Genomic DNA, 54,678 nt, shown 5'->3' with positions numbered 1-54,678 from the left:
CGAAGCGCACCAGCTCCTCGAGCGTATAGACCTGCGGCCCGCCCACCTCGTAGACCTGGCCCACCGTGGCCGGATTGACCATCGCGCGCAGGAAAGCCTCCACCACATCCATCACGAACACCGGCTGGAAGCGCGCCTGGGCGCAGGCCAGCGGCACCACCGGCGCCATCTGCTGCATCTGGGCGAACAGGTTCAGGAAGTGGTCGTCCGGCCCGAACACCACCGACGGCCGCATGACGGTCCAGTCGAGCCCGCTCTCGCGCACCACGCGCTCGCCCTCGCCCTTGCTGCGCAGGTACATCGACGGCCCCTGCGGGTCCGCGCCGAGCGCGCTCATGTGGATCAGCCGGCGAACGCCGGTGCGCTGGCAGGAAGCCACGATCTGGCGCGGCAGGTCCACATGCGCGGCGGCGAACTGGGGGCCATATGGGTCGCCCCGGTCGCCATGCAGCACGCCAACGAGATTGACCACAATGCCATCCATGCCGACCGAGCCGATGGCGTCGTCCAGCGCGGCGGCATCGGCCAGGCCCAGCTCGCACACCTCCACGCGCGGCAGCAGCAACAGGTGCTGGGCATGCTCGGCATGGCGCGTGCCCACCAGGATGCGCTCGGGCGCGATGGGGCTGTCGGGATTGGTGGCGGGGTTGCGCGGCACCCCGGAGGCGGAGGCCGCGCCGGCAAGGCGGGAGACGAGGTGGCTGCCGATGAATCCGGCGCCACCGATCACAAGGACATTGCTGGTCAGCATGGTGGGCTCCGTGACGGTCACGTAACGCTGGCATCTCACGATGCGCGCCCGGGGTCACGGCGCCCCCTGCTGGCCCCGCTTACATCAAGGCAGGCTGGTGGTCGTGATCGAGGACGGTGCGACTGTTCCCAGGCGGTCTTTGAGAGACTGGGGCCGGCCGCTCATCAATGCAGCATAGTACGTAGCGTTGGAAAGCACATTCTTGACATAAGTTCGCGTTTCCGTGAACGGAATCGTCTCTGCAAAGATCGCGCCTTCCACCGGCCGGGACAGGCTGCTGCGCCAGTTCTTGGGCCGCCCCGGGCCGGCGTTGTAGCCCGCCGAGGCCAGGGTCCACGAGCTGTCCAGGTCCGTCAGCACCATGCTCATGTAGCTGGTGCCGAGCAGGATGTTGATATTGGGGTCACTCATCATCGACGGCGAAAAGTCGGTCATGCCGATCTTGCGCGCCACGAACTTGGCCGTGGCCGGCATCACCTGCATCAGGCCATGCGCGCCGGCCGACGAGCGCGCATTCATGATGAAGCGCGATTCCTGGCGGATCAGGCCATAGGCCCAGGCCATGTCCAGGCCCACGTCATCGGTCGCGCGCTGCATGATGTCCCGGTACGGCATCACAAAGCGCAGCGAGAAATCGTGCTCCGCCTTGGTGCGGTCGGCCGTGTTGACGGTGCGGTCGAGCAGTTCGATCTTGCGCGCGTACTCGGCGGCGGCCAGCAGTTCGCGGTCGCTCATGCTGCGCAGCTCCCAGTTCCACTCGCGATTGCCTTCAAAGCGCAGGTTCAGTTCATAGAACTTCTGCGCGCGCACGAAGCCGGGCCGCGTACGCATGGCCATGGCCTCGGCATCCGAGACCGTGGTGCGCGCCGGCAGCGTGATGCGGTTGCCAAGTTCCTCGGTGGCCAGCTGGCCGTAGAAGTTGAACTGGCCGGCGATGGTCTGGAACTGCGTCTGCGCGTCCGCGGTACGGCCATCGGCCTTGAGCGCGCGGGCGTACCAGTAGATCCATGCCGGGTCCTTGGTGCGCAGCTCGGGGCGCATCAGTTCCACGGCCTGGCGCACCTGCTTCCAGTCGCCCTGGCGCAGCGCGGCGCGCACGCGCCATTCCTGCGATTCGTCGGACAGCCACTGGTTGCCGCCCAGCGTCATCTGGTTCTTGTAGTAGCCAGCCGCTTCCGGCATCAGCTTCTTGGCCGCGTACTGGCCGATCACGCCCCAGCCGGCGCCCTGCTCGTCGCGTGACAGCGCGCCGCCCGTGGCGGTCAGGTAGGCGGCAGCCTGGGCCGGATCGCTGCGGGCCATCTTGACCACGGTGGCCAGCGTGTCACTGTCCACGCGCGCCCCCGGCGCCGTGGGCGCCGATGGTGTATCCGGCACGGTTGCGGCGATCTTTGCCGCCAGCGTGGTGAAATTCAGCTCGAGCGCCTGGCGTGCCTGGAACGCCACGTCGCTGCGCTGGATCTGCTGGCTCTGGGCCAGGTAGCTGATCAGGTCGACGCAGCCCTCGCCGTAGTAGCGCGGGTCCGCCAGCACCGCGCGGGATTCGGCGGCCACGTTCTTGCCCTTGAGCGCACTCGACAACAGCGCGTAGCACTCCACCTGCGTGTCGTCCTTCAGCACGAACTGTGGGTATTCGACGTCGAAGTTGGCCCAGTCGCGCTTCTTGCCCAGCACCAGCAGCCAGTCATTGCGCATGCGGTCGGCAATCGCCTCGCCCTGGTAACGCTTCAGGAACACGCGCACCTGCTCGTCGGGCGCGTCGATGCGGGCCAGGCCGCTGGCATCGAACAGCTGCGGCTTGATGCGGAAATACTCCACATACGACGGAATCGGATAGTCGACCAGCGTGGCCGAGATGGCGGCCGTGCGGTCCACATCGTTCTTGCGGGCAGCCTCGCGCAGCGCGACAAAGGCATCGTCCGGATTGCTGGGGATGGTCAGCGCGGCCGGCTGCGGCGCCGGGCGCTTCTGGGCGTAGGCCGGCGTGGCCAGCAATGCACCTGTCAACGCCCCCAGTCCTGCCAGCCACGCGGCGCGTTGCGCACGGCGCAGATATACTCCCTTCGGCATTCTTGCTATCCCTTGTTGGTCCGCGCGCGGCGCCGGGGTACCCGGTCGCGCCCCGCGCGTGTTGGTATTCGGATGTCGATCCATCGATCGATCGCGGTGCCGGCCATTATTGCACGCCATGCAGCCTGAACAGGCCCCAGACAACGGGGCAGAAAACCTGCCATACCTCGAAGAGCGCCGCGCGCTGCGCCGGCGACTGCTCGCGCTGCGCGCCAGCCTGCCGGATCGCGCCGAGGCCGACGCGCGCATCGGTGCCGCCCTGGCGCCCCTGCTCGAACGCCTGGGCGCGCGACGCGTGGGCTTCTATTGGCCGATCCAGGGCGAATTCGACGCACGCGCCGTCATCGTGCAATGGCTGGCCGGCATGCCGGGCCGCCAGGCCGCGCTGCCGGTGGTCACCCGCCCCGGCACGCCGCTGGACTTCCACGCCTGGACGCCCGAGACGACAATGCGCGCCGGCCACTACGACATTCCCGTGCCCGATGGCACCGAGGCCGTGTTGCCCGACGCGCTGCTCATTCCCTGTGTCGGTTTCAGCCGCGATAAGTTCCGCCTCGGCTACGGCGGCGGCTTCTACGACCGCACGCTGGCGGCCCTCGCAGAAACGCCGGTGTCCATCGGCATCGGCTTCGCGGCCTGCGAGATTCCCTTGCAGGCCCAGCCACACGACCTGCCGATGGACTGGATCGTCACCGAAGGCGGCGCGTTCTAAGCGTTCTCCTCGGCTAGCAATTCGTCCACCAGCGCACGCATCTTGCGCCAGTGCGACCCCTCCCAGAACACCCGCCGGCAGTGCGGGCAGGTGACAAAGCGCGTGTGCCGCGCCAGCACGCCCTCGGGTACGCGGCCGTCCACTTCCGACTTGTCGATCCGATGCAGTGGCACATTGCAGTCCAGACACAGCGAGAACGGACGCGCACTGCGGGCCAGGTCGAGCCGCCGGAAGACCTCGCGCACCTGGAGCGCCGACTTGATCGCCCGTACATAGCAGCCGTGCGTCACGCCGCGCCGCTTGAGCAGTTCGCGGTCGCGCGTGAGCACGATGCGGCCCTCCTCGGCGGCAATCCGCGCGATCTCGCTGTCTTCGAAATGGTTGTCGTAGAGGGTATCGAAGCCGGTCATGCGCAGCAGGTGCGCCAGGCCGCCCAGATGGGCATCGGCAACGAAACGGGTCTCGCGCAGTGGCTGATCGCGCACGCGGAGCAGGGGCGAGATGTCGAAGGCTTCGAAGGTGGGATAGACGGCCACGCGGTCGCCGTCCTGCACGGGGCGGTCGAATGCCACCGATTCGCCATTGACCAGGATCAACTCCACCTCGGTGTGCGGCACGCCGAGCGCCTCGATCATGTGCTTGACCGTGGCCGCGCGGGCGCAGGGCACGACGATGTCCTGGTGGCGTCGGGTGCGCGCCAGGAAATCGTTCAGCTCCTCGTAGAAGCGGAAGGTGGCGGTGACGGTGGCGGGAACCATGGGGCGCAGTATGCCCCCATGACCCCGTCCGATGGAAGTTACAGCTTCAGCCGTTCCCAGACCGCCTTGGTGGCGCCGGCGGCGTTGAGCGTGTAGAAGTGCAGGCCCGGCACGCCGGCGGCCAGCAGGCGGTCGCAGAGCCCGGTCACCACGTCCAGGCCGAACGCGCGGATGGACTCCCGGTCGTCGCCGAACGACTCCAGCCGCTTGGCCACCCAGCGCGGCACTTCGGCACCGCACATTTCCGAAAAACGCATCAGCTGCGAGTAGTTCGTGATCGGCATGATGCCCGGCACGATCGGTACGTCCACGCCCAGCGCGCGCACTTCGTCGACGAAACGGAAGTAGGCGTCGGCGTTGTAAAAGTACTGCGTGATCGCCGAATCGGCGCCCGCGCGGACCTTGCGGACGAAATTGTCGAGGTCGTGGCGCGGCGACTTCGCCTGCGGGTGGTACTCGGGGTACGCCGCCACCTCGATGTGGAACCAGTCGCCGGTCTCGGCGCGGATGAATTCCACGAGTTCGTTGGCGTATCGGAATTCGCCGATTTCGCCCATGCCGGACGGCATGTCGCCCCGCAGCGCCACGACATGGCGGATGCCGCCGTCGCGGTACGTCTTCAGGATCTGGCGGATGCTGTCGCACGTGGAACCCACGCAGGAAAGGTGCGGCGCGGCCTCGATGCCATCACGCTGGATCTCCAGCACGGCGTCCAGCGTGCCCTGCTGCGTGGTGCCGCCGGCGCCGAACGTCACCGAGATGTACTTGGGTTGCAGCGGAGCCAGCTGCGCGCGCGTGTTGCGCAGTTTCTCCGTGCCTTCCGCCGTCTTCGGCGGGAAGAATTCGAAGCTGTAGTAGCGGTCTGTCATGCGAATAAAGTCTCAGTCGCGGTCGCCGAGCAACAGGCTCGACAGCACCCACGAGATCACGCTGTACAGGATGGAGCCCAGCAGCGCGGCGCCGAAGCCCTGCACCACGAAGCCCGACAGCAGGTTGCCGACGAACAGGAACAGCAGCGCGTTGATGACGAAGATGAACAGGCCCAGCGTCAGCAGCGTGACCGGCAGCGTCAGAATGACCAGGATGGGCCGGATCAGCGTGTTGACGAGGCCCAGCACCAGCGCGGCGATCATCGCCGAGCCGAACCCGCCCAGCGAGATGCCGGAGATGACGCTTCCGACCAGGAACAGCGAGGCGGCATTGATGATCCAAACGGCCAACAGTCTCATTGCGACTCCTTTTCCAGGTTGCCTGTCGATTTCCCCCCTCCCCCGCGAACGGGAGAGGGGGGGGACACCTCCCGCCGATCAATAGCGGTAGTGGTCAGCCTTGTACGGGCCTTGCTTCTGCACGCCGATGTACGCGGCCTGCTGCTCGGTCAGCTCGGTCAGCTGCGCGTTCAGCTTCTTCAGCTGCAGGCGCGCGACCTTCTCGTCCAGGTGCTTCGGCAGGGTGTACACGCCCACCGGGTACTTGCCGGTGTCACGCTCGGCCCACAGTTCGATCTGGGCGATGGTCTGGTTGGCGAACGAGCTGCTCATCACGTACGACGGGTGGCCCGTGGCGCAGCCCAGGTTCACCAGGCGGCCCTTGGCCAGCAGGATGATCTTCTTGCCGTCCGGGAACACCACGTGGTCCACCTGCGGCTTGATCTCGTCCCACTGGTACTTTTCCACCGAGGCGATGTCGATCTCGTTGTCGAAGTGACCGATGTTGCAGACGATGGCCTGGTCCTTCATCTTGGCCATGTGGTCGTGCGTGATGACGTGGTAGTTGCCGGTGCAGGTGACGAAGATGTCGCCGTGCTCGGCGGCGTAGTCCATGGTCACCACGCGGTAGCCTTCCATGGCAGCCTGGAGCGCGCAGATCGGGTCGATCTCGGTCACCCAGACCTGGGCCGACAGCGCGCGCAGGGCCTGGGCGCTGCCCTTGCCCACGTCACCGTAGCCAGCCACCACGGCCACCTTGCCGGCGATCATCACGTCCGTGGCACGCTTGATGCCGTCCACGAGCGATTCCCGGCAACCGTACAGGTTGTCGAACTTGCTCTTGGTCACCGAGTCGTTCACGTTGATGGCCGGGAACTTCAGTTCGCCGCGCTGTGCCATCTGGTACAGGCGGTGCACGCCGGTGGTGGTTTCCTCCGTCACGCCACGGATGGCGGCCAGGTTACGGCTGTACCAGCTCGGGTCCTTGGCCAGCTTTTCCTTGATGGCGGCGAACAGGTAGGTTTCTTCCTCGCTGGTCGGCTTGGCGATCAGCGACGCGTCCTTCTCGGCACGGGCGCCCAGGTGCAGCAGCAGCGTGGCGTCGCCGCCGTCGTCCAGGATCATGTTCGGCGTGCTGCCGTCGGTCCAGTCGAAGATGCGGTGCGTGAAGTCCCAGTATTCCTTGAGCGACTCGCCCTTGAACGCGAAAACCGGCACGCCGGACGCGGCGATGGCGGCGGCGGCGTGGTCCTGCGTCGAGAAGATGTTGCACGAGGCCCAGCGCACGTCGGCGCCCAGTGCCACCAGCGTCTCGATCAGCACGGCGGTCTGGATGGTCATGTGCAGCGAACCGGCGATGCGGGCGCCCTTGAGCGGCTGCGCGGCGGCGAATTCGTCACGGATGGCCATCAGACCCGGCATTTCGGTCTCGGCGATGGCGATTTCCTTGCGGCCCCAGCCGGCCAGGCCGATATCGGCCACGAGGTAGTCTTGCTTGAGTTCGGTCACAGCGTTCATGTTTCACTCCGGTGAAGAGTGGCACGCAGGTGACGAGGGGGGACAACGGCCGCATCCCGCGCGAATTGCGGAACGGGCGGATAGGTCGACTCGCCTCCGTGCGGACCACGGATCAGCGAGCGCCGTTGAAACATTCCGAGCCTGGCGGATGAGGGCCATCCGTTGCAACGCTCCTCGGAGTGGCGGTATTGTAGCGTGCCTGTCCGCGCCTGCGGCGCGAGAAACGGACTTTTTTCCCGTCTATTCCTCTTCCAGCCTCCCTGCCATCCTGCCCGCCCACATGCTTTCCACGCCACCCCGCACGCTGACCATCGCCGGTTCCGACTCCGGCGGCGGTGCCGGCATCCAGGCCGACCTGAAGACTTTCAGCGCACTCGGCTGCTTCGGCATGAGCGCGATTACCGCCATCACGGCGCAGAACACGCTCGGCGTGACCGGCGTGCACGCCATTCCGGCCGACATGGTGGCCGCCCAGATCGATGCCGTCGCCACGGACATCGGCGTGGACGCGGCCAAGACCGGCATGCTCGGCACGGCCGCCATCGTCGAGGCCGTGGCCGATGCGGTGGACCGCCACGGTATCCGCCAACTGGTGGTGGACCCGGTGATGATTTCCACGTCTGGCGCCACGCTCTCCGACGATGCCACCAGCCAGGCCATGGTGCGGCTGCTGTTCCCGCGCGCGCTGGTGGTCACGCCCAACCTGCCGGAAGCCTCCTACCTGCTCGGCCGCCGCATCGCGCGCCGCGCGGACATGGAGACCGCTGCCGCCGACCTGCTCGCGCTAGGCTGCCAGGCCGTGCTGCTCAAGGGCGGCCATCTGGAAGATGATCGGGACGATGGCCCGCACGGCCGGGGGCTCGACGACCTGCTGATGCTGGCCGATGGCACGGTGCGCGTGTTCACCCATCCGCGCATCGACACGCCGAACCTGCACGGCACCGGCTGCACGCTGGCGGCCGCCATCGCCGCGCAACTGGCCCGTGGCGACGCACTGGCCGACGCCATCAGCACCGCGCTGGACTACGTGGCGCAGGCCATCGCCGCCGGGGCCCGGCTGCGCATCGGGGCCGGGAACGGCCCGCTGAACCATGCCTTCGCGCCGCGCGCGCTGGGTTGAGGACCGACCATGCAGACTTTGAGCGATATCGACCTGCGCACCGATCCGGCCGCGGCCCGCTATATCAAGGAGGAAGTCGTCCAGGTGACGTTTGCCGCAGAGCCCGGCGAGCTGGTGAGCCGGGAAGGCCCCAACCGCTACCAGCCCGGCGACGCCATCGTGACCGGCGCCACGGGCGACCGCTGGGTGGTCTCGCGCGACCGCTTCGACGCGCGCTACCTGCCGGTGGACGGCGGTGGCTGGCGCAACCGGCCGGTGCCGGTGCTGGCGAAGGAGATGACGGTGCCGTTCGCCATCGCGCGCTCGGCCGGCGGCGATGTGCTGACCGGCAAGGCCGGCGACTGGCTGATGCAATACGCGCCCGGCGACTATGGCATCACCGAGCGCGCGCGCTTCCTGGCGGTGTACCGCCGGATGGAGGATTAGTTGCCGCCGGCCAGCTGCACGAGCTTGAACGCGGCGCGGGCCACGCACACCACGGTGCCGGCCGCGTCACGCGCCTCGCCTTCGCAGAAGGCGATCTTGGCGCCGCGCCGGATGCAGCGCGACTCGAAGGTCAGTTCACCGCGCGCGGCGGCCAGGAAGTGCGTGGACATGTCGATGGTGATCACGCCCACGTCGAGCGGCGAGTAGGACCGCGCCGCGCCGCTGAGCGTGAAATCGAGCACGGCCATCAGCGTGCCGCCGTGCACATCGCCCCGGCTGTTCACGAGCGCCGGGTTGGCCGGCAGGCGCGTGCGGCACTTCCCCTCTTCCATATGTTCCGGCTGCAGGCCCAGATGCCGCATCAGCGGAATGTCGATGCCGAAATACGGCTTTTCCGGTGTGCCAGGGGCGACGGGCTTGATCTCGTTCACGGCTGTTTCCTCTCGGCTCCGGGTTCCGTATGGCGGAACCTCGATCCATTGTGTTCGGTGGAGCGGAGAGGATATGCGGATTTCAGGGGCCGTGCCAGCCGGCTGGGCGGTCAGCGCCCAAACAATGCGGTGAGCGAGGCCACCGCCGCCGGCACGTCGCTGGCCTCGGTCACCGCGCGCACCACGGCGGCGCTGCCGACGCCCACGTCGAGCACTTCGCGCAGATTGCTCCCGTTCACTCCGCCGATGCCCACCAGCGCGGGCACCACCGGCTGCATCAGCGCCACATAGGCCCGGAAGCGGCCCATGCCCTGCGGCGCGGTCGGCATGACCTTGGTCGTGGTCGGGAAGATCGCCCCGAGCGCCAGATAGCTGGGGCCGATGGCGGCCACGCGCAGCATCTCGGCGTAGCCGTGGGTGGACACGCCCAGACGCAGCCCGGAGGCGCGAATCGCCGCGAGATCGGCCTCGTCGAGGTCTTCCTGACCCAGGTGGATGCCGTAGATGCCGCTGTCGCCACCCATCGCCGCATGGTGGTCGAGCGCCACGCGCCAGTGATCGTTGATGAACAGGCGCGATGCCTGCCCCTTGGCGGCCTTGGCGGCGCGGGCCACTTCGGCCTTGACCGCCGCCGCGTCATCCGACTTGAAACGCAACTGCACGGTCGGCACGGCCAGCGGCACCAGCCGCTCGATCCACTCCGCGCTCGGCACTACCGCGTACAGGCCGAGGTCCGGCGGGCACGGCGCGAAGGGCTTGGGCGATGCGTCGGGCGAGGCCAGCGCGGCGTGGCGCACGCGTGGGAAGCGGGCGAAATCGGTCGGCCAGTCCTGGCGGCCCGGCTGCCACGCGCGGGCGATGCACAGCGCGTCGTGGGCCGGGAAGTGCAGCGCCAGCGCCGCCAGCAGCACGGCCACGAAGGCCGGCGGGTGCGGCGTATCGCCGTCGTCGTCATCGGCCTGGGCGGGGGCATCCAGCACCCAGGTGCCCATCGGCGAACGCACCGTGTCGATCCAGCGGCCGCCCTCGCGGTCGGTCTCGATCAGCACCGCGCCGGCTGCGGTCAATTGGGCGATGGCGTCCGCCGTGGCCTCGCCATCGGCCAGCACCACGTCGTGGCGGCCCGGCGCGGCCGGAGCGTTGGCGATGGGCCATGCACGCCACGGGGCGTCGTCATGGCCGAAGGTGGCGCCAAAGCGGGCGACCAGGGTGTCGAACAGCGCGGAATCGATGGCCGCGGCCACGCCGGGGCGCGTCATGCGCGGTCCTCCGCGCCTTCGGCGTGCCAGAACGGCATGCCGACCACCGGCGTGCTGGCCTGCGCCACGTCGCGCTCGGGCATCGGCCCGGCCAGATAGGCGGTGCGGCCGGCCTCCACGGCCAGCGCGAATGCGCGGGCCATGTTCACCGGGTAGGCGGACTGTGCGACGGCGGTGTTCAGCAGCACGCCGTCATAGCCCCACTCCAGCACCTGCGCCGCATGCGACGGCAGGCCCAGCCCGGCATCGACGATCAGCGGCGTGTCCGGCAGGCGGTCGCGCAGCGTGCGCATGGCCAGCGGATTGGCGGCGCCCCGGCCCGTGCCGATCGGCGCAGCCCACGGCATCAGCGCCTGGCAGCCCACGTCCAGCAGGCGGCGGCACAGCACCAGATCCTCGGTGCAGTACGGCAGCACCTTGAAACCTTCCTTGATCAGCGTCTCGGCCACGGCGGGCATGTTCAGCGTGTCCGGCTGAAGCGTGTAGTCGTCGCCGATCAGTTCCAGCTTGATCCAGTCGGTCTCGAAGACCTCGCGCGCCATCATCGCTGTGGTGATGACTTCCTGTGCCGTGAAGCAGCCGGCGGTATTCGGCAGCACCGGCACGCCCAGATCGCGCAGCATCTGCCAGAACGCCTGGCCGCCGAGCGTCTGGCCATCACCGCCGCCCACCGCGCTCTGGCGGCGCAGCGCCACGGTGATCATGGCGGGACGGCTGGCTTCCACGGCCGCCTGCAGCGTGGCCGGCGACGGATAGCGCGCCGTGCCGAGCAGCAGGCGCGAGGCGAAGGATTCGCCATAGAGCACGAACGGGTCGCGCAGGGTTTCAGCGGGTTCGAAAGTCATGATGGATCAGCCTCCCGTCACGGGTTGCACGAGGTCGATGTGGTCGCCCGCCGCAAGCGGCGTGGCGGCATGGGCGGTGCGCGGCACGAACTGGCCGTTGACCGCCGCGGCGAACGGGGGCGCGATGGCAGCCGCTGTCACCGCGTCCGCCAGCGTGGCGGCCTCGGGCAGGTTCAGCAGCTTGCCGTTGAGCATAATTTCCATGATCTGGGCGGGTTCTGGGCGTGTTCCTAATGCAGCAGGCTGCCCAATCCGGGCACCGCCGTGCCGCGCACCTGGGCGGGCTCCTCGACGGACTGGATCAGGCCCGGCCAGCGCAGCGACGCCGGCACCGCGTGCGCGGCCGGGTCGCCGGCCAGCAACGCGCGCACCACGGCGCAGGCGGCCTCGGTCACGGCCGGCGCAATCAGCCAGCCATGCCGGTACAAGCCATTCACACGCACCACGCGCGCCTGCTGGTCCACGCGGATCGCCGGCAGGTGGTCCGGCCGCGTGGGCCGGCGCTGCACGTTCAGCTCCAGCACGCGGGCCTCGCCGAACGCGGGGTGCAGCGAGTGCGCCGCCGAGAGCAGTTCCAGCGCGGAACGCACGCTCATCGGCGAGTCGTCCTCGCTCTCGATTTCGGTCGCGCCGATCACGTACAGGTCGTTCGGCTTGGGCGCGATATAGATGGGGTAGCGCGGATGCAGCAGGCGGATGGGCCGATGCAGCTTCACGTCGGGCGCGTGCACGCGCACCACCTCGCCGCGCAGGCCGCGCAGGCCGGGCTTGACCACGCCGGGCTCGGCCGTTGGGTCGCACCACGCGTCGCGCGCGCCCAGGCCGCGGCAGTCCAGCACCACGTTGGCGCGGATGTCGAACTGGGGCAGCAGGTCGATATCGACATCGCCAGCCTCCCAGATGCAATGCACGCCTTCCTTGACCGCGCAGTCGAGCAGCGCGCGCAGCGCGCCACGGTTGTCCAGCTGGCCTTCGCCCTTGAGCAGCAGGCCCTGCGGGAAGCGCCCGGCCAGCTCCGGCTCCACGGCAGCCACGCCGGCGCCGTCGAGCACGGCCAGCCGCTCCCGCACCAGTTCCGGCGGCGCCACGGCGCGCATGCGGCCCGTGAACAGCGACACCTCGCTGCGGTCCCGCGCGTGCCAGACCACCAGCGTGCCGTCTTCCTGGAAGAACACGGGCTCGGGCAATTCCTGGATCCAGGCACGCCACAGGTCAACGCTGGCCATGCCGAGATCGACGATACGCCGCTCCGCGATGGCCGACTCGGCCAGCGGGGCAAGCATGGCGGCGGCCACATGGGCGGCCGCGCCGGTGCCGTCGGGGCCGCCACGCTCGACCAGCGCCACGCGGGCACCGGCACGCACCAGCAGCCAGGCGCACAAACGCCCGGCCAGGCCGGCGCCAAGAATGGCGACATCGAAGGACTTTACTGCTGTCATGGGTGTATTCGCCGCGGGCGCCCGGGTGGGGGTGGCGCCGCGCGGTCTCCAGTTGAATTACGAGTAAATCTTCGAGCCGGACTTCACGAACTCGATCGATTTCTCCTCCATGCCGCGCTCGGCTGCGGGCAGCGATGCCGCGTAGTCGCGCACTTCCTGGGTGATCTTCATCGAGCAGAACTTCGGGCCGCACATCGAGCAGAAATGCGCGATCTTGGCGCCCTCGGCCGGCAGCGTGGCATCGTGGAACGAGCGCGCGCGCTCCGGATCGAGGCCCAGGTTGAACTGGTCTTCCCAGCGGAACTCGAAGCGGGCCTTGGACAGCGCATTATCGCGCAGCTGCGCGCCCGGCCAGCCCTTGGCGAGGTCGGCGGCGTGGGCGGCAATCTTGTACGTGATGATGCCCTCGCGCACGTCTTCCTTGTCCGGCAACCCCAGGTGCTCCTTGGGCGTGACGTAGCACAGCATGGCCGTGCCCATCCAGCCGATATTGGCCGCACCGATGCCGCTGGTGATGTGGTCGTAGCCGGGGGCGATGTCCGTCACCAGCGGTCCGAGGGTGTAGAACGGGGCCTCGTAGCAGTGCTTGAGTTCCTCGTCCATATTGGCCTGGATGCGCTGGAGCGGCACGTGGCCCGGGCCTTCGATCATCACCTGCACGTCATGCTCCCACGCCTTGGCGGTCAGCTCGCCCAGGGTGCGCAGTTCGCCGAACTGGGCGTCGTCGTTGGAGTCCGCGATGCAACCCGGACGCAGGCCGTCGCCGAGGCTGAACGACACGTCGTAGGCCTTCATGATTTCGCAGATCTCATCGAAGTGCGTGTACAGGAAGTTTTCCTTGTGGTGCGCCAGGCACCACTTGGCCATGATCGAGCCGCCGCGCGAGACGATGCCCGTCACGCGGTCGGCCGTCATCGGCACGTAGCGCAGCAGCACGCCGGCGTGGATCGTGAAGTAGTCCACGCCCTGCTCGGCCTGCTCGATCAGCGTGTCGCGGAACATCTCCCAGGTCAGGTCCTCGGCGATGCCGCCGGTCTTGTCCAGCGCCTGGTAGATCGGCACCGTGCCGATGGGCACCGGCGAGTTGCGCAGGATCCACTCGCGCGTCTCGTGGATGTGCTTGCCGGTGGACAGATCCATGATGGTGTCAGCGCCCCAGCGGATCGACCAGACCATCTTTTCCACTTCCTCGGCCAGCGAGGAGGTCACGGCCGAATTGCCGAGGTTGCCGTTGATCTTGACGCGGAAGTTCCGGCCGATGGCCATCGGCTCCAGTTCCGTGTGGTTGATGTTGGCGGGGATGATGGCGCGGCCGGCGGCGATTTCCTTGCGCACGAACTCCGGGGTCATGTCCTCGGGGCGCAGCGGCAGGTTCGCGCCGAGCGCGTTGCCCGGATGCTGGCGCAGCAGGGCCTTGTACTCGGGCTTGTCGTAGAGCGCCTGGAGGTTCAGCGACTCGCGCAGCGCCACGTATTCCATTTCCGCCGTGATGATGCCCTGGCGCGCGTAGTGCATCTGCGACACATTGGCGCCCGCCTTGGCACGGCGCGGGTTGGTCAGCTGGGCAAAGCGCAGGTGCGCCGTGGCCGGGTCATTGGCGCGGTCGCGGCCATATTCGGACGACAGGCCCGACAGCACCTCGGTGTCGCCGCGCTCCTCGATCCAGCGGGTGCGCACGCCGGGCAGGCCGGACTTCAGGTCGATATGGATGTCCGGGTCGCTGTACGGGCCCGAAGTGTCGTAGACGGGGATCGGCGGATTCGCCATCTCGCCCTTGTCGGTGCGCGTGGACGTCTGCAGGATCGTGCGCAGCGGCACGCGCAGGTCCGGACGGCTGCCGGTCAGGTAGGTCTTGCTGGAAGCCGGGTAGGCGAATTTCTGGTCGAGATCGCTCTCGAGCGATTCAAACGATGCGGCGGGGGCAGTGCGGGCCATGGGTGTCGTCCTCTCTCTTGCGGGGGATGGACGAAACCAGGAGCCCTGTGAGCCCGCTGCGCGGCAGAGCCGGCGGCGAGGTCCCGTTGCGGGACAGGAGCTGTTCGGTATTCAGTGAAACTTCCCACGCCGGTACTAGCCGGATCGGGTTCGAAGGGACTCTCTCAGCCGCACGGCCCATCCGTACGGCACCCCTGTTTCATCCAACGGGGTGAATTTAAGCACAAGCCCCCGCCCGGCGCCACCCGGAATTTCGTTGCGACTGCCGTGCATGATGGTATCGACTGGGTATCGACTGACCAATGCTGCGCTGCACGATGGCGGACGATGTGGACGTCCCAGCGCATTTTGCCCGGGAATGCGCGCGTTTCCCGAACGCGGCAGTTGCCGTACCATCGGCCGTACCATCGACGCAGCCCGCCCCATCTCCAGGAGCCGCCATGTCCGATTCCAGCGCAGCGACCCACGCCGTGTTCAATCAGGTGCCGGACCTCTCCGGCTACAACCTGTTCGAGACCGACCCCGGCCTGCGGGCCGCGCTGGAACGGCTCGGTGGCGGATGGCACGCCGGCGCGCTCGGGGCCTTCGGCGCCCGGCTTGGCGAACCCGAGGTGCAGGCGTGGGCCGCCGATGCCAACCGCCTGACGCCGGAACTCCACACCCACAGCCGCACCGGCGAGCGCATCGACGCGGTGACCTTCCATCCGTCCTGGCACGCCCTGCTCGGGCTGCTGCGCGGCCAGCAGTTGCAGGCGCTGCCCTTCGCCCAGCCGCGCCCCGGCGCCTGGGCCGCGCGCACGGCCGGCTACTTCCTCCAGGCCCAGGTGGAGTCGGGCTCGCTCTGCCCCACCACCATGACGCTGGCCAGCATTCCGGTGCTGCGCAAGGAACCCGCGCTGTTCCGCGACCTCGAACCCCGGCTCTATGCCGCCGAGCACGACGCCCGCGACCTGCCCTGGCGCGACAAGACCGCCGTGATGATCGGCATGGGCATGACCGAGAAGCAGGGCGGCTCCGACGTACGCGCCAACACCACCGTCGCCCTGCCCATGCGCGGCGAGGGCCGGGGCGCCGAATACGCGCTGACGGGCCACAAGTGGTTTTTCTCCGCGCCGATGTGCGACGCCCATCTGGTCGTGGCGCGCATGGGTGGCCCCGAGGGGCCGCTCTCGTGCTTCTTCGTGCCACGCTTCCGTGACGATGGCAGCAAGAACCCGATCGAAATCCAGCGCCTCAAGGACAAGCTCGGCAACCGCTCCAACGCGAGCAGCGAGGTCGAGTTCCGGGGCGCCACGGGCATCCTGATCGGCGAGGAAGGCCGCGGCATCCCCACCATCATCGAGATGGCCACCAACACCCGGCTCGACTGCGTGATCGGCAGCGCGGCCCTGCTGCGCGCGGCGCTGGTGCAGTCGCTCCATCACGCGCGCCACCGCATGGCGTTCGGCAAGCTGCTGGCCGACCAGCCGCTGATGCGCAACGTGCTGGCCGACCTCGCCCTGGAGTCCGAGGCCGCCACGCAGATGATGATGGCCCTCGCCCACGCCTTCGAGCATGCCGACGACGACCCGCTCGCCGCCGCGTGGAAGCGCGTGGTCACGCCGGCCGCCAAGTTCTGGATCTGCAAACGCGCGCTGGAAGCCACTGGCGAGGCCATGGAGGTCTGGGGCGGCAACGGCTATGTCGAGGAAGGCCCGATGGCGCGGCTCTACCGCGAGGCGCCGGTCAATTCGATCTGGGAAGGCTCGGGCAACGTGATGTGCCTGGACGTGCTGCGCGCCCTGCAACGCAATCCCGACGATGGCGCGCGCGTGCTGCAGGACCTCGCCCGCCTCTCCCACGGCCATGCGGCGGTGCGTGCCGAGTTGGCCTCGCTGCAGGGCATGCTGCGCGAGCCTGCCGATCAACTCGAAGCGAGCGCGCGCCGCTTCGCACAGGGGCTGGTGCTGACCGCGCAGGCGGCGCTGATGATCGCCCATGCGGACCCGGAATCGGCCGAACTGTTCGTCGCCAGCCGGCTCGGGCGGCAGCACGGGCGCGTGTTCGGGACGTTAGATGCCGATCCCATCACATTGCAGCGCGTGGCGGTTCGGGCGTGGCCGGCTTGATGGCGGAACTGCCCGTTTTTGTCCGGAAATCGCACTAGGAAATGGCGCAGCGCATCAAAAGCCGCTTCAGGGGTAGCGAGGGGCGCCGTAAACGTTGAGGCGACGGGCTACGAGCCTGCCTGCATTCCAGTCGCCACTCCGAGCACTGCGACAAAGCATGTGCCGTCCACACCCCATGAATATCAGTCAACGCCTGCTTCTCACGCTGTCCCTCGCCGTGTTCGCCCTTATATCTGTCGGCTTCGGCGGCATCTGGCAACTCAACCGGTCCGAAGACCGCCTCGAATACTTCAACGACAACACGCTCGCCAGCGTACGGCACCTGAACGGCGTCTATGACGCCGTGGCGTCGATGCGCGTGTTGCTGCATCGCCACGCGATGACCGACGACAACGTCGCCAAGCAAGAGGCCGAGGTCTCGCTCGACAAGGCCAGCAAACGTTTCGACGAACTCATCGCCACCTATGAGCGCGAAGACATCTCCGACGACGCCGACCGCAAGCTGCTGGAGGCGGACCGCGAGGCCGCGAAACAGTATCGTGCCGAATTCGCCACTTTCCTCGACCGCTCCAATAACAACGACTACGCGGCCACGCAGAAGATGCTGACCGACGGCACGCTGAATGCGTCGTATCGGGCACTTCGCAAGGCCATCGACACGCACGTCGAATACAACACCAAGATGGGCGACGCCGCCGTGGCCGAGAACAAGGCCCAGCACACCCACGTGGTGCGGCTGTTCCTGGTCGTCATCGCGCTCGTGGTGGGCTTCATCGTCTTCATGGCCGTGTCGCTCTATCGGCGCATCAAGCACAGCCTGGCCGACATCCAGGGCACGCTCGAGCACGTGAGCCAGACGCTGGACCTCGACCATCGCGCGCCGGTGGCGCGGATGGACGAGATCGGCCAGACCGCGCACGCCTTCAACGCGCTGATCGAGCGCGTGGCGCAGACCCTGCGCGAGGTGCGCCAGTCCACCGATTCGGTCGGCGTGGCCGCCGGGCAGATCGCGGCCGGCAATGTGGACCTGTCGTCGCGCACCGAGCAGCAGGCGGCGTCGCTCGAGGAAACCGCGTCGAGCATGGAAGAACTGACCACCACCGTGCGCCAGAACGCCGAGAACGCGCGCCAGGCCAGCTCGCTGGCGGCCAACGCCGCCGAGGTGGCCGACGCCGGCAACCAGGCCGTGCAGCAGATGGTGGACACGATGGGCGCCATCAGCGGCAGCTCCGAGCGCATCGCCGAGATCACCAACCTGATCGAGGGCATCGCCTTCCAGACCAACATCCTCGCGCTGAACGCCGCCGTGGAAGCCGCCCGCGCCGGCGAGCAGGGCCGTGGCTTCGCGGTCGTGGCCGGCGAGGTGCGCAGCCTGGCGCAGCGCTCGTCCAGCGCCGCCAAGGAAATCAAGGAGTTGATCGAGGCCTCGGTGAACACCGTGCGCACCGGCTCGACCCAGGCCCACGGCGTGGGCGGCACGATGACCGAGATCCGCCAGGCCGTGAAGCGCGTGTCGGACATCATCTCGGAGATCGCCGCTGCCTCGCAGGAGCAGAGCGCCGGCATCGAACAGGTGGGCCACGCGGTGGGCCAGATGGATCAGGTCACGCAGCAGAACGCCGCGCTGGTCGAGGAAGCCGCCGCCGCCGCCCAGTCCCTGGACGAGCAGGCCGGCAAGCTGCGCGACTGCGTGGGGCAGTTCCGGATGGCCGGCTGACGTTCGACCGGCTTCAGTCCGCCGCCACGCCAGCGACCGACTCGCGGATACGCAGCGTCACGCGCGGCGCGTAGCGGATCAGGTCGTGCGCGCGCTCGCCGATCATGATGGCGGGCGCGTTGGTGTTGCCGCCGACCAGCGTCGGCATGATCGACGCATCGACCACGCGCAGCCCCTCCACGCCGCGCACCCGTAGCTGCGGGTCCACCACCGCCAGCGGGTCCATGCCCATGCGGCAGGTGCCCACGGGGTGGTAGATCGTGTCCGCCTGGCGGCGGATCAGCGCGCGCACGGCGTCATCGTCGCTGCCATCGAGCCGCAGGTCCGCCGAATACAGCTCCCGGCCGCCAAACGCGGCCAGCGGGGGCTGGTCGAAAATGGCGCGCACGATGCGCAGCCCGGTGACCATCCCTTCCATGTCTTGTGGATCGGACAAGTAGCGCGGATCGATGGCTGGCGCCTCGCGCATATCCGCCGACACCAGCCGCACCACGCCCCGGCTGCGCGGGCGCAGCAGGCAGACATGGCAGGAATAACCATGCCCGCGATTGACGCGGCGCATGTGGTTGTCCGCCATCCCCACCACGAAATGCAGTTGCAGGTCCGGCTCGTCGAGGTCCGGGCGGCTGCGCACGAAGGCGCCCGCCTCGGCGAAATTCGACGTCATCATGCCGGCGTTCTCGCGGCGGTAGCGCCGCATCTCGGCCAGCAGCCGCCAGGCCCCGGCCAGCGAGATCCCGAACAGCGCCGTGGCCGCCACGCGCTTGTGCAGGATGATGTCGAGATGGTCCTGGAGGTTCTCGCCCACGCCGGGCAGGTCGTGCACCACGGCCACGCCGTGCCCGCGCAGATGCGCCGCCGGGCCGATGCCGGACGCCATCAGCAACTGCGGCGAGCCGAACGTGCCGGCGCTGACGATGACCTCGCGGCGCGCGCGCAGCACCACTTCCACCCCATCGCGCCGGGCCAGCACGCCCACCGCGCGGCGCCCTTCGAACAGGATCCGCAGCACCTGCGTGCCGGTGAGCACATGCAGGTGCGAGCGCCCGCCGTTGCAGGCGCGGTCGCGCACGTTGCCGCCGTGCAGGTAGGCGCGCGCGGCGTTCCAGCGCTCGCCGTTGTGCTGGGTCACCTGGTACCAGCCGGCGCCCTCCTGCTCGTCGCCATTGAAATCGTCGTTGCGGGGCAGGCCGGCCAGTTCGGCGGCATCGAGGAAATGCTGGCCGAACGGGTTGGGCGAGCACAGGTCGCTGACGTGGAGGGGGCCGGTGCCGCCGTGCAGTGGATCGTCGTCGTGGCCGGCCACGCGGGCGTTGCATTCGGCGCGGCGGAAGACGGGCAGGACGTCGTCCCACGACCAGCCGTCGCAGCCGGCGGCGGCCCAGCCGTCGTAGTCAGCCGGGCGGCCCCGCATATAGATCATGGCGTTGATCGACGATGACCCGCCCAGGCCCCGGCCGCGTGGCTGGTAGCCGCGCCGGCCGTCCAGCGCGGCCTGCGGCACGGTCTCGTAGCCGTAGTTGCGGCGGCCGGCGCGCGGCAGCATCGCACCGCAGCCGGCGGGTGTGCGCACCAGCACATGGTGATCGTGGCCGCCGGTTTCGATCAGGCCGATGGAGTCGGTGCCGCTGTCGGCCAGCCGGCCGGCGAGCGCGCAGCCGGCCGAGCCGGCCCCCACGACGAGATAGTCAAAGATCGCTTCCATCTGTCTCCTCGCCTGCCTGTGTCCCCGGCCCACCGCGAAAATCCAGTGTAGGCGCTGGGGCCGGCGGAATGAAGCCGGGCGACTACCGGCAAAAGACCGCGGCCGGTGCACGCGGCGTTTGGGGGCCGTCCTCCATTGCGGGAACGGGGCGGCTGGCTTATGGTGCGCGATGGTGCGCGGGCCTTGCGCCCTTCCCATGCAGCCCCCTCGGACAGCCAGGAGACCGCCAGATGAGAGAAGTTCCCGCCATGTCATCGGTGTTCGACGCCATGCGCGCGGCGTCGCGGCATGACCAGACCCCGCCGTGGGATATCCGCGCGGACCGCCTGCGCCGGCTGCGGCAACTGGTGAAGACCCACCACGACGCCATCGCCGCCGCCATCAGCGCCGACTTCACCAACCGGCCGCCGCAGGAAACCGCGCTGCTGGAGGTGTTCCCGAGCCTGGCGGGTCTCGATGACGCACTGCGGCACGGCCGGCGCTGGATGCGCGAGCGCCGCGCCCGCACCGGCCTGTGGTTCCTGCCGGGGCGCTCGCGCCTGATGCCGCAGCCGCTGGGCGTGGTGGGCGTGGTGGTGCCGTGGAACTATCCGCTCTACCTGACCGTGGGGCCGCTCACTGGCGCGCTGGTGGCCGGCAACCGGGCCATGGTCAAGCTGTCCGAATACACGCCGCGGTTCTCGGCCCTGTTCGCCCAACTGGTGCAGGCCACCTTCGCGCCGGATGAGGTGTCGGTCATCAACGGCGATGCCGAGGTAGCCGCCACCTTCAGCGCCCTGCCGTTCGACCACCTGCTGTTCACCGGCTCGACCCACGTCGGCCATCACGTGATGCGCGCCGCCGCCGCCAACCTGACGCCGGTGACGCTGGAGCTGGGCGGGAAGTCGCCGGCCATCATCGGCCCCCATGCCGATTTCGACCACGCCGTGGAGCGCATCGTGGTGGGCAAGCTGCTCAACGCCGGCCAGACCTGCATCGCCCCGGACTACGTGCTGGTGCCGGAGGACCAGCGCGACCGCTTTGCCGAGGCCGCGCGCCGCTGCGTGAACCGCCTCTATCCGGACCTCGCCCGCAACCCCGACTACACCAGCATCATCAGCCCGCGCCACTTTGGCCGGCTGGTGTCGATGATCGACGCCGCGCGCGCGGCTGGCGCCGGCGTGGTGCCGCTGACCGATGCCACGCCGGACGCCGACGCGCGCCGCCTGCCGCCCGTGCTGCTGACGGACGTGCCCGGCGATGTGATGGCGATGCAGGAGGAGATTTTCGGGCCGGTGCTGCCCGTGGTGACCTATCGCACCGTGGACGAGGCCATCGGCTTCGTCAATGCGCGGCCCCGGCCGCTGGCGCTCTATCTGTTCGACCGTCGCCGCGACGTGGTGGACCACGTGATGCGCCAGACCGTGGCCGGCGGCGTCACCATTAACGACACCCTGTTCCACATCGCCCAGGACGACCTGCCCTTCGGCGGCGTGGGCCCGAGCGGCATGGGCGTGTACCACGGCCGGGCCGGCTTCGAGACGTTCTCCAAGCTCAAGCCGGTGTTCCATCAGGCCGGGCTGAACGGTGCCGGCCTGCTGCGGCCGCCTTACGGCAAGCGTTTCGCGTCGATGCTGAAGCTGTTGCTGCGCTGAATCGGGTCCGCTCGGGGACGATCGGCGGCGCTCAGGCCGCCAGCATCGGCTTGCCGAGCATGTGCGACAGCACCGCCTCGGGCGAGTGGGTGTGGTCGCTGATGGCTGCCGGGTCGAGGTAGATGGTCTGCTCCATCATCGCCCGGCCGCGCATGGCGGCGTGGAGCAGCTGGTCGCTGAACACGATCCAGGTCGCACCGGGCGGGAACTGGAACTCCTGCTGCGGCACGGTCTTCTGGTAATCCAGGTCGGCCTTGGCCAGGTCGTGCAGCTGGAGCATGCGGTGGTCGTACTCGGACCGCGTGCGCTTGGTGATGTGGAGCTGCTTCATCAGCCACGCCTGCCCCGGCCACATGCCATGCGTTTTCGGCACGAAGCGGGCGGCGAAATCCGCGAACGGCTCGCCCACGCGCCACACACGCGGCGCGGCGGGGTCGATGTTGTGGAACACGCGGAGCAGGCGCTTGCCCAGCATCGGATTGGACGGAAACGAGTCCACGTGCAGGCGGGTGTCGTCCTTGCGCCAGCTCACCGGGCGGCCGGCGATCTCGCTGGGCCGCAGCGACGTGCCTGCGCGCGTCATATGCGTCACATATTCGGGGAACAGCGTGTGGATCAGCGTCTCGCTGGAATCCGCATAGCGGCGGATCAGCGCGTAGAGATCGGCCAGATCCTGCTCACTGCCCGCGGCGCCGCGCACGGCGCGGTCATCGGCGCGCAGGTTGATGTTCTTCGACTTGCCATCGGACCAGCGGGCATCCAGGAAGCGCTCCTCGCCCGGCTGGAAGCGGAAATTCAGGTTCGGGAAGTACAGCACGGCGCCCTGCTCGAGCTGGCGGCGCAGGTCGGCGCGCACCTCGGGGGTGACGTCGGGCGCCCATTCGGTATAGGGCTGCGTGCGGATCAGGTTCAGCGGCGTCGTCATGGTCTTGGCGTGGAGGTCCGGTTGAGCGGGATTCTACTCCGCGCCGCAGCGGGTGCCACGTGGCGCCCAGATAACAAAAAACCCCGCAGGTCCCGAAGGACCGGCGGGGTTCCTGACTGCCGGACGGCCGATTACAGGCCGGCGGCGGCGCGCAGCACGGCGGCCTTGTCGGTGGCTTCCCACGAGAACTCCGGCTCCTCGCGGCCAAAGTGGCCGTAGGCGGCGCTCTTTTCGTAGATCGGGCGCAGCAGGTCCAGCATCTGGACGATGCCCTTCGGGCGCAGGTCGAAATGCTCCTGCACCAGTTCGGCGATCTTCTCGTCCGAGATCTTGCCGGTGCCTTCCGTGTACACGGTCACGTTGATCGGGCGGGCCACGCCGATGGCGTAGCTGACCTGCACCTGGCACTGGCGCGCCAGGCCGGCGGCGACCACGTTCTTGGCGACGTAGCGGGCGGCGTAGGCGGCCGAGCGGTCCACTTTCGACGGGTCCTTGCCCGAGAACGCGCCGCCACCGTGCGGCGAGGCGCCGCCGTAGGTGTCGACGATGATCTTGCGGCCGGTCAGGCCGCAGTCGCCCTGCGGGCCGCCAATCACGAAGCGGCCGGTCGGGTTGACCAGGTACTTGGTGTCCTTGAGCATCGCGGCCGGCAGCACCGGCTTGATGATTTCCTCGATCACGGCTTCGCGGATCTGGGCCTGGGTGATGTCCGGGGCGTGCTGGGTGGACAGCACGACGGTATCCACGCTGTGCGGGCGGCCGTCGAGGTAGCGCACGGTGACCTGCGACTTGGCGTCCGGGCGCAGCCAGGACAGGCGGCCGTCACGGCGCAGCTGCGACTGGCGCTCCACCAGACGGTGTGCGTAGTAGATCGGGAACGGCATCAGTTCGGGCGTCTCATCGCACGCGTAGCCGAACATCAGGCCCTGGTCGCCAGCACCCTGGTTCAGGTAGTCGTCCGAGGCGCGGTCCACGCCCTGGGCGATGTCCGGCGACTGCTTGTCGTACGCCACCAGCACGGCACAACCCTTGTAGTCGATGCCGTAGTCGGTGTTGTCGTAGCCGATGCGCTTGATGGTGTCGCGGGCGACCTGGATGTAGTCCACGTTGGCCGTGGTGGTAATTTCACCGGCCAGCACCACCAGACCGGTGTTGCAGAGCGTCTCGGCCGCCACGCGGGCGTACTTGTCCTGGGCCAGGATGGCGTCCAGGACGGCGTCCGAGATCTGGTCAGCAACTTTATCGGGATGGCCTTCGGAGACAGATTCCGAAGTGAACAGGAAGTCGTTTGCCACGAGCTTGTTTCTCCAAGGTTAGCCAAGATTGGCTGTGAGTCGGCTATTGCGTGCCACCCTCGGGAAACGATGCGGCGACGCTTTAGCGGTATTTTCAGACCGCTCTGGAGAGAGCGGCATCGCCCCGCAAGTTGTCAGTTAACTCGGCGATACAGGCTATTATACGCGCCTGCCGCGTGCGCTGCAGTACTCCGGCGCGGCGCGCCGCACAGTGCACCGCGCGCACGGAGGCAGCAGGACGTGTAGCCGGTACGATACCGTGCCTGCCTCGCGCGCGATTCCCCGTCGACAAGCCTTTTTTGCCCGTATTTCCACGTTTGGCCCCATGACCTTTATCTTCTGGCTCATCTCTCTCCTGCCCCTGCGCGTGCTGCACGCCATCGGCGGCGCGCTGGGCCTGCTCGCGGCGCGGCTACCGGGCCGCTATGGCCAGCGCCTGACCGAGAACTTCCGCCACGCCTACCCGGACGTCACCGACGCCATGCTGGCCGAGGCCGCGCGCGCCACGGGCCGCCTGATCCTGGAAATGCCGTACTTCTGGAGCCGCAAGACGCTGGACGCCGCGCTCTACAACTTCGACGACTCGCTCTGGCCCACGCTGAACCGGCTCCAGATGCAGGCCAACGGCATCATCATCCTGACCCCGCACCTGGGCTGTTTCGAAGTGCTGCCGCAGTCGCATGCGGTGCATCGGCCCGTAACCGTGCTGTTCAAGCCGCCGCACCAGCAGTGGCTGCGCGACTTCGTCGAACGGATGCGAAGCCGGCCGGGCATCTCGATGGCGCCTGCCACGCCGCGCGGTGTGCGGATGCTGGTCAAGGCGCTCAAGCGCGGCGAGGCCGTCGGCATCCTGCCCGATCAGGTGCCGAGTGCCGGAGACGGCGCCTGGGCGCCGTTCTTCGGCAAGCCGGCCTATTCGATGACGCTGGTGCACCGCCTGCACCGCCTGACCAACGCGCCGGTGGTGATGATGTTCGCCGAGCGCCTGCCCAAGGGCGCCGGCTATGTCGGCCATATGCGCCTGGTGGGCTGTGGCGGCGTGCTGGCCGCCGAGGTGGAGGCCGCCGCCGCCCAGATCAACCGCGCGGTCGAGGAGTCGATTGCGATGGTGCCCACCCAGTACCTCTGGGGCTACAACCGCTACAAGCAGCCCACCGGCGCCCCGCCGCCCCCCGACCTGACCAGCCAGCCGCAGGCGGCCCCCCAAGACATCATCCAATGAGCCGAATCTTTACCTGGCTCGGCATCGGCCTGCTGACCGTGCTGGGCAAGTTGCCGTATCCGTTCGTCGCGCGCTTCGGCGAAGGGCTGGGCGGCCTGCTTTACCGGATTCCGAACGGCCGCCGCGAGGTGGTGCGCGCCAACCTGCGGCTCTGTTTCCCGGAAAAATCCGAGGCCGAGATCGACGAGATGTCGCGCGAGACCTTCCGCCACATCTTCCGCAGCTTTGCCGAGCGCGGCATCTTCTGGACCGGCAGCGAGGCGCAGATGCGCCGCTGGGTGCAGATCGACGACCAGGCCAACCTTGTGGCGCTGGACGGCAAGCCCCATATCCTCGTGACCATGCACCTCTCGGGCGTGGAGGCGGGCGCGATCCGGCTGACCATCCACCTGCGCGACCACGTGGGCCGCTCCGGGGCTTCGCTGTATACAAAGCAGAAGAACGCGCTGTTCGACGATTTCCTGAAGCACGCGCGTGGCCGCTTCGGCGCCAACATGATCTCGCGCAACGACAGCGCGCGGAACATCCTGCGCTGCCTGAAGAAGGGCGAGGCGCTGCAACTGATCGCCGACATGGACTTCGGCGAGCGCGACTCGGAATTCGTGCCGTTTTTCGGCGTGGAGGCGCTCACGCTGACCTCCGTGTCGCGGCTGGCGCGGCTGACCGGCGCCAAGGTCGTGCCGATCTATACCGAGATGCTGCCCGACTACAAGGGCTATGTGCTGCACATCCTGCCCGCCTGGGACGACTACCCCGGCGACAGCGTGACCGACGACACGCGGCGCATGAACGCCTTCTTCGAGGACGCCATCCGCCCGCGCGTGACCGAGTACTACTGGGTGCACAAGCGCTTCAAGCATCGGCCACCCGGCGAGCCAGAGATTTACTAGCTACAATCCGAGCCATGAAACTCCAGTTCACCAAGATGCACGGCGCCGGCAACGACTTCGTCGTGCTGGACGGCATCCACCAGACGCTCGACCTGACCGAGGCCCAGTGGCGCGCGCTCGCCAGCCGGCACTTTGGCGTGGGCGCGGACCAGATCCTGATCGTCGAGAAATCGACGCGCCCGGACGTTGACTTCCGCTACCGGATCTTCAATGCCGATGGCGGCGAGGTGGAGCATTGCGGCAACGGCGCGCGCTGTTTCGTGCGCTTTGTCACGGACAAGGGCATGACCGACAAGCGCTCGGTGCGCGTGGAGGTGATGAACGGCGTGATCACGCTGACCCTGCAGGACGACGGCCAGGTCACGGTGGACATGGGCGCGCCCGAGCTGACGCCGGCGCGCGTGCCGTTCCTCGCCGAGGGCCTGCCGACACGCCGCGAGGGCGACGACACGCTCTATGGCCTCGAAGTGAACGGCCGCACGGCGTGGATCACGCCGGTGTCGATGGGCAATCCGCACGCGGTGCAGGTCGTGGACGATACCGAGCAGTTCCCGGTGCTCCAGGACGGCCCGGTGATCGAACACCATCAGACGTTTCCGAAGCGGGTGAACGCCGGCTTCATGCAGATCGTGGACCGCAGCACCGTGCGGCTGCGCGTGTTCGAGCGCGGCGCCGGCGAGACGCTGGCCTGCGGCACGGGCGCCTGCGCGGCCGTGGTGGCCGGCATCCGGCGCGGTCTGCTGGACTCGCCGGTCAAGGTCCACACCCATGGCGGCGACCTGACCATCGCCTGGAACGGCGCGGGCCAGCCCGTGCAGATGACCGGCCCGGCGACCACCGTGTTCGAAGGCACTATTGACCTCGCCGCACTGAACGCGTGACTATGGGGGCTCCGCAGGCCACGCCACCGGAGACCCCATGACGCTGGACGATTTCCGCATCACCAGTAGTAAAAAATTCAATCTGGCCGATTTCGACCCGCACAGCAAACCGCTGTCGCAGGGCGACAAGGCCGCCGACCTCGCGCGGCTGGAGGCCCTCTCGGGCGAACTCGACGCGCTCCAGGACATCTTCTACGCCGAGCACCGCCGCAAGGTGCTGGTCATCCTGCAGGGCATGGATACCAGCGGCAAGGACGGCACCGTGCGCTCGGTCTTCCGCAGCTTCGATCCGCTTGGCATCCGCGTGGTGAGCTTCAAGGCCCCTACCGCCGAGGAACTGGCGCGCGACTACCTGTGGCGCGTGCACGCGCAGGTGCCCCGCGCCGGCGAGATCGCGCTGTTCAATCGCAGCCACTACGAGGACGTGCTGATCACGCGCGTGCATGGCTGGATCGATGAGGCCGAGTGCGAGCGCCGCTACAAGCAGATCCGCGCGTTCGAATCCCTGCTGACCGATACCGGCACGACCATCGTGAAGTGCTTCCTCCATATTTCGAAGGACGAGCAGAAGGCGCGGCTCGAGGCGCGCATCGCCGATCCCCAGAAGCACTGGAAGTTCGACCCGCAGGACCTGGCCGAGCGCAAGTTCTGGAAGGAATATCAGGAAGCCTACGAAGCTGCCATCGCGGCCACGGCCACGCCGAGTTGCCCCTGGTATGTCGTGCCGGCCGACTCGAAGACCCACCGCAACCTGATGGTGGGCGAGATTGTGGCGGCCGTGTTCCGGCAGCTCAAGCCGGCATACCCGCCGCCGAAGCCGGAACTGGCGAAGCTAAAGGTGGAGTAGGCGCCGGGGGTCAGTCGCTGCCGTTGCCGCGATGCACATCGTGGGTGACGAACGGCCGCTCGGGGCCGGGCATCGCCAGCCATTTGGGGTGCTTGAGCGTGTCGCGGATATCGTCGAGCCCGCTCGCCCAGTGCTCGTGCATCGTCAGCAGGCCGAACTGGTAGTCCTTGGCGCTGCCCTCGAACGACTTGTCGCGGTAGATCAGCTGGATCACGTTACGGCGCGCGTCGCAGGCATGGTCGGCGGCGCGCTTGTACCAGGGGTCGTCGCGCTTGGAAGCCGGCACCAGTGCCATCAGTTCGCTCAGCATGCGGCGATAGTTCTGCTGCTCGCGCATCACGTCCGTGATGGCGCGCGTGCGGCTGGAATACTGGATGTCCTTCTGGCGCTCGGCCACGTCAAGCAGATTGTGCGGCAGCTTGCCGCGCGCGCTCCAGAGGTCCACCTGGAAGATCAGGGCGTCCCGGCGCGGCTGGGCGGTCAGCACCTCCTGGAGCGGCGTGTTCGAGACCAGGCCGCCGTCCCAGTAATACTCGCCATCGATCTCCACGGCCGGGAACCCGGGCGGCAGCGCGCCGGACGCCATGAAGTGCTCGGCGCGCAGCCGCTGGCGCGTGTTGTCGAAATACGCGAAATTACCCGTGCGCACGTTCACGGCACCCACCGAGACGCGCATCTCCTTCGGATGGTTGATGCGGTCGAAATCGGCAAAACGCTCCAGCGTGGCCTTCAGCGGCCCAGTGTCGTAATAGCTGGCGCGGCCCGGGTCTTCACCGCGGCCCCAGAGATCGGCGATAGCGCGTGGCGAGAAGAAGCCGCGCTGGCCTTCGATCATCGCGCGGGCGGCGTTGAGGCTGTCGAACCAGATCCGCATCGGCTCCGGCCACGTGGGCGCGGTCTCCGTCAGCAGCTCCAGCGGCAGGCCGGGCAGCCACGGCTGGGCGCAGATGTATTCCCAGAACGCGCGCAACTGCGTCACGCGGGTTTCAGGCGGATTGCCGGCGATGACCGCCGCGTTGAGCGCGCCGATCGAGATACCCGCGATCCAGTTCGGATGAATGCCGCCTTCGGCCAGGCCCTGGTAGACACCGGCCTGGTAGGCACCGAGCGCGCCGCCGCCTTGCAGCACCAGCGCGCGGATCGCATAGGCTTCGTGGGCGGGGCCGTCGCCCGGCAGCGCATCAGGGGCGCAGTGGTCGCTCACTGCGGCGCGCTTGGGCGCCCTGGTGCGCTTCGCCCGGGCCGGCGTGGCCGTCGATGCGGAATCCTGCGGTGGCGCGCCCTGTTCGCCCAGTTCGCGCCCGATTGCCTGCTTGGTCGCCTGTTTTACCTGCTGTTGCCGCTTGCCCGCCACGCCATGCTCCCTCGAAGTTGAGCCGGGGCGCCCCATGGCGCCCGCTCCGGCGCGTCAGACGCCGTACGTCTGACGATAGGCCGCCACGGCCGCCCGGGAGTTCCCGAGCGCGGGGTCGTTCGACGCGTCGAGGTAGGCCAGCAGGTCCTTGAGGCTGGCGATCGAGATCACGGGCACGCCGTATTCGCGCTGCACGTCCTGCACGGCCGAATGCGTGCCGATGTTGTCGGCGGTGCCGCTCTTTTCCATGCGGTCCAACGCGATCAGCACGGCGGCCGGCTCGGCGCCGGCGGCGCGAATCAGCTGCATCGACTCCCGCACGGAGGTGCCGGCCGAGATCACGTCATCGATGATCACCACCTTGCCCTGCAGCTTGGCGCCGACCAGCGTGCCGCCTTCGCCATGGTCCTTGGCTTCCTTGCGGTTGTAGGCAAACCCCACGTCCCGGCCCATGCCGGCCAGCGCCACCGCCGTGGCCGAGGCCAGCGTGATGCCCTTGTAGGCCGGCCCGAACAGCACGTCGAACTCGAGGCCCGAGTTGAGCAGGGTTTTCGCATAGAATTGCGCCACCTGACCCAGCATCGCGCCCTGATTGAACAGGCCGGCGTTGAAGAAGTAAGGCGACTTGCGGCCCGCCTTGGTCACGAACTCGCCAAAGGACAGCACGCCCGCATCGAGCGCGAAGCGGATAAAGGTCTGGCTGAGGTCGTCCGGCGTGGTCTGCTGCGTCATCTTTTCTCTCTGAATTTCAAAATTTCCCGAGATGTTACGGATTATCAGCGCCAACCTCAACGGCATCCGCTCCGCGGCCAAGAAGGGCTTTTTCGAGTGGATGGGCAAGCAGGACGCGGACATGATCTGCGTGCAGGAACTGAAAGCCCAGGAAGCCGACATGACCGAGGCGTTCCTGGCGCCACATGGCTACCACGGCTTTTTCCACTATGCCGAGAAGAAAGGTTACAGCGGCGTGGGCCTGTACACGCGCCACAAGCCCGAGCGGGTGGTCACCGGCTTCGGTGTACCCGAGTTCGACGCCGAGGGCCGCTACGTGGAAGTGCAGTATCCACACCTTGCGGTGATCTCCGTCTACGTGCCGTCCGGCTCCAGCGGCGAAGAACGCCAGCAGGCCAAGTTCCGCTTCATGGAGGCGTTCCTGCCCCACCTGCTGCAACTGAAGGCCAGCGGGCGCGAGATCGTCTTGTGCGGTGACGTCAACATCGCCCACAAGGAAATCGACATCAAGAACTGGAAGGGCAACCTCAAGAACTCCGGTTTCCTACCCGAGGAGCGCGCCTGGATTGGCCAACTGTTCGATAGCCACGGCTACGTGGACGTCTTCCGCCAGCTCGACCAACGCCCGGACCAGTACACCTGGTGGAGCAACCGCGGCCAAGCCTACGCGAAGAACGTCGGCTGGCGCATCGACTACCACCTGACCACCGACAAGATCGCCGCCACGGCCCGCGCCTGCGCCATCTACAAGGACGAGAAGTTCAGCGACCACGCCCCGCTGTCGATCGACTACGATTTTCCGCTGTAGGCGGGGCGCCCGGGCGGGATGCCGGGGCCGGCGCGCTCAGTTGGCGCGGATTTCTTCCAGCAGGTTCGGGTGGCGATCCAGCAACTTGAGCAGCTTTACCAGCGCCAGCGGCGGCTTGGTCCGGCCGGTCTCGTAGCGCGAGAACGCATTGACCCCGCCGCCGAAGATCTCGCCAGCCTCCCGCTGGTCGAGTTCCAGCTTGCGGCGCACCGACACGATGAACGCCGGATCGACGATAGCGGCGTTGACCTGCTTGTTGAAGGCAACCATCAACTGGCCGATCCGCTCATCTTCATCGAGATCAAGAACCCCTTCACCGCAGGCGGGACACCAGTCCGCCAGCACGCCTTCGATCACCATGGTTTCGCCGCGATAGTCGTAGGGCATGTCCTGCCGCTCCCTGACCAGTTCGGATCCTCCGCATTCCGGGCATCTCATATCCCGACTCCTTTTTCGAGGTGGTGCTCTTTACAGCACCTTGAATGACACAATCACCAGTTGCTCGATCACGCTGAGCTTCAGGTAGAGCGACCCATAGGGGGTGACGGGGTGGTAGACGTCCTGCCAGACTCGATGATCCGCGTGCGTTGTCATGCTCTTATACAAGTCGCTTCGCTCAAGCCGCGCCAGGATGTCAATCACCTCCCTCCGACTCAACCCCATTGCCCGATAGCTCCGGGAAGCTGAGGTGGTGAACCGCAACCTCCCCTCCGTCACCAACGCCCTCACCACAGAGAGCTTGTAATGCGCTGACGATTTCTCCATGCAAAATTAACCTACTTGGTTATTACCTGCAAGCCCCGGAATGTGTCGGACCGCAACCGCCTCTCCCGCGTAAACCCTGCGCCCAACCCCTAACCTCGCTACAATGCAGGTTCGCTGCCCCGTTGGGCAGGCGACTTTTCGCATTTTCAGAGTGAGTCAGCCATGGTTTTCAAAGTGTTCGTCGATGGTCAGGAAGGCACCACCGGTCTCCGGCTGCTGGACTACCTCTCGGGTCGCTCCGATGTGGAGCTGCTGCGCATTGCCGATGACAAGCGCAAGGACCCGCAAGAGCGAGCACGCTTCCTGAATGCCTCGGATGTCTCGTTCCTGTGCCTGCCGGACGTGGCCTCGCGTGAGGCCGTGTCGCTGGTGACCAATCCCAATACCTGCGTGATCGACGCCAGCACGGCGTTCCGCACCACGGACTCGTGGGCCTATGGCCTGCCCGAGCTGACCCGTGGCCAGCGCGAGAAGGTGCGCGCCAGCAAGCGCATCGCGGTGCCGGGCTGCCACGCCAGCGCCTTCGTGCTGGCCGTGCGTCCGCTCGTGGAAGCGGGCCTGATGCCGGCCGACTACCCGGTGTCGGCGTTCTCGCTGACCGGCTACAGCGGCGGCGGCAAGAAGATGATTGCCGAGTTCGAGGCGGGCGGGAATCCGCGTCTCGATAGCCCGCGCCCCTACGCGCTGAGCCTCGAGCACAAGCACCTGCCCGAGATGCGCGTGCAGGCCGGCCTGGCCCAGGCGCCGATCTTCAACCCGATCGTCGGCAACTTCCTGAAGGGTCTGGCCGTGACGGTGCCGGTGTTCCCGGCGCTGCTGTCGCGCAAGGCCGATGCCGAGGCCATCCTCGACATCTACCGCAAGCATTACGAGGGCGAGCAGTTCGTGCGCGTGCATCCGTTCAATAGCGATGCCAACCTCGACGGCGGCTTCTTCGACGTCCAGGCCAGCAACGACACCAATCGCGTGGACCTGTTCGTGTTCGGCAATGGCGAGCGCCTGAATCTGGTCGCACGCCTGGACAACCTCGGCAAGGGCGCCGCCGGCGCGGCCGTGCAATGCATGAACGTGCATGTGGGCGCCGACGAGGCGACCGGGCTGACCGCCTGACGCGTCACCAACCCGTCGCACAATAAGAAAAGCCGGCTTCGCGCCGGCTTTTCGCTTTCCTGGGATCCGGCTGGCCTAGCTGCCGGTCTTGACCAGCGTCGCCTTCAGCGCCACGCCGATATACGCCGCGCCCTTGGCGCAGACGTAGGTGGTATCGCTGGAGGTCTCGTCGTCCTTCCAGTTGCTGCGGATCTCCATCACCGCATTGCTGCCGCCCTGGGCCGCGCGCTGCTGGAGGTCCTGCACAGCCTGCACGAACACCGTTTCGCACAGCTGGGCATCCGTCAGCACCGGGCCCTCCTGCACCTTGTTCACCGGCCGGCGCACGCGCTTCACCGTCTTGTACAAGGTGGGATCCGTGGCGCCCTCAAGCCGGTTGAAGCCGAACAGCAGCTTCGTGTTCGGGTCGATGCGTTCCTTGGCGGCCTGGCTAGCCAGTGCCTGGTCGATCGGCATCGTCAGCAGCGTGTCGGCGGCGCTGGCCACGCCCGACGCGCCCGCAGCCACCAGCGCGGCCGCTACCAGGCCGCAGCGCAATCCAGTCCTCATGGTCTTTCTCCCTGATCAAGGTTGAGAATCTCAGCGCGCCAAAGCCTGTTGCAGGGGCGTTGACGCCACATTTCCATCCTACAGGAATCGCCGATAACCTGAGTCGACGGCCGTCTTTACTTTTTTAGTGGACGCTGGCTGTCGTCGTCGCCGGCATCGACCGGGGCACCGCCCAGGTTAGCCATATTGGGCGTGTGGGCGGGCAGCTTCTCCATCGGCATGTTCATGGCGCGGGCGTAGAGCGGCATCACCTCGGCCATGTGCGCCTCAAGCACCGCGATGCGGCTGCGGCCGGACGGGTGCGTGGACTTGAACTCGTCGCCCATCTCCAGCACCGTGCCCATCTTGCGCCACAGCGTGACGGCGGCGCGCGGGTCGTAGCCGGCGCGGGCGGCGATGTCCATGCCAATCAGGTCCGCCTCGGTTTCCTCGAGCCGCGAAAACCGCAGCGACACGAGCCGGGCATTGTTGCCGATATCGAAATTGCCGAGATTGCCGAAGCCGGTCAGCTGGGACACCACGTTGGCGCCAAGATTCGAGATCTCGGACTGCGCCGCGCGCTGCCGGGCGTGTTCCTCCAACGCGTGGGCGATCTCGTGGCCCATCACCATGGCCACTTCGTCGTCGGTGAGCTTGAGCTGGTCGAGCAGGCCGGAATAGACCGCCATCTTGCCGCCGGGCATGCAGAACGCGTTGACCAGCTTCGACTCGATCAGGTTGATCTCCCACGCCCAGCGGCCGGCGCGTGGGTTCCACAGCACGGTCTCGGGCAGCAGCCGGATGCCGATCTCGCGCAGGCGCTTCACCTGCGGGTTGTCGTCGCCGGCCAGCGTGTGCTTGGCGATGGCTTCCTGCTTGATCTGTTCGTACTCGCGGGCAGCCTGCTGGTCGATGACTTCCATCGGCACGATCGTGCGCACGCGCGAGTAGCGGCGCTCCACGCGCACGCCGTCGTCGGGCGCGGCTACCAGGGCCACTTCCTGCGCGATGGCCGGCACGGTTGCGCACGCGGCGCAGGACCAAGCCAGCCAGGTCAGCCATCCCGGGCGCCGGGGCGTGCGGCACGGTGGCAACGGCGATTCGTTCGACGCGATCAGGGTCACGGCAGGGCTCGGCGCGATAAGGGTCGACAAACGGCGTCGAATCGATGAGTGGGGACGCAAACGGTGATGCAATAATACATCCATGACGTTCCAAGACTACCTCGACATTTTCCGCAATCGCCGCATCGGCGCCATGCTGACGCTGGGCTTCGCGTCCGGGCTGCCGCTCGCGCTGACCTCGGGCACGCTCCAGGCCTGGATGACCGTGGAGGGGCTCGACATCAAGACCATCGGCTTCTTCTCGCTGGTCGGGCAGGCGTACATCTTCAAGTTCCTGTGGGCGCCGCTGATGGACCGCTACACGCCGCCCCTGCTGGGCCGGCGGCGCGGCTGGCTGCTGGTCACGCAGCTCGGGCTGGTGGCCAGCATCGCCGCCATGGCGTTCTGCCCGCCGCGCGAGGCGCTCTGGGCGCTGGCGGCGCTGGCCACGCTGGTGGCGTTCCTGTCGGCGTCGCAGGACATTGTGTTCGATGCCTACAGCACCGACGTGCTGCGCCCGGCCGAGCGCGGCGCCGGCGCGGCGGTCAAGGTGCTCGGCTACCGGCTGGCGATGCTGGTCTCGGGCGGGCTGGCGCTGTACCTGGCGGACCGCGTGCTGGGCTGGTCCAGCATGTACCTGCTGATGGCGGCGCTGATGTCGGTAGGGCTGCTGACGCTGCTCTGGGCGCCCGAACCGGACGTGCCGGCGCGCCAGCCGCGCACGCTGGAGGAGGCCGTGGTCGGCCCGCTGCGCGACTTTTTCGGGCGCCAGGGCGCGTGGTGGCTGCTGCTGCTGATCGTGCTCTACAAGCTGGGCGATGCCTTCGCCGGCAGCCTGTCCACCACGTTCCTGATCCGGGGCCTGGGCTTCGATCCGGGCGAGGTGGGCATCGTCAACAAGACGCTGGGCCTCGCGGCCACGATCATCGGCGCGCTGTTCGGTGGGTCGCTGATGGTGCGGCTCGGGCTGTACCGGTCGCTGATGCTGTTCGGCATCCTGCAGGCGGTGTCGAACCTCGGCTACTGGGTGCTCTCGGTCACGCCGCCCCATATCTGGAGCATGGGTGCGACCATCGCCATCGAGAACATCTGCGGCGGCATGGGCACGGCGGCCTTCGTGGCGCTGCTGATGACGCTCTGCAACCGCTCGTTCTCGGCCACGCAGTACGCGCTGCTGTCCGCGCTGGCGTCGATCGGCCGGGTCTACGTGGGGCCCACCTCGGGCTATATGGTCGAAGCCTGGGGCTGGGCGCCCTTCTACCTCGGCACCGTGGTGGCGGCCGTGCCCGGCGTGGCCCTGCTCTGGGCGATGCGCGGCACGGTCCACCGCTACGAAGCCCAGGCGCGCGAGCCGGCCAAGGAGCCGGGCGTCCCTCGTCCGGCCTGATCGGCCTTATTCCTTGTAGTAGACGATCTGGTGCGACGAGGCCAGCAGCACGCCGCTGGCGCTCCAGATCTGCGCGCTCTGGTCGAAGAAGCCCTGGCGGAACACCTGCGCCCGCGCGCTGCCGAGCACGTGGCTGTCGCCCAGCGCGGCCAGCGTGGCCGCATCGGCATGGAAATAGGTCGTGATCGACACCGTGCCGGCCGGCACAAAGCCGGCGCGCTTGAGGAAAATGCGCGGATAGAAGGCGTCGCACCAGGCTGCCACAGCGGCGTAGTCGGGCGTGCGGGCCGGTTCGTCACGCAGCCAGAACTGGGTCAGGCTGTCCGGATGCTCGGTGCCGACGGCGGTTGAGGGCTTGGCGCCGCGCACCGCGCGCATGTCGTAGCTGCCGATCCAGCGCACCGGCGCGAAGCCGCCCATGCCGGGCAGGGTGTCAGCGGGCGGCACATCGGGCATGACGGCTTCGCCGCTGCCCCAGGTCTCGCGCCGCACGGCGAAGACCGCGCTGCCGGTGGTCGTCACCTCGCCGTTCTGGCGCAATTCCAGATGCCAGTGCTGGGTGGACCGGTTGGTCCGCGACGGACGCGCCTCGATCTCGAACGGCCCCTCGGCAATCGGCCCGGCGAAGTTCACCGTCAGCGCAATCGGATCGCCCAGCCGCTCGGGATGGCTCAACGCCGCCTGGAGGAGCGTGGCCGCCGTCATCCCGCCGAACGGGCCAATCATGTTCCAGTAGGCCTGGCTGGTATGACCCAGGAAGCGGTGCTCGCCGGCTGGCTCCAGCGCCAGGGCGAGGTCGAACGGATGTTGCGAGTCGGTGTGGGGCGCTTGGGTCATGGCAGAAAATAGTACGATCGTTCGGTAATCGTCGTACGGTATGCCCACCCGGCCCCCGCGTCAAGCCGGGTTCACACCGCGCAAACCCGGTACACCGCCAGGCTGCCGCGCCAGTTCTCGCCCCAGTTCACGGTCACGCCCTCGTGCATCACCACGCGGTCCAGCACGCGCAGGCCCACCTTGGGCGCCAGCCCCTCGAAGTCGCTGATGGTCAGCACACGCACGTTCGGCGTGTTGTACCACTGGTACGGCAGCGCTTCCGACACCGGCATGCGGCCCCGGAACACCGACAGCCGGTGCGGCCAGTAGCCGAAGTTCGGGAACGAGACGATGCACTCGCGTCCCACCCGCAGAGTGTCGCGCAGCACCTGGGCCGTGTTGTGGATGGTCTGGAGCGTCTGGGACAGGATCACCGTGTCGAAGCTCCGGTCCTCGAACAGCGCCAGCCCGCCCTCCAGGTCCTGCTGAATCACGTGCACGCCCTTCTGGGCGCAGGCCAGCACGCCTTCGTCGCGGATTTCGATGCCATACGCCTGCACGTCCAGTTCGTCCTGGAGCACGCGCAGCAGGCTGCCATCGCCGCAGCCGGCGTCCAGCACCGTGGAGTTGGGCTCGATCCAGCGCGCAATCGCGCGGAAGTCGGGCCGCAGCGCGAGGATATTGGGGTTGGCGGAGGCGTTCATGCGCCGATCTCCTCGGCAATGCGTTCGTAGTAGGCGCGCATCAGGTTGTGGTAGCGCGGATCGTCGAGCAGGAAGGCGTCGTGGCCGTGCGGGGCGTCGATCTCGGCGTACGAAACCGGCCGCTTGTTGTCGAGCAGCGCCTTGACCAGCTCCCGGCTGCGGTTCGGCGCGAAGCGCCAGTCGGTCGTGAAGCTCGCTACCAGGAAGCTGGCCTGGGTGTGGGAGATCGCGCGCTTCAGGTCGCCGCCGTAGGCCAGCGCCGGGTCGAAGTAATCGAGCGCGCGGGTGATCAGCAGGTAGGTGTTGGCGTCGAAGTACTCCGCGAACTTGTCGCCCTGGTAACGCAGGTAGCTTTCCACCTGGAACTCGACGTCGAACGAGAAGCGGATGTCCTCGGACTTCAGCGAGCGGCCGAATTTCTCGGCCATGTCCTCGTCGGACAGGTAAGTGATATGGCCGATCATGCGCGCCACGCGCAGGCCGCGCTTCGGCTTGACGTTGTGCGCGTAGTAGTTGCCGCCGTGGAAGTCCGGGTCCGACAGGATGGCGCTGCGCGCCACCTCGTTGAAGGCGATGTTCTGCGCCGACAGCTTGGGCGTGGACGCCACCACGATGCAGTGGCGCAGCCGGTCCGGGTACATCAGGCTCCAGGCCAGCGCCTGCATGCCGCCGAGGCTGCCGCCCATCACCGCGGCGAACTGCGTGATGCCGAACGCGTCGGCCACGCGCGCCTGGGCGTTGACCCAGTCCTCCACGGTCACCACCGGGAACAGCGCGCCGTAGGGCTGGCCGGTGGCCGGGTTGGTGCTCATCGGCCCGGTCGAGCCGAAGCAGGAACCAAGGTTGTTCACGCCGATGACGAAGAAGCGGTCGGTATCGAGCGGCTTGCCGGGGCCGACCATGTTGTCCCACCAGCCGATGTCGCGCGGATTGTCCGCCGCGATGCCGGCCACGTGGTGCGAGGCGTTGAGCGCGTGGCACACCAGCACGGCATTCGATGCCGCCGCGTTGAGCGTGCCGTAGGTTTCCACCATCAGGTCATAGCCGGCCAGCTGGCTGCCGTTGCGCAGCGGGAGCGGCTCGGCGAAGTGCATGCGCCGGGGCGTGACAACGCCGACGGAGCCAGCGGCGAGGTCGGCCTCCGGTACGGCGGCAGGAATAGCAACATCTGTCATGGAGGGGGCCCGCGGCGAGCGGGCATAAAAAAACCCGACTGGCAGTTGCGTGTGTCGCAGCCAAGTCGGGCATGTCGCGGTGTCCCGCGCGTCGGCGCCATATCGTGGATTGCTCCCGCGAGGCACCGACCCAACCTCTTTAGCCGCATTTATAGTGGCAGCCGGCGGTCATCCTGAGATCCCCGTTGGCTGCCGCGCGCCCGCAAGCCAGTCATCAAATCGGCGCGACGCGGCCATTATAGTGCAGTTCCCGGGTGCGCTGCTGGCCGCGTGTGACGCGCCCCCGGTCCTCCCGCTGGTTCAGCCCAGCAGGATCCGCAACTGGGCGTCGATGTTCTCGCCCGGCGCCTTGCGGAAGCCGCTCTTCACGTAGCGGTGCCACTGGCCCTGCACAGCCGCCGTGATCAGCGCCACGCGCACCGGGATGTCGGCGTCGGCCGGGAAGGCGGCCTGCGTGACGGCCACCTTCAGGCACTGGCGCAGCGACGCCTCGATCCGGTCCACCATCTGGTTGATGCGTTCCTGCAGCCGTTCGTGCTCGCCCACCAGCGCCTCGCCGGTCAGCACGCGCGTCATGCCGGGGTTCTTCTCGGCAAACGACAGCAGCATCCGCACGATGGCCTGCACCTGGCGCAGGCCATGCTCCTCCTGCGTGGTGATCTGGTTGATCAGCCCGAACACGGTCTGCTCGATAAAGCCGATCAGGCCTTCGAACATCTGCGCCTTGCTGGCGAAATGGCGATAGAGCGCGGCTTCCGAGACTGACAGCCTGGCGGCCAGCGCCGCCGTGGTGATCTTTTCCCCGCGCGGATGCTCGAGCATGCCGGCCAGGGTCTGGAGGATCTGGATGCGCCGCTCGCCAGGGCGCGGGCGCTTGCGCGCGGGCCCTTCGGCGGTCTGGATGGCGGTGGCGGCCATCAGCGGCGGCGCCTCCGGCTGGCTTTCAATGGTTTGCGTCATGACCCGGTTCTCCGTATTCGTCGTAGGAGTTGATGCATCGATTGTACTTTTATGTCCACATAGCCGGGCCGATTCACCACGCGCGCCCGTACGCGCGGGGCATGGTCGGGCAACTGCTGCGGCGCCGTGCCGTATTGTGCGCCATCCACGCCAGGTGGCGGAAGCTGCGCTTCGGCGGCCATCATCGTGACCGATCTTTCCTGGGCGCCGTGGCCCACGTGCTGGCGGTCCTCGGCGGCCAGCGCGGTGCGCGTGGCAGCATCGGCCACCGCGCCCGGCACGGCGGCATCGACCGGGACTGGCGCGGCCGCCGGCACCGGCTGGGGCCGCGACGGCGCCAGCGTGCGCAGGTAGCCCGTCACCCAGGCGGTGCGGATCCCCGTGCCCGCATAGTGTTTCAGATGCGACAGCGTGTCTTCCACCAGCACCGCGCGATGGGGCGCCACGCCGGTGCGCGCCAGCAGCCGGCGCAGCATGCGGCGGTCAGGCTTGGGCCGCAGATGGCCGTGCACCCACATATCCTCGATGGCCACCACGCGCTCGAAGCAGCGTTCGATGCCGGCAATCGCCATGACCGCCCGGGCGTAGTCGCGCGGCGCGTTGGTGACCAGGATTTTGCGCCCGGGCAGCCGGCGCAGCGCGGCGGCCAGCCCGCGCCGCACGCGCACCATCTCGGCCAGGGCCGGGAAGTCGTGGGCTTCGTGCAGGAAATCGGCCGCATCCACGCCATGGTGGCGGATCATGCCGAGCAGGGTGGCGCCGTAGCGCTGCCAGTACTCCACCCGCACGCGGCTGGCGGTGGCCTCGTCGGACCCGAGCACGCGCGCCACATAGGCGGTCATGCGCCGGTTGATGGCCGGGAAGATCGCGTGGGAGGCGTCGTGCAAGGTGTTGTCGAGATCGAACAGCCAGACGATGTCGCCCGACTGATCGCCCGCTGGCCGGCGCACCCGAGGATGCCGGAGGCGTTGCCGCGCGGCGGGAGTCGATGCCTCCGACGGGCGCGCGTGCGCCACGCCGCGGCGCTGGTGAGGTTGTCTGAGGAACACGCCGGGCTGCAGGGGGATGACTGGTGGGAGGGGTGCGGGCGCGGCGGCGACAATCCGCCCCTGCGCCCGCAAATCCGGCTCAGTGCGAGCGGATCATCGTGCCGAACGCCTGCTCGGTCAGGATTTCCAGCAGCAGCGAGTGCTCGATACGGCCGTCGATGATGTGGACCGAGTGCACGCCGCTCTTGGCGGCATCCAGCGCGGACGAGATCTTGGGCAGCATGCCGCCCGAGATCGTGCCATCGGCGAACAGTTCCTCGATCTCGCGCGCGGACAGGTCGGTCAGCAGGTTGCCCTTCTTGTCCATCACGCCCGGGATGTTGGTCATCATCACCAGCTTCTCGGCCTTGAGGATCTCGGCCATCTTGCCGGCAACCACGTCGGCGTTGATGTTGTACGCCTGGCCGTCGTCGGAGAAGCCGATCGGGGAGATCACCGGGATGAACGCGTCATCCTGCAGCGCCTTGACCACGGCCGGGTTGATCGCCTCGATATCGCCCACGTAGCCGATGTCGATGAAGGTGCCGGGCTTTTCGCGGTCCGGCATCTGCAGGCGCTTGGCGCGGATCAGGCCGCCGTCCTTGCCGGTCAGGCCCACAGCCTGGCCGCCGTACTGGTTGATCAGCATGACGATGTCCTGCTGCACCTCGCCGCCGAGCACCCACTCCACCACTTCCATGGTTTCTTCGTCGGTGACGCGCATGCCCTGGATGAACGTGCCCACCTTGCCCACCTTCTTCAGGGCTTCGTCGATCTGCGGCCCGCCGCCGTGCACCACCACCGGGTTCATGCCCACCAGCTTCAGCAGGATCACGTCGCGCGCGAAGCCGTGCTTGAGCTTCTCCTCCGTCATCGCATTGCCGCCGTACTTGACCACGATGGTCTTGCCGTGGAACTTGCGGATATAGGGGAGCGCCTCGGCGAGGATCTCGGCCTTGAGGGAGGGGGCGATGGCGGCAACCGTGGTGGTGGCCGGCCCAGGATTGTCGGCGTTCATGGCAAGGGACATCCGTTGGAATCAGCAGGTATCATGGCGAATCCGTCCGCCGGACTGGCTTTGACGGGCAGGCGCCGATTTTACAAGAAACCGCGCGGCACGCGCGAAGACGACAAGAACCTGATCCCCGGCACGCCCGATGCCGCCCCCGCAATGAGCCTCGATCCCGCCGAATTGCAGGCCGTGCGGCCGTATCTGCTGCGCTTTGCCCGGTTGCAGCTGCGCGACGAAGCGCTCGCCGAAGACGCCGTTTCCGAGACCCTTTTGGCCGCGCTGGAGCATCCGGAGCGCTTTGCAGGCCAGTCAGCGCTGCGCACGTGGCTGGTCGGCATTCTCAAGCACAAGATCGTCGATATCCTGCGCAGCGGCAAGCGCGAGGTGCGCCTGGCGCTGGCCACCGGCGACGATGGCGAGCCGCAATCGGAGCAGGACGCCTTCGACGCGCTGTTCACGCGCAACGGCCACTACCAGCATCCGCCCTCCGACTGGGGCGACCCCGACCGCACTTTCGAGCGCCGCGAGTTCTTCGAAGTGCTGCAAACCTGCGTCGACCGACTGCCCGCCAAGTCCGCGCGGATTTTCATGATGCGGGAATGGCTCGAACTGGAGACCGAAGAAATCTGTCAGGCCTTGCAGATCAGCGCGACCAACGCATGGGTGATGCTGTACCGCGCCCGCATGCGGCTGCGCGAATGCCTGGAAGTGAAATGGTTCGGCAACCGTGGTGCGAATACAACAGCCGCCCCCGCCGCGCCGTCACGCTGACCCCACCCCTCTATATAGATAGGCCGAATTCGTCTCATGTCCGAACCCCGCCGCCGCCTGCTGCCGAACTGCGAGGAAATCCATCACCTGACCATGAAGGGCATGGACCGGCCCCTGACGTGGGGGGAGCGGCTGCGCCTGCGCGGCCATCTGGCCATCTGCGCCACGTGTACCCACTTCAGCGGGCAGATGCGGATGATGCGCGAGGCGATGTGGCGGCTTGGGCAGGATGGTGGCGACGGACCCGGCCCGAGGCCATGACCGATCCATCGACCATCCAGACCGGCCAGCTACGCCCCGTGGAGCGGTGCAGCCGCTGCGGCGCGGCCTTCGCCTGCGGCTACGTGGCCGGACTGCCCGAATGCTGGTGCGCCAGCCAGCCGCTGCTGCCTGCGCGGCAGATCGTGGCGGGCCAGCACTGCCTGTGCCCGGATTGCCTGAAGGCCCGGCGGGACGCCTCGCAAAACACTTGAAGCCCTAAAAATTCCGCTCGACGAATGGCATAACCGGACCCATCCGGTTTAATATTCGCCACATGAATAGCCTACGCGGAATCGACCTCAATCTGCTCGTGGTGCTCGAAGCACTGTTTGCCGAGCGCCATATCTCGCGCGCCGCACTGCGGCTGCAACTGAGCCAGCCGGCGGTCAGCCATTCGCTGGCGCGGCTGCGGCAACTGCTCGACGACCCCCTGCTCGTGCGCGGCCAGGGCGGGCTCGTGCTGACGCCCCGCGCGCATGAACTGACTGCCCCGCTGGCCGAGGCGCTGGCGCAGGTGCGTATCCTGCTCGGCCCGGGCGGCTTTCAGCCGTCCATGGCGCGCCGCACCTTCCGCGTGGCGATGTCCGATTACGGCGCACTGGTGGTGCTGCCCCGGCTGCTGCGCACGGTGCGCAAGGCCGCGCCGAACATCGACCTCGTGGTCACGCAAGCCAGCCGCGAGACCATGACGGCGCAGGTGGCCGACGGCGAACTCGACATTGCTTTGGGCGCCTTCACCTACCAGCCGGAAGGCGTGCGCACGGCGGTGCTGTTCGACGATGACTTTGCGTGTGCGGTGGATGCGGCCACGGTGCGCGACACCGGCCGGCTCGATCACGTGGCCTATCTGGCGCGCTCCCACGTGCTGGTGAGCGCGGCGAGCGAGCGCGGGGAGCTGATCGACGCTACCGTGGCGCGCCTGGGCGGTCGCCGCAAGATTGCGTGCACGGTACCGCACTGGAGCGTGGCGCCGGCACTGATCGCCGGGACCAATATGGTCCTGACGGCGGCGCGGCGTACGCTGGCGACGCTGGAAGATCCGCGCCTGACCATTTTCGAGGCGCCGTTCTCGATTCCCGGCTTCAGCTACAGCATGATCTGGCCCGAGCGGGCCGAGGCCGATCCGGGCCACACCTGGCTGCGTGAGCGGGTGCTGCAGGCGGCGGCAGCGCCGGAATCGGAAGCGGAGGCGGCGATCAGCCTGCGCGGCTGATCCGCGTCTTAGTGCTTGTGATCGCCGTGGCCGGCGGCGCCTGCCGTCGGCGCGCCGGCGGTCAGGTCGCGCACCTGCGCCTTGACCTGCTGCTCGACGATCTTGCCGTTCTGCTCGATCTTCAGCGTCAGCGGCACGGTATCCCCGGCCTTGAGCTGGGACTTCAGCCCCATCAGCATGATGTGATAGCCGCCCGGCTTGAGTTCCACGTCCTGCATCTGCGGCAGGTCCAGCGACGGCACCTGGCGCATGCGCATCACGTTGTTCTCCATCTTCATCTCATGCAGCTCGGCAGCAGCCACGGGCGACGACACGCCCACCAGTTTTGCGGACGCATGCGCGTGCAGCGTCATGAACGCGCCGGACGCCGACTGCGCCGGCACCGTGCCGCGCACCCAGGCATTGCTCACGTCGACCTGCGCCAACGCGTGTGCGCTGCCCAGCAGGCCGGCCAGGGCCAGGGTGACGATCGAGGCGGCGCGCGGCGCGCGAAAACGGGCTTGCATCGGTAACATCTCCACGAAGTCGACGGAATCGACGGGGTCAACGAAATTCAACGAAAGGCGGCTATTAGACCATGGCGCTCCCGAGTCTGCCGGGCATGGCAACCGCGTAGTCTGGCAGCGCCGGGGGCCGGCCTGAATGCGGCAAGGTGTCGCACGCCGGGTCGCCGCCGCCGCGCGGCATGGCGGCATTGCTACACTGCCGGCATGCCGCCCTCCCCGCCCCTTACCGCACCGCCGACTCCCGCTGCCTCCGTCGCGCCGGCTCCCGCCCCAGCCATGCCGGGCGGGGCGCCCCAGCGCCACGGCCTGGTGAGCCTGCGCCGCCTGTGCTGGCTGCGCTGGGCGCTGCTGGCGGGGCAGGCGCTGCTGCTGGTGTCGTGCGAGTCGGTGGCCGGCATCCACCTGCCCTACAAGCCGCTGCTTTACCTGTTCGCCGCGCAAGCCATCTTCAATGTGCTGACGGTGGTCCGCCTGCACTGGCACGGGCAGCAGAACACGGTGCCGTCGGACGCCGAGCTGATGGCCCAGATGATCGTGGACCTGACCGCGCTGTCGGCCATCCTGTTCTACACCGGCGGCGCCACCAATCCGTTCGTCTCGTTCTACCTGCCCGGGCTGGCCATCGCATCGGCCATCCTGCCGTGGCGCTTCGTCTCGGCGCTCGCGCTCTATGCGCTGGCGTGCTATTCGCTGCTGCTGCTCGAATACGTGCCGCTGCACCTGCACAACCCGGACAACGCGGTGAACTACCACCTGGCCGGCATGTGGCTGAACTTCGTGGCCAGCGCGGTGATGATCGCCTTCTTCGTGGCGCGGCTGTCGGGCGTGCTGCGCCAGCGCGATGCCCAGTTGAATCTCGCCCGCGAGCAACTGTTGCGGGAGTCGCGTGCCGAGGCGCTGAACGATCAGGCGGCGGCTGTCGCGCATGAGATCGGCACGCCGCTGGCCACGCTGGCGGTGATCGCCGGCGAGTTGCGTGGGGATGCCTCCGACGCAGCGCGTGCGAACACGCCACTCGCCGACTACCTCCCCGATTTCCGCACGATGGAGCAGCAGCTGGACCTGTGCCGCTCGATCCTGGCCCGCCTGCGCGCGGACCGCGAACCGCTGGCGCCGCAGCCGCTCGACACCTGGCTCGCGCCGTTCGTCGAACGCTGGCAATTGCGTCATCCGCAGGCCAGCCTGCAATCGACGCTGGCGCCGGACGCGGCTACCCACCCCGTGGACGCCGCGCGTGTGAGCCAGATCCTGACCATCCTGCTGGACAACGCCGCGCGCAGCCAGCAGGCCATGGGCCATGCGATGCGCCAGACGCCGCCGCTGCGGCTGGATATCACCGGCGATGGCCACGCGCTGCGCTTCGCCGTCACCGACCACGGCGGCGGCATCCCCCCGGCGCTGCGCGCGCAACTGGGCGAGGCGCCCGTCGCCAGCACGCACGGCGGCCAGGGCATCGGCCTCTACCTCGCGCAAAGCGCCGCGCGCCAGCTTGGCGGCAGCCTGTCCTGGCAGGACCACCGCGGCGGTGGCACCGTGGCCGTGCTGCGCCTGCCGCTGGCCGGCGCCACCCCGCTCAACCTCACTTCCTCCGACTTCCAACCGTGATGACAGACGCCTCCGCGCCCACCGACGCAACGCCCTTCCTGGTGATCGATGACGACGAGGTCTTCTCGGGCACGCTCGCGCGGGCGCTGACGCGGCGCGGCTATGCGGTGCAGGTGGCCCACCACGGCAGCGCGGCGCTGGCGCTGGCCGCGCGCACGCCGTTTGCCTACGTCACGCTGGATCTGCATCTGGGGCCGCCCGCCGAGGCCAGCGGCACGGCGCAGGCGGAATCGGGCCTGCATCTGGTGGCGCCGCTGCGCGCCGCGCTGCCGGACGCGCGCATCCTCGTGCTGACCGGCTACGCGAGCATTGCCACAGCCGTGGCGGCGGTCAAGCAGGGGGCGGACGAATACCTGGCCAAGCCGGCCAATGTCGATTCGATCCTGACGGCACTGATGGCGGGGATTTCGGAAGAGGCGGCCGAGGCGGCGCTGGAGGAGCCGACGCCGCTATCGGTGGCGCGACTCGAATGGGAGCATATCCAGCGCGTGCTCACCGAGCACGGCGGCAATATCTCGGCCACGGCACGGGCGCTGAACATGCATCGGCGCACCTTGCAGCGCAAGCTCGGCAAGCGGCCGGTGTCGCGATAGTCGCGCTAGGCGCGTCGGGCGACGCGAAATAACTTACAGACGAAGCTGGACGTAGTCCCAGCCAAGATCATCGGCGGACGATTCATGGTCCACGCCGGCCATGCGCACGGCGTCATTGGCGTGGCGGTCGGCCAGGGTGACCAGCTCGCCCGAGGCGATGGCCAGCGCCGTGGCGGCAGCCTGGCCACCGTGCGCGGCCTGCCGCTCGGGCTGGTCCGCGTGGACCGAGGCCGAAGCCGGGATCGGCAGCGCGGCGGCGGCGGCCGGGGTCACGGCGGGCCGGACGCACAGGAAGACGGTGGCGGCGGTGATGCTCGCCACCACGCTCGCGGTGGCGATGGCAACGCGGCGCTTGCGCACCTGGTTGCGTTTGAAAAAAAGCGTGCGCGAAGGTTGGCGCGACATAGGCAGACTCCCGGCAGGTGTTTGAAGTGAAATGCGGTGGCTCCCGCTCCGGTCCATCGACCAGCAAGGTGCGCAAGGGTCGCATTTCGACGAGGTCCGGCGCCAGCATGCTTACCAATGCTTACGGTCGTTACTGGCGGGAGGCATCCGCGCGGGCCGCTGACACATGCCGGTCAAGACCCCAAAACAAAACGAGCCAGACATCGGTCTGGCTCGTTGTTCCTTCAAATCCGCCGGGGCGGCTTACAGCACGTAGCGCGACAGGTCCTCGTTGCCGGCCAGGTCGGCCAGGCGCTCATCGACATACTTGCCGTCGATGGTCACCGTCTCGCCGGAGGAGCGGGTGGCGTGGAACGACAGGTCTTCCAGCAGCCGCTCCATCACCGTGTACAGCCGGCGCGCGCCGATGTTCTCGACCTTCTCGTTCACCGAGAACGCGATCTCGGCCAGCCGGCGGATGCCGTCCTGCGCGAACTGCAGGTCCACCTCTTCCGTCTTCAGCAGCGCCTGGTACTGCTTGGTCAGGCTGGCGTCGGTCTGGGTGAGGATGGCCTCGAAGTCCTGCACGGACAGCGACTCCAGTTCCACGCGGATCGGGAAACGGCCCTGCAGTTCGGGAATCAGGTCGCTCGGCTTGCTCAGGTGGAACGCGCCCGAGGCGATGAACAGGATGTGGTCGGTCTTGATCATCCCGTACTTGGTGTTCACCGTGGTGCCTTCCACCAGCGGCAGCAGGTCGCGCTGCACGCCCTGGCGCGACACCTCGCCGCCGCCCACATCGCTGCGGCTGGCGATCTTGTCGATCTCGTCCAGGAACACGATGCCGTTCTGCTCGACGTTGGCGATGGCCTTGTGCTTCAGCTCCTCCTCGTTGACGAGCTTGGCGGCCTCTTCGTCGATCAGCAGCTTGAACGCTTCCTTGACCTTCATCTTGCGGCGATGCTTCTTGCCCTGGCCCAGCCCGGCGAACATCGTGCGGATCTGCTCGGTCATGTCCTCCATGCCCGGCGGGCCCATGATGTCCATGCTCGGCTGGCCGGCGGCCACTTCCAGCTCGATATCCTTGTCATCGAGCTGGCCCTCGCGCAGCTTCTTGCGGAAGGCCTGGCGCGTGTTCGAGTCCTTGTCCTCGGTCTGGGCGAAGCCGATGTCGCGCGGCGGCGGCAGCAGCACGTCCAGCATGCGGTCCTCGGCGGCGTCCTCGGCCTTGGTGCGCACCTTCTTCATTTCCGATTCGCGCGTCTGCTTGATGGCCATCTCGGCCAGGTCGCGCACGATGGTGTCCACGTCGCGGCCCACGTAGCCCACTTCGGTGAACTTGGTGGCCTCGATCTTGATGAACGGCGCATCGGCCAGCTTGGCCAGCCGGCGCGCGATCTCGGTCTTGCCCACGCCGGTGGGCCCGATCATCAGGATGTTCTTCGGGGTGATTTCCTGGCGCAGCGGGTCTTCCACCTGCTGGCGGCGCCAGCGGTTGCGCAGCGCCACGGCCACGGCCTTCTTGGCCTTGTTCTGGCCGATGATGTGCTTGTCGAGTTCGGAAACAATTTCCGACGGGGTCATGGTTTGCGACATGGTATCCGGGGGTTCAGTGCGGTGCGGTGCAGCGCCAGCGGGCGACGCTTATTCCAGCGTCTCGATGACGAAGTTCGTGTTCGTGTAGATGCAGAGCTCGCCGGCGATGGTCAGCGCCTTCTCGACCACGTCCTGGGGAGCCAGTTCGGTGTTCTCGATCAGCGCCTTGGCCGCCGACTGCGCGTACGCACCGCCCGAGCCGATGGCCGCGATGCCGCCCTCGGGGTCCAGCACGTCGCCGTTGCCGGTAATGACCAGCGTGGTGTCGCGGTCGGCCGTGATCAGCATGGCCTCGAGCCGGCGCAGCGCGCGGTCCGAGCGCCAGTCCTTGGCCAGGTCCACCGCGGCGCGGGTCAGGTTGCCCTGGTACTTCTCGAGCTTGGCCTCGAAGCGGTCGAGCAGCGAGAAGGCGTCGGCCGTGCTGCCGGCAAACCCGACCAGCACCTTGCCGTTGTAGATGCGGCGCACCTTGCGCGCCGTACCCTTCATCACGATATTGCCGAGAGTGACCTGGCCGTCACCGCCGAGCGCAACCTGGTTGCCGCGTCGGACGCTGACGATGGTAGTGCCGTGATACTGTTCCATGGTGCCTTCGTGGTCCTTCTGTGATCTGTGGAGTGTGTCAGGGGGTAGGTGGCGACACGCAGCGCGCTTTCAAGAGCCGCACGCATCACAGGCGCCCGCCACGGGCAATCCCCACAATATAGAAGGCGCCGGGCGGGCGCCAAAACAAAAAGGCCACGCATCGCTGCGTGGCCTTCTGCCTTCCGGGCTGGCGCGGGGGTTAGTCCGTGCTTAGTCCGCGTACACCCCGGCCTTCTTGATTACCGGCGTCCACTTGTTGATTTCCGCCGTCAGGAACGTGCGCAGCGACTCCGGCGTGGCGCGCTGGGCCGGCACGGCCTCGGCGCCGAGTTCCGCCATCTTGGCGCGGAACGTCGGGTCAGCCACGGCCTTCTGCAGCGCGGCGGAGAGCTTGTCGATCACCGGCTTCGGCGTGCCCTTCGGCGCGTACATGGCGTGCCAGATCTTCACTTCCACGCCCGGCAGGCCCTGCTCGGCCGCGGTCGGGATGTCCTTGAACGCCTCCACGCGGCGCGACTGCATGGCCGCGTACGGCTTCAGCGCGCCAGCCTTCAGCTGGCCGGCGATGTTGGTGGTCTGGTCGCACATCAGGTTGACCTGGCCGCCCAGGATGTCCGTCAGCGCCGGCGCCGTGCCCTTGTACGGCACGGTGGTCAGCTCGGTCTGGATCGCGCTCTGGAACAGCAGGCCGCACAGGTGCGAGGCCGAGCCGATGCCGGCGTTGGCCATCGACAGCTTGCTGGCATTGGCCTTGATGTACGGCAGCAGGTCCTTGAAGGTAGCCGGCGGCAGTTGCTTGTTGCCGACCAGCACCATCGGCACGTCGGCCACTTCACCGACCATCTCGAAGTCCTTCAGCGGGTCGAAGCCCAGGTTCCGGTACAGCGCCGGTGCCGTGGACATGCCGATGTGGTGGATCAGGATGGTGTAGCCATCGCCCTTGGACTGGGCCACCTTCTTGGCACCGATGGTGCCGCCGGCACCGCCGAGGTTCTCGATCACGATGGTGGTGCCCAGGTGCTTGGACATGACCATGGTCAGCTCGCGCGCCACCTTGTCGGTCGGGCCGCCAGCCGCGAACGGCACCACGGCCTGGACCGGCTTGTTGCCCGGATATTCCTGAGCCTGCGCCCCCGTGAAAACGCCCACGCCGGCAACAGCCAGCGCGGCCGCGAAATGCATTGCAACTCGTTTCATTACTGTCTCTCCTGGATACCCTGCTTTTCCCGTTCTCACCATCCGCCTTGCCTCCTCCTCTTTACACCCCTTGCCGCCGGCCGGGCCGCCCGGGAGGCGGCGCCGCCGGTCGCGGTCCATATTGGAAACACGCGGTGACCATCGGCTCAATGTATGGGAAGCGAACAGCAACTGACCCCGCTGACAGGCGGAGCCGGAGGTGGATGTTAGCAACCTGAAAGATTAGCGAGGTATAGGGGCTAACCCGCGAGAAAGCGGCGTTTTCGGCGGATTCGCCACGCTTGCGCCGCGCTTGTGCCGCGCAGCCGCTTACGCAACTGAATTGCATCGACCCGGGCGCTATGGTTAAATGGCCCGCATGACACGCACCATCCCGCATCCGGCCGCCCAGGCAGCCGGGCCGCTCCCCGACGCCACGCTGGACGCTGCGCAGGCGCGCCTGCGCCAGCTTGGCGCGCGCGTGACGCAGCCGCGCGTGGCCATCCTCGCCTGCCTGATCGACGCCGAGGACCCGCTCACGCACCAGGCCGTGATCGACCGCCTGCCGGCCGATGGCGACGTGGACCGCGTCACGGTCTACCGCGTGCTCGACTGGCTGGTCGAGCAGGGGCTGGCGCAGAAGCGCGCGGGCCATGACCGCGTGTTCCGCTTCACGCTGGTGGAGCACGAGGCCGCGCGCGCCGAAGTCCATCGCCAGCACAGCCATTTCCACTGCACCCGCTGCGACCGCACGTTCTGCCTCGAGGCGGCCGGCGTGCCCGCGCCGTCGGTAGCGCCCAAGGTGCCGCGCGGCTTTGCCGTCGAGCACGTGGAGCTGACCGTCAACGGCGTGTGCGCCGAATGCGGCCGCACGCGCGGCGCCGGCGACGCCCACTAGGCGCCGCAAACCTTTCCCGGAGTTCCAAGACATGTCCAAACTGATCCCGGTCACGATCCTGACGGGCTTCCTCGGCAGCGGCAAGACCACGCTGCTCAAGCGCATCCTCACCGAGCAGCACGGCATGAAGATCGCCGTCATCGAGAACGAGTTCGGCGAGGAGAACATCGACAACGAGATCCTGGTGCAGGACGGCCGCGAGCAGATCGTCCAGATGAGCAACGGCTGCATCTGCTGCACGATCCGGGGCGACCTGGTGCAGGCGCTGTCCGACCTGATCACCCAGCGCGACGAAGGCAAGCTCGATTTCGACCGCGTGGTGATCGAGACCACCGGCGTGGCCAACCCGGGCCCGGTGGCGCAGACCTTCTTCATGGACGAGGAAATCGCCGCGCGCTACCTGCTGGACGCCGTGATCACGCTGGTGGACGCCAAGCACGGCAACCTCCAGCTGGACAAGCAGGAGGAAGCACAGCGCCAGGTGGGCTTTGCCGACGCCATCTTCATCACCAAGTCCGACCTGGTGCCCGAGGCCGAGGTGGCCGACCTGCGCCATCGCCTGCTGCACATGAACCCGCGCGCGCCGATCCGCACCGCCAACTTCGGCGAGACCCCGATCGACACGATTTTCGACCTGCGCGGCTTCAACCTGAACGAGAAGCTCGAGATCGACCCCGATTTCCTGCGCGCCGAGGCCCATGAGCACGATGAGCACGACCATGACCACGATCATGGCCACGTGCACGACGAGCACTGCGGCCACGACCACGATGACCACGACCACGGTCACGGGCATGGCGTGCACGATCACCACCACCATCACCACCACACGGACCACATCGCCTCGTTCGTCTTCCGCAGCGACAAGCCGTTCCACTACGGCAAGCTCGAGGAATTCCTGTCGGGCATCCTGTCGGTCTATGGCGAGAAGCTGCTGCGCTACAAGGGCGTGCTCTATATGGAAGGCGTGGACCGCAAGGTGGTGTTCCAGGGCGTGCACCAGCTGATGGGCAGCGACATCGGCGCCAAGTGGGAAGACGAGACCCCGGGCACCAAGATGGTCTTCATCGGCGTGGACCTGCCGCGCGATGCCATCCTCAAGGGACTGGCTGCCTGCCTGGCCTGAGCCCCTCCCACCCGATGTGAAGCAACCGCCGCATCCTGTGGCGGTTGCCGCCGGACCGGTTTTCCGCCCACCCTTCCCCTCCTTTGGGCGGGGTACCGGGAAAACTCCTGTCTCTTGTCCGGCTTTCTCCCATATCTACGAAAAACTTGTTCAAGTACAATAGGCCGGATTTGATACGGGCGACGCACGTTTGAGCGGCGCCGGTATTGGCAGGGCGGCGGTCGTCGTCAGCATGAGGCGGGCCGCCGGCAGGCGCGGTCGCAGTGCTTCATGCGGAGACCGCCCTCCGCTTGGGGTACCTTGGCAACAGCGCCGTCACTCGTCGACGCGTAGAGAGAGGTGTCCCCATGACAGCCGCAACGAAGACCAAAGAAAGCCGCAGCAAGACAGGCACCGCTGCGGCGGAGACGCCAGACGCGCAGCCAGCAGTGAAGGCAGCGCCAGCTCCCCGCGGCAGTACGGCGCACGCCGATGCGGGCGAGGCCAAGGGAGGCACGCGAAGCAGCAAGACTGCAGCCAGCCAGAGTGAACCGACCGCACCGCGCAAGCGGGCGGCCACTGCACCCGAGCGGACCAAGACGCCGCCGGTCGCATCAACAAGAGAATCAGCAGCAACCATGAGCAGCAACAAACTTCTGACTGAAGCTGAAATCCTGAAGATGAGCGACAAGGATTACATGAACGAGGCGCAACTGGCCTTCTTCAAGAATCGCCTTGAGCAGCTTCGCGACGAAATCCTCAAGAATGCGGACCAGACCACGGAACACCTGCGCGAGACGGTGATCGTGCCGGACCCGGCCGACCGCGCCACCATCGAGGAAGAACACGCCCTCGAACTGCGCACCCGCGACCGCGAGCGCAAGCTGCTGAAGAAGGTGGAGCAGTCGCTGCAGCGCATCGAGTCCGGCGACTACGGCTGGTGCGAGGAAACCGGCGAGCCGATCGGCGTGCCGCGCCTGCTGGCCCGCCCCACGGCCACGCTGTCGCTGGAAGCCCAGCAGCGCCGCGAACTGCGCCAGAAGCTGTTCGGGGACTGATCTCCCGCCCCGCTCCGACAGACACGGCCCGGTCATCCGGGCCGTTTTGTTTGGTGACACATTGATGACGCGCCGGTGCCGGGCGGTTTGTCTCACGGCGGCCACGGCACTACCATTGGCAGGACACCTACCCACGTGGCCGGGCTGTCGTCCGGCGCGGCTTTCTGCTACAGTCGCAACCTTGTTGCAATAACACCTTGCGCGCCGCTTTGGCGCGCCCATCGCCGAAATCGCCCGTTCCATGGCTCCTCGTCTGCCCGTCACCGTACTGTCCGGCTTCTCCGGCGCCGGCAAGACCACCGTGCTGCAACACCTGCTCGCGCAGGGCGGCACGCGCGTGGCCGTGGCCGCGAGCCAGGGCGACCTGCTGGCCGAGGTAGACCGGCTGGCGCAGGCCGGCCAGCACGACTACGTGGTGGTGGAAGCCCAGGCCACCGAAGAGCCGCTCGGCATTGCCGAGGGCTTCGCCTTCGAGGACGCCCACGGCGACGCCCCGGCAGGCGTGGCGCACCTGGACACCCTGGTGACGGTGGTCGATGCCGAGCGCTTCCTGCGCGACTATCACGACGCCCATTTCCTGTCCGAGCGCGGACTGGCCGCCCATGACGACGACGACCGTACCGTCGTGGACGTGCTGATCGACCAGATCGAAGTCGCCGACGTCATCGTCATCAACAAGATCGACCTGGTCGATGCCGGCCAGCTCGGCCGCCTGCACGCGGTGCTGCACGCGCTGAACCCGCGCGCGGACCTCGTCGATGCAAGCCACGGCAAGGTGCCGGCCGGGCGCGTGCTCGGGACGGGCCGTTTCGACCCGGACGCCACCCCGAATGCCGCCGGCTGGCAGGTGGCGCTGCAGGGCGAGCCGGTGCCGGCCGCCGCTGGCATGGGGGCCCTGCTGTACCGCCGGCGCCGCCCGTTCCATCCGCAGCGTTTCGCGGACCTGATTCATACCGAATGGATGCGCGAGCATGGCGACGTGCTGCGCTCCCGGGGCATCTTCTGGCTGGCCAGCCGCATGGACATTGCCGGCGACTGGCATCAGGCAGGCGGCGTGTGCCGCCCCGGTGCCGCCGGCGCCTGGTGGGCCGCGATCGACGCCGAGGAATGGCCGGCTGACGCCGCCTCGCGCGCCGGCATCGAGGCCGATATGGTCGATGACGGCCTGCCCGCCGAGTACGGCGACCGCCGCCAGGAACTCGTGCTGATCGGCGAGAACCTCGACGCTCCGGGGCTAGAAGCCCGGCTGGACACCTGCCTGCTGACCGACGCCGAACTCGCGGCGGGCCCCGAAGCATGGGCGGCCTACCCCGACCCGTTCCCCGACTGGGGCGACGCCTTCGGTGACGATCACGATCATGACCACGCGCATGACCATGACCACGATCATGGCGATGACGCGTGCGATTGCGGCCATGCGCACTGAAGCCACCTTTCTCGCCGACCGCATCGGCGGCCGGATGGCCCGCTGGCGCGCCCACGGCCCCGGCCTCTGGACCGCGCTGTGCCTCGTGCTGTGCCTGCTGCTGGCCCAGCACGCGGGCCTGATCCACCGCGTGATGCACGGCGGCCTGCCGGGCATGACGGCCCCGGTGACGGCTGAAGCCGCCACTGACAGCACCGACACCCATACCGACACCTTCGCGCTCAAGCTCGGCCTGCACTCGTGCGTGCTGTTCGATGGCGCGACGCTGGCTGACAGCCACCACGGCAGCGTCGACCTGCCGGTGCTGGTCTTCGGCAAGCCAG

56 protein-coding genes and 2 riboswitches (2 of these 58 running past the window's edge) are annotated in these 54,678 nt (G+C 67.8%); of the genes, 24 read left to right on the top strand and 32 right to left on the bottom strand.

The genetic code is table 11. From position 1 onward, the window contains the following. On the bottom strand, nt 1-751 hold the 5' portion of the coding sequence (locus tag BM115_RS05540; protein ID WP_092291468.1) for a complex I NDUFA9 subunit family protein. 272 nt of this gene lie to the left of the window's left edge; the window shows 751 of its 1,023 coding nt (coding positions 1-751); its start codon is at nt 749-751; its stop codon lies beyond the left edge, outside the window. 84 nt (nt 752-835) lie between these two features. Then, on the bottom strand, nt 836-2,821 hold the full coding sequence (locus BM115_RS05535) for a lytic transglycosylase domain-containing protein (RefSeq protein WP_092291466.1): 1,986 nt from the start codon (nt 2,819-2,821) through the stop codon (nt 836-838). Nucleotides 2,822-2,939: 118 nt separating this feature from the next. On the opposite strand from BM115_RS05535, the gene BM115_RS05530 reads away from it, so the two are divergent. After that, nucleotides 2,940-3,533, top strand: coding sequence for a 5-formyltetrahydrofolate cyclo-ligase (locus BM115_RS05530; RefSeq protein WP_092291464.1), 594 nt, complete (start codon nt 2,940-2,942; stop codon nt 3,531-3,533). On the opposite strand, the gene BM115_RS05525 is transcribed toward BM115_RS05530, so the two are convergent. From BM115_RS05525 to ahcY, 4 genes are all read right to left on the bottom strand, one after another. Beyond that, complete coding sequence (locus BM115_RS05525) at nt 3,530-4,291, bottom strand: Mut7-C RNAse domain-containing protein (protein ID WP_092291462.1); 762 nt, start codon at nt 4,289-4,291, stop codon at nt 3,530-3,532. The two genes, BM115_RS05530 and BM115_RS05525, sit on opposite strands and share 4 nt — an antisense overlap. 38 nt (nt 4,292-4,329) lie before the next feature. Next, on the bottom strand, nt 4,330-5,160 hold the full coding sequence (gene metF / locus BM115_RS05520) for a methylenetetrahydrofolate reductase [NAD(P)H] (RefSeq protein ID WP_092291460.1): 831 nt from the start codon (nt 5,158-5,160) through the stop codon (nt 4,330-4,332). 12 nt (nt 5,161-5,172) lie between these two features. After that, a complete protein-coding gene (locus BM115_RS05515; protein WP_092291458.1) occupies nt 5,173-5,520 on the bottom strand; it encodes a phage holin family protein in 348 nt (115 codons plus the stop codon). Between the two features lie 78 nt (nt 5,521-5,598). Further along, on the bottom strand, nt 5,599-7,017 hold the full coding sequence (gene ahcY, locus BM115_RS05510) for an adenosylhomocysteinase (protein ID WP_092291456.1): 1,419 nt from the start codon (nt 7,015-7,017) through the stop codon (nt 5,599-5,601). A gap of 110 nt (nt 7,018-7,127) precedes the next feature. Further along, a riboswitch (S-adenosyl-L-homocysteine riboswitch) is annotated at nt 7,128-7,199 on the bottom strand. A gap of 98 nt (nt 7,200-7,297) precedes the next feature. On the opposite strand from ahcY, the gene thiD reads away from it, so the two are divergent. Both thiD and BM115_RS05500 read left to right on the top strand, forming a co-directional pair. Then, nucleotides 7,298-8,137 (top strand): bifunctional hydroxymethylpyrimidine kinase/phosphomethylpyrimidine kinase, encoded by an 840-nt coding sequence (gene thiD, locus BM115_RS05505; protein ID WP_092291454.1) that lies wholly within the window; start codon nt 7,298-7,300, stop codon nt 8,135-8,137. A gap of 9 nt (nt 8,138-8,146) precedes the next feature. Then, a complete protein-coding gene (locus BM115_RS05500) occupies nt 8,147-8,563 on the top strand; it encodes a PGDYG domain-containing protein (protein ID WP_092291452.1) in 417 nt (138 codons plus the stop codon). Here the strand turns inward: BM115_RS05500 and BM115_RS05495 are convergent. From BM115_RS05495 to thiC, 6 genes are all read right to left on the bottom strand, one after another. Continuing rightward, entirely contained in the window at nt 8,560-8,994 is a 435-nt protein-coding gene (locus BM115_RS05495; RefSeq protein ID WP_092291450.1) for a PaaI family thioesterase, read from the bottom strand. The two genes, BM115_RS05500 and BM115_RS05495, sit on opposite strands and share 4 nt — an antisense overlap. 110 nt (nt 8,995-9,104) lie before the next feature. Next, nucleotides 9,105-10,253 (bottom strand): thiamine phosphate synthase, encoded by a 1,149-nt coding sequence (locus BM115_RS05490; protein WP_092291448.1) that lies wholly within the window; start codon nt 10,251-10,253, stop codon nt 9,105-9,107. Then, the gene (locus tag BM115_RS05485; protein ID WP_092291446.1) at nt 10,250-11,098 is read right to left on the bottom strand and encodes a thiazole synthase; all 849 of its coding nucleotides are present in this window, start codon (nt 11,096-11,098) and stop codon (nt 10,250-10,252) included. The genes BM115_RS05490 and BM115_RS05485 overlap by 4 nt, the downstream gene beginning before the upstream one ends. Before the next feature lie 6 nt (nt 11,099-11,104). Further along, a complete protein-coding gene (gene thiS, locus BM115_RS05480; protein ID WP_092291444.1) occupies nt 11,105-11,302 on the bottom strand; it encodes a sulfur carrier protein ThiS in 198 nt (65 codons plus the stop codon). 26 nt (nt 11,303-11,328) lie between these two features. Beyond that, entirely contained in the window at nt 11,329-12,537 is a 1,209-nt protein-coding gene (locus tag BM115_RS05475) for an FAD-dependent oxidoreductase (RefSeq protein WP_092291442.1), read from the bottom strand. A gap of 57 nt (nt 12,538-12,594) precedes the next feature. Next, nucleotides 12,595-14,472, bottom strand: coding sequence for a phosphomethylpyrimidine synthase ThiC (gene thiC / locus BM115_RS05470; RefSeq protein ID WP_092291440.1), 1,878 nt, complete (start codon nt 14,470-14,472; stop codon nt 12,595-12,597). A 104-nt stretch (nt 14,473-14,576) separates the two neighbouring features. Then, nucleotides 14,577-14,678: riboswitch (TPP riboswitch) on the bottom strand. A gap of 234 nt (nt 14,679-14,912) precedes the next feature. On the opposite strand from thiC, the gene BM115_RS05465 reads away from it, so the two are divergent. Beyond that, nucleotides 14,913-16,580 (top strand): acyl-CoA dehydrogenase family protein, encoded by a 1,668-nt coding sequence (locus BM115_RS05465; RefSeq protein WP_092291438.1) that lies wholly within the window; start codon nt 14,913-14,915, stop codon nt 16,578-16,580. Nucleotides 16,581-16,755: 175 nt separating this feature from the next. Continuing rightward, nucleotides 16,756-18,297, top strand: a complete 1,542-nt coding sequence (locus BM115_RS05460) for a methyl-accepting chemotaxis protein (protein WP_092291436.1) — start codon at nt 16,756-16,758, stop codon at nt 18,295-18,297. A gap of 13 nt (nt 18,298-18,310) precedes the next feature. Here the strand turns inward: BM115_RS05460 and BM115_RS05455 are convergent, their stop codons facing one another. After that, nucleotides 18,311-20,002, bottom strand: coding sequence for a GMC family oxidoreductase (locus BM115_RS05455; RefSeq protein ID WP_092291434.1), 1,692 nt, complete (start codon nt 20,000-20,002; stop codon nt 18,311-18,313). Nucleotides 20,003-20,232: 230 nt separating this feature from the next. Between BM115_RS05455 and BM115_RS05450 the strand changes: the two genes are divergently transcribed. Next, a complete protein-coding gene (locus tag BM115_RS05450; protein WP_092291432.1) occupies nt 20,233-21,636 on the top strand; it encodes a coniferyl aldehyde dehydrogenase in 1,404 nt (467 codons plus the stop codon). A 31-nt stretch (nt 21,637-21,667) separates the two neighbouring features. On the opposite strand, the gene BM115_RS05445 is transcribed toward BM115_RS05450, so the two are convergent. Together BM115_RS05445 and metK are read right to left on the bottom strand one after the other, a co-directional pair. Continuing rightward, the gene (locus BM115_RS05445; protein WP_092291430.1) at nt 21,668-22,561 is read right to left on the bottom strand and encodes a Kdo hydroxylase family protein; all 894 of its coding nucleotides are present in this window, start codon (nt 22,559-22,561) and stop codon (nt 21,668-21,670) included. Nucleotides 22,562-22,692: 131 nt separating this feature from the next. Further along, entirely contained in the window at nt 22,693-23,856 is a 1,164-nt protein-coding gene (gene metK, locus BM115_RS05440; RefSeq protein WP_092291429.1) for a methionine adenosyltransferase, read from the bottom strand. A gap of 325 nt (nt 23,857-24,181) precedes the next feature. Here metK and BM115_RS05435 point away from each other — a divergent pair, with 325 nt between their 5' ends. Genes BM115_RS05435 through BM115_RS05420 form a run of 4 tightly spaced genes read left to right on the top strand, consistent with a single transcriptional unit; the run spans nt 24,182 to nt 27,696 of the window. Further along, complete coding sequence (locus BM115_RS05435; RefSeq protein WP_092291427.1) at nt 24,182-25,078, top strand: lysophospholipid acyltransferase family protein; 897 nt, start codon at nt 24,182-24,184, stop codon at nt 25,076-25,078. Further along, nucleotides 25,075-25,968, top strand: coding sequence for a lipid A biosynthesis lauroyl acyltransferase (locus tag BM115_RS05430; RefSeq protein WP_092291425.1), 894 nt, complete (start codon nt 25,075-25,077; stop codon nt 25,966-25,968). The genes BM115_RS05435 and BM115_RS05430 overlap by 4 nt, the downstream gene beginning before the upstream one ends. 14 nt (nt 25,969-25,982) lie before the next feature. Continuing rightward, complete coding sequence (gene dapF, locus BM115_RS05425) at nt 25,983-26,849, top strand: diaminopimelate epimerase (RefSeq protein ID WP_092291423.1); 867 nt, start codon at nt 25,983-25,985, stop codon at nt 26,847-26,849. 37 nt (nt 26,850-26,886) lie between these two features. Then, on the top strand, nt 26,887-27,696 hold the full coding sequence (locus tag BM115_RS05420; RefSeq protein WP_092291421.1) for a polyphosphate kinase 2 family protein: 810 nt from the start codon (nt 26,887-26,889) through the stop codon (nt 27,694-27,696). A 10-nt stretch (nt 27,697-27,706) separates the two neighbouring features. On the opposite strand, the gene BM115_RS05415 is transcribed toward BM115_RS05420, so the two are convergent. Beyond that, entirely contained in the window at nt 27,707-29,086 is a 1,380-nt protein-coding gene (locus tag BM115_RS05415; protein WP_092291419.1) for a DUF3734 domain-containing protein, read from the bottom strand. Nucleotides 29,087-29,104: 18 nt separating this feature from the next. Continuing rightward, on the bottom strand, nt 29,105-29,782 hold the full coding sequence (gene pyrE / locus BM115_RS05410; protein ID WP_092291417.1) for an orotate phosphoribosyltransferase: 678 nt from the start codon (nt 29,780-29,782) through the stop codon (nt 29,105-29,107). Between the two features lie 31 nt (nt 29,783-29,813). Here pyrE and BM115_RS05405 point away from each other — a divergent pair, with 31 nt between their 5' ends. Further along, a complete protein-coding gene (locus BM115_RS05405) occupies nt 29,814-30,590 on the top strand; it encodes an exodeoxyribonuclease III (RefSeq protein ID WP_092291415.1) in 777 nt (258 codons plus the stop codon). 36 nt (nt 30,591-30,626) lie between these two features. Here BM115_RS05405 and BM115_RS05400 read toward each other — a convergent pair whose 3' ends face one another. Both BM115_RS05400 and BM115_RS05395 read right to left on the bottom strand, forming a co-directional pair. After that, nucleotides 30,627-31,028, bottom strand: coding sequence for a type II TA system antitoxin MqsA family protein (locus BM115_RS05400; RefSeq protein ID WP_092291413.1), 402 nt, complete (start codon nt 31,026-31,028; stop codon nt 30,627-30,629). 30 nt (nt 31,029-31,058) lie between these two features. Further along, complete coding sequence (locus BM115_RS05395) at nt 31,059-31,355, bottom strand: type II toxin-antitoxin system MqsR family toxin (protein WP_092291411.1); 297 nt, start codon at nt 31,353-31,355, stop codon at nt 31,059-31,061. Between the two features lie 162 nt (nt 31,356-31,517). Here BM115_RS05395 and argC point away from each other — a divergent pair, with 162 nt between their 5' ends. After that, entirely contained in the window at nt 31,518-32,465 is a 948-nt protein-coding gene (gene argC, locus BM115_RS05390; protein WP_092291409.1) for an N-acetyl-gamma-glutamyl-phosphate reductase, read from the top strand. A gap of 75 nt (nt 32,466-32,540) precedes the next feature. Here argC and BM115_RS05385 read toward each other — a convergent pair whose 3' ends face one another. Next, nucleotides 32,541-33,014, bottom strand: a complete 474-nt coding sequence (locus BM115_RS05385; protein ID WP_092291407.1) for an excinuclease ATPase — start codon at nt 33,012-33,014, stop codon at nt 32,541-32,543. A 116-nt stretch (nt 33,015-33,130) separates the two neighbouring features. Next, nucleotides 33,131-34,051, bottom strand: a complete 921-nt coding sequence (locus BM115_RS05380; RefSeq protein ID WP_177219863.1) for a M48 family metallopeptidase — start codon at nt 34,049-34,051, stop codon at nt 33,131-33,133. Between the two features lie 148 nt (nt 34,052-34,199). Here BM115_RS05380 and BM115_RS05375 point away from each other — a divergent pair, with 148 nt between their 5' ends. Beyond that, entirely contained in the window at nt 34,200-35,483 is a 1,284-nt protein-coding gene (locus tag BM115_RS05375) for a muropeptide transporter (protein ID WP_092291405.1), read from the top strand. A gap of 6 nt (nt 35,484-35,489) precedes the next feature. On the opposite strand, the gene BM115_RS05370 is transcribed toward BM115_RS05375, so the two are convergent. The 6 genes from BM115_RS05370 to argB all read right to left on the bottom strand — a co-directional run bounded on the left by BM115_RS05370 (nt 35,490) and on the right by argB (nt 41,184). Continuing rightward, nucleotides 35,490-36,320, bottom strand: a complete 831-nt coding sequence (locus BM115_RS05370; RefSeq protein WP_092291403.1) for an acyl-CoA thioesterase — start codon at nt 36,318-36,320, stop codon at nt 35,490-35,492. 71 nt (nt 36,321-36,391) lie between these two features. After that, nucleotides 36,392-37,003: a methionine biosynthesis protein MetW gene (metW, locus tag BM115_RS05365; protein WP_092291401.1), complete on the bottom strand. Its 612-nt coding sequence runs from the start codon at nt 37,001-37,003 to the stop codon at nt 36,392-36,394. Further along, nucleotides 37,000-38,178 carry a homoserine O-succinyltransferase MetX gene (locus BM115_RS05360; protein WP_092291399.1) on the bottom strand — a complete coding sequence of 393 codons (1,179 nt, stop codon included), beginning with the start codon at nt 38,176-38,178 and terminating at the stop codon, nt 37,000-37,002. The genes metW and BM115_RS05360 overlap by 4 nt, the downstream gene beginning before the upstream one ends. A gap of 300 nt (nt 38,179-38,478) precedes the next feature. Beyond that, entirely contained in the window at nt 38,479-39,138 is a 660-nt protein-coding gene (slmA, locus tag BM115_RS05355; RefSeq protein ID WP_092291397.1) for a nucleoid occlusion factor SlmA, read from the bottom strand. Further along, nucleotides 39,135-40,187 carry a pyrimidine 5'-nucleotidase gene (locus tag BM115_RS05350; RefSeq protein WP_092291395.1) on the bottom strand — a complete coding sequence of 351 codons (1,053 nt, stop codon included), beginning with the start codon at nt 40,185-40,187 and terminating at the stop codon, nt 39,135-39,137. The genes slmA and BM115_RS05350 overlap by 4 nt, the downstream gene beginning before the upstream one ends. Nucleotides 40,188-40,266: 79 nt before the next feature. Next, the gene (argB, locus tag BM115_RS05345) at nt 40,267-41,184 is read right to left on the bottom strand and encodes an acetylglutamate kinase (RefSeq protein ID WP_092291393.1); all 918 of its coding nucleotides are present in this window, start codon (nt 41,182-41,184) and stop codon (nt 40,267-40,269) included. A 153-nt stretch (nt 41,185-41,337) separates the two neighbouring features. On the opposite strand from argB, the gene BM115_RS05340 reads away from it, so the two are divergent. From BM115_RS05340 to BM115_RS05325, 4 genes are all read left to right on the top strand, one after another. After that, on the top strand, nt 41,338-41,949 hold the full coding sequence (locus BM115_RS05340; RefSeq protein ID WP_092292101.1) for a sigma-70 family RNA polymerase sigma factor: 612 nt from the start codon (nt 41,338-41,340) through the stop codon (nt 41,947-41,949). A 36-nt stretch (nt 41,950-41,985) separates the two neighbouring features. Continuing rightward, nucleotides 41,986-42,210: a zf-HC2 domain-containing protein gene (locus BM115_RS05335; protein ID WP_092291391.1), complete on the top strand. Its 225-nt coding sequence runs from the start codon at nt 41,986-41,988 to the stop codon at nt 42,208-42,210. Further along, nucleotides 42,207-42,422, top strand: a complete 216-nt coding sequence (locus BM115_RS05330) for a cysteine-rich CWC family protein (RefSeq protein ID WP_092291389.1) — start codon at nt 42,207-42,209, stop codon at nt 42,420-42,422. The genes BM115_RS05335 and BM115_RS05330 overlap by 4 nt, the downstream gene beginning before the upstream one ends. A gap of 62 nt (nt 42,423-42,484) precedes the next feature. Next, a complete protein-coding gene (locus BM115_RS05325; protein WP_092291387.1) occupies nt 42,485-43,423 on the top strand; it encodes a LysR family transcriptional regulator in 939 nt (312 codons plus the stop codon). A gap of 8 nt (nt 43,424-43,431) precedes the next feature. Here the strand turns inward: BM115_RS05325 and BM115_RS05320 are convergent, their stop codons facing one another. Next, a complete protein-coding gene (locus BM115_RS05320; protein WP_092291385.1) occupies nt 43,432-43,929 on the bottom strand; it encodes a copper chaperone PCu(A)C in 498 nt (165 codons plus the stop codon). Between the two features lie 276 nt (nt 43,930-44,205). Between BM115_RS05320 and BM115_RS05315 the strand changes: the two genes are divergently transcribed. Both BM115_RS05315 and BM115_RS05310 read left to right on the top strand, forming a co-directional pair. Beyond that, complete coding sequence (locus BM115_RS05315) at nt 44,206-45,534, top strand: ATP-binding protein (protein ID WP_255370705.1); 1,329 nt, start codon at nt 44,206-44,208, stop codon at nt 45,532-45,534. Next, nucleotides 45,534-46,127 (top strand): response regulator transcription factor, encoded by a 594-nt coding sequence (locus BM115_RS05310; RefSeq protein ID WP_092291381.1) that lies wholly within the window; start codon nt 45,534-45,536, stop codon nt 46,125-46,127. The genes BM115_RS05315 and BM115_RS05310 overlap by 1 nt, the downstream gene beginning before the upstream one ends. 33 nt (nt 46,128-46,160) lie before the next feature. On the opposite strand, the gene BM115_RS05305 is transcribed toward BM115_RS05310, so the two are convergent. The 4 genes from BM115_RS05305 to BM115_RS05290 all read right to left on the bottom strand — a co-directional run bounded on the left by BM115_RS05305 (nt 46,161) and on the right by BM115_RS05290 (nt 49,889). Next, nucleotides 46,161-46,532: a hypothetical protein gene (locus tag BM115_RS05305; protein WP_092291379.1), complete on the bottom strand. Its 372-nt coding sequence runs from the start codon at nt 46,530-46,532 to the stop codon at nt 46,161-46,163. Nucleotides 46,533-46,775: 243 nt separating this feature from the next. Further along, nucleotides 46,776-48,107 carry an ATP-dependent protease ATPase subunit HslU gene (hslU, locus tag BM115_RS05300; protein WP_092291377.1) on the bottom strand — a complete coding sequence of 444 codons (1,332 nt, stop codon included), beginning with the start codon at nt 48,105-48,107 and terminating at the stop codon, nt 46,776-46,778. 48 nt (nt 48,108-48,155) lie between these two features. Next, nucleotides 48,156-48,692, bottom strand: a complete 537-nt coding sequence (hslV, locus tag BM115_RS05295) for an ATP-dependent protease subunit HslV (protein WP_092291375.1) — start codon at nt 48,690-48,692, stop codon at nt 48,156-48,158. A 210-nt stretch (nt 48,693-48,902) separates the two neighbouring features. Then, nucleotides 48,903-49,889: a tripartite tricarboxylate transporter substrate-binding protein gene (locus tag BM115_RS05290; protein ID WP_092291373.1), complete on the bottom strand. Its 987-nt coding sequence runs from the start codon at nt 49,887-49,889 to the stop codon at nt 48,903-48,905. A 358-nt stretch (nt 49,890-50,247) separates the two neighbouring features. On the opposite strand from BM115_RS05290, the gene BM115_RS05285 reads away from it, so the two are divergent. The 5 genes from BM115_RS05285 to BM115_RS05265 form a co-directional block, all read left to right on the top strand. After that, nucleotides 50,248-50,766, top strand: a complete 519-nt coding sequence (locus BM115_RS05285) for a Fur family transcriptional regulator (RefSeq protein WP_092292099.1) — start codon at nt 50,248-50,250, stop codon at nt 50,764-50,766. 31 nt (nt 50,767-50,797) lie between these two features. Continuing rightward, complete coding sequence (locus BM115_RS05280) at nt 50,798-51,892, top strand: CobW family GTP-binding protein (RefSeq protein ID WP_092291371.1); 1,095 nt, start codon at nt 50,798-50,800, stop codon at nt 51,890-51,892. Between the two features lie 617 nt (nt 51,893-52,509). After that, complete coding sequence (dksA, locus tag BM115_RS05275; protein ID WP_008642844.1) at nt 52,510-52,929, top strand: RNA polymerase-binding protein DksA; 420 nt, start codon at nt 52,510-52,512, stop codon at nt 52,927-52,929. 241 nt (nt 52,930-53,170) lie between these two features. Beyond that, nucleotides 53,171-54,355, top strand: a complete 1,185-nt coding sequence (locus BM115_RS05270) for a GTP-binding protein (RefSeq protein ID WP_092291369.1) — start codon at nt 53,171-53,173, stop codon at nt 54,353-54,355. Beyond that, nucleotides 54,288-54,678, top strand: the 5' portion of a protein-coding gene (locus BM115_RS05265; protein WP_255370704.1) for a hypothetical protein. It continues 95 nt past the right edge of the window; only the first 391 of its 486 coding nucleotides appear in the window; its start codon is at nt 54,288-54,290; the stop codon falls past the right edge of the window. The genes BM115_RS05270 and BM115_RS05265 overlap by 68 nt, the downstream gene beginning before the upstream one ends.

It is taken from the genome of Cupriavidus sp. OV096, from assembly GCF_900115455.1.
Taxonomy (GTDB): domain Bacteria; phylum Pseudomonadota; class Gammaproteobacteria; order Burkholderiales; family Burkholderiaceae; genus Cupriavidus.
The sequence above is the reverse complement of the archived record's forward strand: the minus strand, read 5'-3'. Positions and strand labels throughout refer to the sequence as shown.

Excerpts from the sequence above, each read along its gene's own strand:
- BM115_RS05535 (WP_092291466.1), bottom strand. The coding sequence starts at position 2,821 with ATGCCGAAGGGAGTATATCTGCGCCGTGCGCAACGCGCCGCGTGGCTG.
- BM115_RS05530 (WP_092291464.1), top strand. The coding sequence starts at position 2,940 with ATGCAGCCTGAACAGGCCCCAGACAACGGGGCAGAAAACCTGCCATAC.
- BM115_RS05525 (WP_092291462.1), bottom strand. The coding sequence starts at position 4,291 with ATGGTTCCCGCCACCGTCACCGCCACCTTCCGCTTCTACGAGGAGCTG.
- metF (WP_092291460.1), bottom strand. The coding sequence starts at position 5,160 with ATGACAGACCGCTACTACAGCTTCGAATTCTTCCCGCCGAAGACGGCG.
- BM115_RS05515 (WP_092291458.1), bottom strand. The coding sequence starts at position 5,520 with ATGAGACTGTTGGCCGTTTGGATCATCAATGCCGCCTCGCTGTTCCTG.
- ahcY (WP_092291456.1), bottom strand. The coding sequence starts at position 7,017 with ATGAACGCTGTGACCGAACTCAAGCAAGACTACCTCGTGGCCGATATC.
- thiD (WP_092291454.1), top strand. The coding sequence starts at position 7,298 with ATGCTTTCCACGCCACCCCGCACGCTGACCATCGCCGGTTCCGACTCC.
- BM115_RS05500 (WP_092291452.1), top strand. The coding sequence starts at position 8,147 with ATGCAGACTTTGAGCGATATCGACCTGCGCACCGATCCGGCCGCGGCC.
- BM115_RS05490 (WP_092291448.1), bottom strand. The coding sequence starts at position 10,253 with ATGACGCGCCCCGGCGTGGCCGCGGCCATCGATTCCGCGCTGTTCGAC.
- BM115_RS05485 (WP_092291446.1), bottom strand. The coding sequence starts at position 11,098 with ATGACTTTCGAACCCGCTGAAACCCTGCGCGACCCGTTCGTGCTCTAT.
- thiS (WP_092291444.1), bottom strand. The coding sequence starts at position 11,302 with ATGGAAATTATGCTCAACGGCAAGCTGCTGAACCTGCCCGAGGCCGCC.
- BM115_RS05475 (WP_092291442.1), bottom strand. The coding sequence starts at position 12,537 with ATGACAGCAGTAAAGTCCTTCGATGTCGCCATTCTTGGCGCCGGCCTG.
- thiC (WP_092291440.1), bottom strand. The coding sequence starts at position 14,472 with ATGGCCCGCACTGCCCCCGCCGCATCGTTTGAATCGCTCGAGAGCGAT.
- BM115_RS05465 (WP_092291438.1), top strand. The coding sequence starts at position 14,913 with ATGTCCGATTCCAGCGCAGCGACCCACGCCGTGTTCAATCAGGTGCCG.
- BM115_RS05460 (WP_092291436.1), top strand. The coding sequence starts at position 16,756 with ATGAATATCAGTCAACGCCTGCTTCTCACGCTGTCCCTCGCCGTGTTC.
- BM115_RS05455 (WP_092291434.1), bottom strand. The coding sequence starts at position 20,002 with ATGGAAGCGATCTTTGACTATCTCGTCGTGGGGGCCGGCTCGGCCGGC.
- BM115_RS05450 (WP_092291432.1), top strand. The coding sequence starts at position 20,233 with ATGAGAGAAGTTCCCGCCATGTCATCGGTGTTCGACGCCATGCGCGCG.
- BM115_RS05445 (WP_092291430.1), bottom strand. The coding sequence starts at position 22,561 with ATGACGACGCCGCTGAACCTGATCCGCACGCAGCCCTATACCGAATGG.
- BM115_RS05435 (WP_092291427.1), top strand. The coding sequence starts at position 24,182 with ATGACCTTTATCTTCTGGCTCATCTCTCTCCTGCCCCTGCGCGTGCTG.
- BM115_RS05430 (WP_092291425.1), top strand. The coding sequence starts at position 25,075 with ATGAGCCGAATCTTTACCTGGCTCGGCATCGGCCTGCTGACCGTGCTG.
- dapF (WP_092291423.1), top strand. The coding sequence starts at position 25,983 with ATGAAACTCCAGTTCACCAAGATGCACGGCGCCGGCAACGACTTCGTC.
- BM115_RS05420 (WP_092291421.1), top strand. The coding sequence starts at position 26,887 with ATGACGCTGGACGATTTCCGCATCACCAGTAGTAAAAAATTCAATCTG.
- BM115_RS05415 (WP_092291419.1), bottom strand. The coding sequence starts at position 29,086 with ATGGGGCGCCCCGGCTCAACTTCGAGGGAGCATGGCGTGGCGGGCAAG.
- pyrE (WP_092291417.1), bottom strand. The coding sequence starts at position 29,782 with ATGACGCAGCAGACCACGCCGGACGACCTCAGCCAGACCTTTATCCGC.
- BM115_RS05405 (WP_092291415.1), top strand. The coding sequence starts at position 29,814 with ATGTTACGGATTATCAGCGCCAACCTCAACGGCATCCGCTCCGCGGCC.
- BM115_RS05400 (WP_092291413.1), bottom strand. The coding sequence starts at position 31,028 with ATGAGATGCCCGGAATGCGGAGGATCCGAACTGGTCAGGGAGCGGCAG.
- BM115_RS05395 (WP_092291411.1), bottom strand. The coding sequence starts at position 31,355 with ATGGAGAAATCGTCAGCGCATTACAAGCTCTCTGTGGTGAGGGCGTTG.
- argC (WP_092291409.1), top strand. The coding sequence starts at position 31,518 with ATGGTTTTCAAAGTGTTCGTCGATGGTCAGGAAGGCACCACCGGTCTC.
- BM115_RS05385 (WP_092291407.1), bottom strand. The coding sequence starts at position 33,014 with ATGAGGACTGGATTGCGCTGCGGCCTGGTAGCGGCCGCGCTGGTGGCT.
- BM115_RS05375 (WP_092291405.1), top strand. The coding sequence starts at position 34,200 with ATGACGTTCCAAGACTACCTCGACATTTTCCGCAATCGCCGCATCGGC.
- BM115_RS05370 (WP_092291403.1), bottom strand. The coding sequence starts at position 36,320 with ATGACCCAAGCGCCCCACACCGACTCGCAACATCCGTTCGACCTCGCC.
- metW (WP_092291401.1), bottom strand. The coding sequence starts at position 37,003 with ATGAACGCCTCCGCCAACCCCAATATCCTCGCGCTGCGGCCCGACTTC.
- BM115_RS05360 (WP_092291399.1), bottom strand. The coding sequence starts at position 38,178 with ATGACAGATGTTGCTATTCCTGCCGCCGTACCGGAGGCCGACCTCGCC.
- slmA (WP_092291397.1), bottom strand. The coding sequence starts at position 39,138 with ATGACGCAAACCATTGAAAGCCAGCCGGAGGCGCCGCCGCTGATGGCC.
- argB (WP_092291393.1), bottom strand. The coding sequence starts at position 41,184 with ATGAACGCCGACAATCCTGGGCCGGCCACCACCACGGTTGCCGCCATC.
- BM115_RS05340 (WP_092292101.1), top strand. The coding sequence starts at position 41,338 with ATGAGCCTCGATCCCGCCGAATTGCAGGCCGTGCGGCCGTATCTGCTG.
- BM115_RS05335 (WP_092291391.1), top strand. The coding sequence starts at position 41,986 with ATGTCCGAACCCCGCCGCCGCCTGCTGCCGAACTGCGAGGAAATCCAT.
- BM115_RS05330 (WP_092291389.1), top strand. The coding sequence starts at position 42,207 with ATGACCGATCCATCGACCATCCAGACCGGCCAGCTACGCCCCGTGGAG.
- BM115_RS05325 (WP_092291387.1), top strand. The coding sequence starts at position 42,485 with ATGAATAGCCTACGCGGAATCGACCTCAATCTGCTCGTGGTGCTCGAA.
- BM115_RS05320 (WP_092291385.1), bottom strand. The coding sequence starts at position 43,929 with ATGCAAGCCCGTTTTCGCGCGCCGCGCGCCGCCTCGATCGTCACCCTG.
- BM115_RS05315 (WP_255370705.1), top strand. The coding sequence starts at position 44,206 with ATGCCGGGCGGGGCGCCCCAGCGCCACGGCCTGGTGAGCCTGCGCCGC.
- BM115_RS05310 (WP_092291381.1), top strand. The coding sequence starts at position 45,534 with ATGACAGACGCCTCCGCGCCCACCGACGCAACGCCCTTCCTGGTGATC.
- BM115_RS05305 (WP_092291379.1), bottom strand. The coding sequence starts at position 46,532 with ATGTCGCGCCAACCTTCGCGCACGCTTTTTTTCAAACGCAACCAGGTG.
- hslU (WP_092291377.1), bottom strand. The coding sequence starts at position 48,107 with ATGTCGCAAACCATGACCCCGTCGGAAATTGTTTCCGAACTCGACAAG.
- hslV (WP_092291375.1), bottom strand. The coding sequence starts at position 48,692 with ATGGAACAGTATCACGGCACTACCATCGTCAGCGTCCGACGCGGCAAC.
- BM115_RS05290 (WP_092291373.1), bottom strand. The coding sequence starts at position 49,889 with ATGAAACGAGTTGCAATGCATTTCGCGGCCGCGCTGGCTGTTGCCGGC.
- BM115_RS05285 (WP_092292099.1), top strand. The coding sequence starts at position 50,248 with ATGACACGCACCATCCCGCATCCGGCCGCCCAGGCAGCCGGGCCGCTC.
- BM115_RS05280 (WP_092291371.1), top strand. The coding sequence starts at position 50,798 with ATGTCCAAACTGATCCCGGTCACGATCCTGACGGGCTTCCTCGGCAGC.
- dksA (WP_008642844.1), top strand. The coding sequence starts at position 52,510 with ATGAGCAGCAACAAACTTCTGACTGAAGCTGAAATCCTGAAGATGAGC.
- BM115_RS05270 (WP_092291369.1), top strand. The coding sequence starts at position 53,171 with ATGGCTCCTCGTCTGCCCGTCACCGTACTGTCCGGCTTCTCCGGCGCC.